Consider the following 57,671-nt stretch of genomic DNA (forward strand, 5'->3'; position numbering starts at 1 on the left):
GCCATGTCAATTGGTTCAGGTATTGCTACCTTTATCCTTGTTGGCATTGTTAGCTGGATGGTGGTAAGAGGACCTTTTTCACCACGAGCCCGTCGACTGATTGATACAGTTGCCTTTTTACCATTAGCCATTCCAGGTGTTGTTATTGGTCTTTCGCTTATGTTTTTCTATATTTATTTCCCGATCCCCGTATACGGAACCATTTGGGTGATGATCATCGGGATGGTAACAAAATATATTGCGTTTGGGCAACGAACCATGGTAAGCGCTCAAATGCAAATTTCTAAAGATTTAGAAGAAGCTTCCCAATTGGCTGGGGCTGGCTTTTCTACAACGATTCGGAAAATAACTGTACCATTAATCTCTCCTGCGTTGTTTTATATTTTTATTTGGGTAGCTGTCCATGCTATGCGGGAATTGCCCGTTCTCGTTATGCTCTATAGCCCGAGTACACTTGTAGCATCTACGTTAGTATGGAGTTTCTGGGAAGAGGGCAGCATGGCAAAGGCTTCCGTTGTAGGTGTATTTTTGATTGTTGCATTTGGACTACTCTTCTACTGCAGCAGATGGCTTTTTGAGAAAGTAACAAATAGCGGAATGAAGACAAAATTTTAAAAGGTTGGAGGAAAATCATGATTAGGGTAACGCGTTTACGTAAAGAATACCAATCCAAAGAAAATCAAGAACCTGTACTAGCTTTAAAGGATATTAGCTTTGAGATTGGAACAGGTGAAATCTTCACTTTACTAGGTCCAAGTGGCTGTGGTAAAACAACTACCCTCCGTTCAATAGCTGGATTAGAAAGGCCAAACGGAGGACAAATTCAAATTGGAGAGCAAATCGTATTTGATGGGTCTAGAAACCACTACCTTCCTGCTGAAAAAAGAGGACTTGGAATGGTATTTCAATCCTATGCAATTTGGCCTCATATGACGGTTGGTCAAAATGTGGCATATCCTTTGGAAAACAAGAAGCTTCCAAAGAAAGAAATAGTAGAGAGAGTTAGAGCAAGCCTAAAAAAAGTGGGCTTGGAGGCATATATTAATCGATTGGCACCTAATTTAAGCGGCGGACAACAGCAAAGGATTGCCTTAGCCCGCGCTTTGGTAGCTGAACCAGAAGTATTGCTGTTAGATGAGCCTCTTAGTAATCTTGACGCTAAATTACGTGAACAAATGAGGATTGAAATCAAACATATTCAGCAAGAGTTTGGTTTAACAACGGTTTATGTCACGCATGATCAAGAAGAAGCATTAGCATTATCTGATCAAATCGCATTGATGAAAGATGGAAATATCGTCGAATTAGGCAAACCTTTTGATTTGTATGATAAACCGAAGAATCGTTTTACTGCTAGTTTTATCGGCTATGGCAACTTTATTAAAAGTGAGCTAGTTCAGTTGGATGAAGATATGGCTGTCGTCCAAAATAGTTTTGGTAGATTTAATGCGACCAGCCGTTTACAGGAAAAGACTCGTGAGGTTGATTTATTTTTTAGACCTCATTATGTCAGCTTGTATCGAGACAAGCCTGACCAAGAGTTGAATGTTGGTGAGGGAGTGGTAACGGATTTAATTTTCTTAGGGGAGACGATTGAAGTTTTTATTCGATCCGGAGAGGATATTATGCGTATTCGATCACATCCTTCGTTCATACCGCATGAAGGAGAACGTTTATATTTTACTTTACAGCCGGATAAGTCATTTGTTTTCCACTGCGAAAGTGAAGCAAGTTCTAATAATCAGAGTGCGGAAGCCGAAAAAATATTCGCATAAAACGGTCTGGTATGAAATAGGTTGGTGGGTTTCTTCCCATCACCTTTTTCATTTATTCTATTGTCTAAAATCAAGGAGATGAATGGTATGAAAGCTATATTAATAGAACAGTATGGTTCGGCAGATGTGCTGGAATATACAGATGTTCCGATTCCTGCAATATCGTCAGAAGAAGTACTCATCGAAGTCAAAGCGTGTGGTGTAAACTATGCGGATACAACAAAACGAAGGGGCGGGGGAGGAGTGCATCAAACCGCACTTCCATGGATTCCGGGCAGTGAAGTCTCCGGTATTGTCAGCAAGGTAGGTTCAGCCGTCACTCATGTTGCGGAGGGCGATCGGGTCGTTGCGGTGGTTCAAGAAGTAGGCGGTGGATACGCGCAATATTGTAAAGCAATTGCTTCAAGAGTATTACAAATTCCGGATGAATTACAATTTGTCGATGCTGCTGCGATTCCTGTGCAAGGATTAACAGCATATCATGTGTTAACCACGCAAGGACGATTACAGATGGGAGAAAGCGTGCTTATCCATGCGGCAGCCGGCGGGGTTGGTACGTTAGCCATTCAGCTTGCGAAATACATAGGAGCAGGCAAAATTATTGCCGCTGCAAGTACCGATGAAAAATTGGAGCTTGCAAAATCGTTAGGTGCCGATGTGGTTGTCAATTACTCTGAGGAAAATTGGATTCAGCAAGTGCTAGAAAACAGTGATGGAAAAGGTGTGGATCTTATTTTAGAATCGATTGGGGGACAGTTCCGTCTTGATAATTTTAACTGTCTGTCACCGTTTGGACGCTTAGTCACCTATGGGTCAGCCAGCAGAACCTCAGTAGATGTGAATCCAGCTCTGTTAATTGCAAAGAGCCAAAGCTTAACTGGATTTTTACTAGGGAGAGTTACGGAAAGAAAAGAGTTATTCTTTGAAAGCCTCGGACAAATTTTGGAGCTTGCAGCTAAAGGTGTTGTTAAACCAGTCATTGGTAATCTTCAACCATTACACAAGGCTCCAGAGATGCACCGACTTATGGAACAGCGACAAACGACAGGCAAGCTAATTCTTCTTCCATGGGAGGAATAAGTCGTAGAGAGGGGATTATTTTAACAGAGCAAGAATTAGAGAAAGTAGCAAACACATTACTAAGTTTCAAAAAAGAAGCGACATCTTCCATGCATCAAGATATGAGAAAAGGGCTTCTAATCGAAGTCGAGCATCTGCATGGAGGGGCACTGCGTCTGGCAGCCAAATATCAAGTGGAGGTTCCTGTCATTGAAACCATCTATGGTATATTAAAACCATATGAAAATGGGAAACCGAATGTTCTATAATATGTAGTCCTTCACCAATAAGGGGGCAATTCTGCTTAAAGAATTGTCCCTTTTTTACTGAGATTCATAATAATTGGAAAATCTTTCTATTAAGTAGTTCTCTCAATTGGTATACTAGAAAAAAACGGCTTTACGAGAGAAGCTTGGGACTATCAAAATTTGAGAGAGGGATTATGGGTGAAAAAGAATATATTAATAGTAGATGATCAACCAGAAATTGCTGAATTGCTTAGGCTTTATTTAGAAAAAGAGGGGTACGATGTAATCGAAGCACATGATGGAATGGATGCTTTAATGTATATTTCCAAAGGGAAAATCGATTTAATGCTCGTGGACCTCATGATGCCTATTATAGATGGATACCAGCTAATTAAGAAGGTAAGAGAAACATTGCATATTCCAATTATCATCATCTCTGCGAAACAGGAAGATCAGGATAAAATCTTTGGGCTTCAAATTGGAGCGGATGACTTTATTCAGAAGCCATTCAATCCCCTTGAGGTTGTTGCAAGAGTTCAGGCCCTGTTAAGACGAAGTTATAACTTTTCAACCCAAGATACCAGCCAGCCTAAAGGTTCTGAAACTAGCAAAAAAGTAGTTGGTGATCTTACCCTGGATGAAGCCACGTTTTCTGCTATTCGAAATGGTGTTGTGATTCAGTTGACAAAAATAGAATATAACATCCTTGATTTATTAATGAGCACACCTGGAAGAGTTTATACAAAGCAACAAATATTTGAAAGAGCATGGAATGACTATTACATGGGTGGTGAAGAAGATAACACCATTAATGTGCATATTTCAAAAATAAGGGAAAAGATTGAAGACAACCCGAAAAAGCCAACATACATAAAAACCGTAAGAGGTCTAGGCTATAAATTTGAAAAAAAGAATACTTCATTCTCTTAAATTTATTTTTTTCAAAATTAGATTAATGTAAGGTGTAATTAAGATTAATTTAAGATTGAGGTATTATTCTGTTATCTAGAGTGTAATAACAACTTTAGGGAAGGGATGAAAGTGAAACCATTTCATAAAAGACTATTTCCAAGGCAGGAAGGATTTTTTCCATATATCTATCTAGCAAATTTGTGTATTCCGCTGTACTTTTTGTTGCAGGAACCAGCTGCTAGACTTTACCCTGGTCTTTTGCTGATGTTGATTTTTGTTATCATGTACAGGCAGGTATTTTGGACTGCAAAATGGGTTATCTATTTTGTTTCCGTTGAACTCGTTATCACCCTTGTTTTCTCTTACTTTTACAATCCTATGTATTTGTATATGATTTTTATATTTGTTTATCAAATTGTTCGGCTTCCACTGAGATGGATGTATTGGTTATGTGGGAGTTTTACTGTATTTGGTTTATATCTCGTTCATCAAACCGTCTTTCCTGCTCAATTATTTTTAGTGGTTGGATTAGCAGCGCCTTTGTTTGGCGGAGGCATTTTACCCTTTATTATGAAAGCCTCACAGAGATACAAGGAATTAAACGAGGAACTTAAACGAGTGGCTGAGGAGTTAAGAAAAAAAAGCCTGGAAAAAGAACAGCTGGAGGAAAGTAAAAAAAGAATGCTTGCAGATCTTTCGCATGATCTAAAAACACCGATGACGACCATTCAAGGATATTCAAAGGCATTATATGAAGGAATTGTAGAAGATGAAGAACAGACAAAACGATACCTCAACTATATCTATAACAAGTCTATAAGAGTGACAGCATTAATTGATGAGTTATTTATATTCTCTAAATTGGATAACCCAGATTCCCAAATCAATAAACAGGAAAAAGATCTTTGTGAATTTTTACGAGAAGTGATTGTGGAGTACTATGAATTATTTGCAGGCAAGGAAATGGAACTGGACATTCATATCCCTGCAAAGCAGATCGTGTATAGGTTTGACCAAAAGCTCCTTTACCGGGCGATTTCCAATCTTTTAGAAAATACGATTAAATATAATCCAGAACAAACCATGGTCTTTATTTCATTGAAAGAGTCTATGGAGCACATTACGATGGAAATCGGCGATGATGGTACTGGAATTAGTGAAGACATTGCCCAAACCCTATTTGAACCTTTTGTAAGAGGAGATAAAAACAGGGTGAATGACAGTGGATCCGGTTTAGGTCTGGCCATTACCAAGAAGATTATCGAGAAGCATGATGGAAAGGTGTATGTGGATACGAAGCCCAGCCGTGGGAAAACAAATTTTATCGTTGAACTGCCAATTGAAGCATCAGAATGAAAGGTGTAGCACTTCATGTGTTATGCCTTTTTTGTTTGATGGAGCTGTTGTGCATTCTTAATAGTAAAATATGGTTCACTTAAGATTAAATTAAGATTCCATTTGTAAGATAGGGATATAAAGAAGAGCATGACAAAAGGAGTCGTTACGATGAATAAGAGTGTTATTGAACTGACAAATATCGTTAAAAGCTACGGAAATGTTAAAGCTGTGGATGGAATTTCCTTACAAGTGAAAAAAGGAGAGGTACTTGGAATTATTGGTGCAAATGGAGCAGGTAAATCAACCACATTAGAGATCATGATGGGGTTACGAAAACCAGATTCTGGATCTGTCAAAGTTCTAGACATGGATATGACCGTAGCTTCTGACGAAATCAAACAAAAGATTGGCATCCAGCTTCAACAAACAGCTCTCTATGATCGGATTAAAGTAAAAGAGGCGCTGGAATTGTTTTCTTCTTACTATGTAAAAAAGAGAGATATAAAGGAAATTATCCAAACACTCGGACTTGAGCCATATCTGAACAAATATGTAAAGAACCTTTCAGGAGGGTGGCAGCAGCGCACGTCACTTGCACTTGCTTTAATCAATGATCCAGAAATTATCTTCTTAGATGAGCCGACAACAGGTTTGGATCCACAAGCACGGCTTGAGCTTTGGGCTTGCATTAATAAATATAGAGCGGAAGGGAAAACCATCATTCTCTCCACTCATTATATGGATGAAGCCCAACGGCATTGTGATCGAATTGCCATTATAAAAAAAGGGAAGCTCGTTTCATGTGATAAGCCAAAGCGTTTGATTGAGTTACTCAAGAATCGTGATGGAACGATGGAAGACGTTTATTTACAATATGCGGTAGAACGTTAAGGGAGGAACAAAATATGCAAACCGTATTCACACAAACAAAAATGGAACTGAAATTATTTTTTAGGGAAACATTGCCATTGTTATTTACATTCATCGTACCGGCAGTAAGCTTTGTCGTGTTTGGGCTCATGTTTCAAACTAATTCATATGATGGTTTGGATTATTTCCAAGCATACATTCCGAGTATGATTGCCATTATTATTTTTACAACGGCCTTTTTCTCGATGGGTCTTCAAATTGTCATTGACAGGGAGAAAGGGGTTTATAAGCGATTGAAAGGAACCCCACTTAATCAAAGCGCCATCTTTACGGCAACGGTTATCAAAGGATTTTTCGCTATTTATGTAGGCGTGATAGAGATTTTACTGATTTCAAAGTTTGGCTTTGGTTCCGGACTGACAGAGCACCCATACGAGTTTTTATTTGCATTAACTTTCTCTTCTATCACATTTTTTTCAATCGGATTTATTGTATCAAGTCTTGCTAAGCGAATGCAGACAGCTTTAGGAATTGCGATGATTCTAATGTACCCAATGATGTTTTTATCAGGAGCGACGATTCCACTCGAAGCGTATCCTGAAGTGCTGCAAAAATTGTCTGTCATCGTTCCATTAACCTACGTTGTCAACACATTAAGGGATGGGTGGAACGGCACACTTTTTACATCGGGTTCCTTGGTTGACTTAGGAGTATTAGCCGGAATCTTAATTGTCTCCACGATTATTAGTATTAAGTACTTTCGTTGGACCGATTGAATCTATTCTGCAAAGTTTTGATATCGTTGAAAAACAGGTAATATTTATCCAACTTTTCGGTCCTTTATTCCTAAAACACGAACATTAAATAGTAATTTTAAATTAATGTTCATATTTTAGTTGAATATCTATTATAAGTTTGTTATATTAGCAAAGTAATAATCCTAAAAACATTACTCGTATATACTCGGTAAGATGGTCTCGAGTGTCTCTACCTAGTTCCCAATAAACGAACTAGACTACGAGTTAAAGTATTTGGCTGTTCGGCATTCTTAGCTGTTGTCATTTATAATTTTGCATTTTTGCATTTTTGCTAAATTATTTATACTTTGACTTTTGATGGTCTAGGAAGGCAGGATTGATTCTGCATTTTTCTAGGCTATTTTCTTTTGGACCAATTAGCGAGTGTATCAAACAACAAGAAAAAGGGGATAGATTATTTATGAAAAACAAAATGTTTAAGAAAATTGCTTCAGTAGCAGCTATTTCAGCTGTGTTATTGGTTGCGGGTTGTAATTCAAATGAACAGAAAGTCACAAAAGCAGAAAGTGCTCCGAGACCAATCGTCATTCAAGGTCCAATGCCAATTGAAGCTGAATTTTTTGCAGATAAATTAGAAAATGTGAAAATAGAAAAATCAGGAACGTTTGTTTTTTACAAAGGAAAGCTAAACGATTATCCTGTCATCGTTACGAAAACAGGAAAGGGAATGGAAAATGCAGCTGCTGCTACAGCATTGACAATTGAAAAATATAATCCAATCGCAATTATCAACCAAGGTACTTCAGGCGGGCATGATCCGAGTCTAAATGTATTTGATATTGTTTTAGGAAAAAGAACAACAAATATTGGTTCACTAAAAACATCAAATATGGATGAAAACCAAGGAATTGATCCAACTACATGGATCCCGATGGACTTAATGGCTTCTGAAGGAAGCGGATCAGATGCGAGTGCTAATAAAGTCCGTTACTACGAGGGAGATAAGGATTTACTTGCGGCTGCTAATGCAGTAAAAGATACATACACGAAGGGTAAAGTTGTCGAAGGTACGATTGGTTCAGCAGACTTTTGGAATAGCGAAGTTGACCGAATTAAATGGATTCACGAGATTTACGGTACCTCAGTAGAAGAAATGGAAGGTGCCTCAGTAGCTCAAATTGCCCAAGCATATGATGTACCATTCTTAGGTATTCGAATCCTATCAAATAATAAAACAAATGGCGGTACTTACGATCCGGGTACTGCATCAGCCAATCAAGAATATGTATATGAAGTGGTTAAAGAATATATTTCTATGGTGAAAAGCAAATAAAATAGTAAAATTACTTTTACAGTAGCCTATCTTATAAATTCCAGCAATTGCTTCAAAGGAAAATTAAGACGGTGTCCTAATTGTAAATAAGATAAAGCCCTCTTCTATAGTGAAAGAGGGCTTTATCTCTTCATCTTTTTTTAAGAACGTCCCTAGTTATTTGCCCCATAGCTGATTAAGTTCGCAAAAATTCGATATCCTCCAGGAACTTGGGCATTGATCTGGCGGTAGAATACTAGGTTTGTGTAAAGGAATGTTCCTTCACCGTAGTTAGTCATTAGGATTCCGCTCTCAAAAGGTGCTTCTCCAGGGTCTGCCATGGATACGAATGTTTCATAGTTGGCATCCCATGCGCTTGGGAAGTAAAGAGCTCTTTCTTGTACCCAGTTCTCCCAGTCACTATCGTTAATTTTATTTGGATAGTTAAACAGCGGATGTTCTGGTTGAGTAACTGTTACCTTTGCATTTTCGTCCGTCACGCGCCATTCAATAGAAGGTGATCCGACTGTTAATGGGTATGGTGGTGTGAATGCACCTCTATTCCATGGATCCCCTGATGTCACATACTGCATCACTAAATGACCGCCATTTTCTACATATTCAAGCAATCTTTGATTATTTTGCAATACATCTGGTCTTCCAAGTGTCGATCTGATTCCAGCGACAATTGTATCAAATTGAGAAAGATCACCAGTTGCTAGCTCTGCAGGAGTAATCTTGGTAATATCAAATCCAGCATTTAGTAATGAATCAGCAATCGTGTCAAAGCCGCTGTCAATATAACCAACCTTCAAATTGTCAGGTTTTAATAACTCGAATGCAACCCCATTAATGTTAGAAGGGTACATGAAGTAAGAGTCATTGATATGGTCATATTTTATTTCCTGTACGGTAGTATCAAATGTTTTACCATCTGCTTTTGCAATGGCTTGGATTGTGAAATTGCCTTGAGCAATATCTTTCGGAGGAACTAATGTAAACGATGCTTCTTTTTCTTCATATCTTTCAGTGAAGTTAACTTCTGCTGTTGCGGGTTCACTTGTCCAGCCTTCAGGAAGATTTAAAGAAACCGTAGAGTTTTTAGCACCTTTAGCATAGTTTTTTACTTTAACTGTGGCCGGAATTTTATCTTGTACATTGGCAGTATTAACCGTGATATTGACGGGTTCTGGTGTAACACTTAATTCAGGGAGCACACTCACTGTATTATCTAAATCAATGACAGATGTTGTTTTCACTCCGTTTTCCTTAAATGTTAGTTTAGCCTTAATCACAGCATCGCCATAAGGCTGGTAATATTCTGCATTAGAAGGAACGGTGACATTGAAGGTAACAGTCTTTGATTCACCAGGCTTGAGGTGCTTTACTTGAGTTAAACCTTCATGTTTCCAATTTTCAGGCGTAAGCAATGCTGCTTCGATATGTTGGATTTTCTCTTTTCCTTCATTCGAAATGGTAACATCAACTTGAGTTTGTTCTCCTTGAGTTAATACATATGAACCGATTTCAACATCAACAGCAAGGTCGGAAGCAACGTAACTAACTTGTTGTAGCTGTTCTTCTTTTAGTTCAAGTTTATGAAGCAAGTCATTTTTAACACCCGCATCCAATTTAGCTGATTTTGTACTAGTTATTAATTTTTGGACATCTCCTAAAGCCTTTTGTGATTGAGGTAAAATCGCCGAACGGTCTGGGTAAAGCTTAATAATGCCTTCTAATTGGTTTTGTAAGGAATCCAATTTCTCGCTTACATTATCAGCAGCCACGATATCTGCCCATGCATGGAAGTCGTATGGAACACCAGAAAAGAGGTCATTTGAATCCGTTTGGACCGCTGATTCAACTAATTTTTGATGTGATTGTCTAGGTGCAACTGGAATATCATTTCCCATTCCTTGGCTCTTGTGCAGATATCGTGATGCCTCACCAAGTTGAGGGTAACTCATACCGTAAATTGGGTCAAAGTTACCAATTTCGATTGAGGTTGTGGCAGTTGTAGCAGTAGCTGGTAAATAAAACTTTTTGATCTGCCAAGGCTCTAATCCATTTTTCAATTGTTCAGAGAAAACGGCTGGGTCGGCAGCATCTTTAAATGCTCTTTCAGATAAAATCGCCATTAATCGGTGATGACCATGCTGGCTATCAACATTTTCGAAAGAAGGCATAACAATATCTGGTTGATAGGTTCGAATAAATTTGATTAAACGTTCGTAAACTACATCTTCACCCCATTTTGTTAGGGTTTCATCGGGTGATTTCGAAAAACCAAAATCATAGATAGCATCAGATGTGGTTTCACTTAAATGATAGGCTTTAACGCCATTTACCTTGGCCGCTTCAATCATTTCATTGGAGCGAATAATTCCAAGGGCATTCCCTAATTCATTACCAATGGCATTTTGTCCACCTTCACCACGATTAGCGATTAAACTAGCAGTTTTCACACCTAACCCGCGTGATAAATAGGCAAGTAAATCACTGCGTTCATCGTCTGGATGTGCTCCAGTGTTTAAGAAAGTAACAGTAGTATCTAGAGGTTTAACAACATTCCAAAGCTCAACATCAGCTTCACTTTGTTCTTGTGCAAGACTTATTGGAGGTAGTAGGGAAGCAATTAAAAGAATGGACATCAATAAACAAAAAAGTTTTTTCAATTCTTGTAACCCCTTTCAATAGTAAATGAAATAATACGATGCAAGTCTCCTTTCTTCATTATGTAGTTTTAGTTAGTAAAGGTAACTAACTAATTGGACGTAAATACTTACAAGTCCGATTATAGTGCCTTTCAGAATATTGTAAATATTACCAAATTACTATCTAATATTTGGAAATAAGGCCTTTGGTAGTGGTACTAAGATAATAGGTATCAGGTTTCATACGGGCTTAGCGGACTGGGCCTAACATATTATTCATAAACTAATCGCAATTATCAAAATTTTTTTAATTAAATATTGGCAACGTTTCCAATTTGGGGTATAGTTTAATTAAATTAGTTAAACTTACTAACTAACGCTATCAAAATTAATTAAGGCCGTGATGTTTATGAATAAGAAACTATCAAATGCAGAGATACGGACGAATAATAAAAAGATGGTTTTACAATGTATTAAAAATTATCAACCGATATCTAGGGCAGCGATAGCTGAAAAGCTCCATTTTAGCAAGCCGACCGTATCCTTGCTGGTGGATGAATTAGTAAGAGAGAACTGGGTTCATGAAAAAGGCATCGGAGAATCCTCTTCACAGGGTGGCAGAAGACCGATTCATCTTTATTTTAATGAAAAAGCAGCTTATGTCATCGGGGTGGATATCGGCGGCACCAAAGTAAAAACCGCCATTTCTGATCTAGGTGGAAAGATTATCTGTGCAAGTAGTTTTAATACAAGAAAGCAATTAGAGAATGGATTGCTCAAACAAATTCAAAAAGAAGTACAAGAGATGATTCAAAGGAATCAGTTAGATAAGAGTATGATTCTCGGTATGGGAGTAGGAGTACCAGGTATTACAGAAACGAAAACGGGGGTTGTTGTAGAAGCGCCAAGCTTAAAATGGGTTCGTTATCCGTTTTTGACAGAGGCTGAACGATTCTTTTCCTTCCCTATTTATGTTGATAATGATGTCAATATAGCAGTCCTAGGGGAACAATGGTTAGGCAGGGCCAAAAATAAAGAAAATGTACTGTTTATATCCGTTGGAACAGGGATTGGCAGTGGAATTATTATTCATAATCAGCTATATCGTGGATCCTCTTATGCGTCTGGGGAACTGGGGTATATGGTTACAGATAAAAATAATATGAAGAACGAGTTTAAACCAATTTTTCATCGCTATGGTTATCTTGAAAGTGTTGCTGGTGGAAAAGCGATTGGGAGAAGATTTACAGAGCTTGTCCAGCAAAATAAGAGTCATTCTTTATATGCTGAAGCGGCGGAAACGGAGTTAACTGGTGAGCAGGCTTTCTCATTAGCGAAAGCAGGAGATGTTACCGCTCTTACGGTTGTCGAAGACGCTATTGAACATTTAGCCTATGGAATCATCAATGCTGCGACTCTATTAAATCCAGAGGTTGTTATTCTCGATGGAGGAGTGATGAAATCTGCTGATTTCATTCTTCCAAGATTACAAAAGATCGTTCATCAATACTTGCCTAGTTCAGTAGAAATATTTCAATCACAATTAGGGGAAAATGCAGGAGTTATAGGTGCAGTTTCTTTGTTCTTGCGGGAATACGATAGTATTTTAAATTAGGTTGTTCACTATTTTGGTTCTTTGCAGGTAATTTCGCCTGCTTTAAGAATAAATTAAATCATTTATAGGGGGAGAAATATGTTTAAGAAGAAAAGTTTATTGGTATTCTTGATAGCTGCTCTAATGCTTTTCGTGTCAGCCTGTTCGAGTAGTTCTTCAGGCGGGGAAAAACCGGAAAAAGAAAAAGACGAAGGAAGAACAGAAGAAACAGCTGAAGCAAGTGGCAACCTTGTTATTTATACCGCCCGTGACCAAACGATTGTCGACAAAGTGGTTGAAATGTTTAATGAAAAATACCCTGATGTACAGGTTGACGTGTTAACGATGGGAGCGCAACAGGTTCTTGAACGTGTTCGTGGAGAAAAAGCCAATCCACAATCTGACTTTTGGTGGGGTGGAACACAATCTGCATTTATGACAGCAGCCAATGAAGATCTGTTAGAATCGTTCAAACCAAGCTTTGATGCAAGTATTTTACCAGAACATAAGGACCCAAAAGGCCTCTGGTATGGTGAAATGCTTCTTCCAGAAGTTATCATGTACAACTCTGACATGCTTAAGAAAGATGAAGCTCCACAGGACTGGGATGATCTTCTTGATTCCAAGTGGAATGACCAAATCATCATCCGTGGTGTTTTAGCATCTGGTACGATGAGAACCATCTATTCTGCGATGATTCATGAACAAGGTGCAGATACTCCTGAAAAGGGTTATGAGTGGCTTAAAAAGCTTGATGCCAATACAAAAGAATATGCACAAGACCCAACAAACCTATACTTAAAGCTTGCTCGTCAAGAAGGTTCGATTTCGCTATGGAATCTACAAGATATTCTAATCCAAAAAAATCAGCACAATCAACCATTTGATTTCGTGTATCCAGAAAGTGGGGCACCAATTTTAGTCGATGCTGTTGGTCTTGTAAAGGATGCTAAAAACTTGGATAACGCAAAATTATTCTATGAGTTCTTGTTTGATCCAGAAACTCGTACAACTTTGGCAAAAGATTTATTCCAAATTCCAACTCGTACCGATATCGACAAATCCACTATGCCAGATTGGTATAAAGAGCTTGACCTGAAGTCATTAGACCTTGACTGGTCAGTAATGGCTGAAAAAGAAGCTGAGTGGATGCAGCATTGGGACGAAAATATCAAAGGTAAAAATTAATAGATTACGATAAAAGGGGTGAAGGAGTTTTTTCACCCTCTTTTACAAGGTAAGAAGGCATGAAAATACTTTCTTACCTTGTAAAAGAATAAGCCCAACTAAAGGCTTTTCTTTTTGGCTCATTTTTAAGAACAGCGAGGTGTTTGTGTTGAAAAGTGTAAGACTTGATGACGTTAGTAAAATGTTTGGGACATCAGTTGGAGTAGAGAACGTTGATATCGATGTGAAACCTGGAGAGTTTTTTACTTTTTTAGGTCCATCAGGATGTGGAAAAACGACGACATTACGGATGATAGCGGGATTTTATTATCCGTCAAAGGGAAAGATTCTCTTTGATAACAAGGATGTCACGACACTGCAGCCAAATAAACGCAATATTGGAATGGTTTTTCAAAACTATGCCCTTTTTCCTCATATGACGGTATTTGAAAATATTGCATTCGGTCTTGAGGTTCGTAAAATGTCAAAAGCGGTGATAAAAGAAAAAGTGGAACGTGCCCAAAAGCTAGTTCATCTTGAAAAATATGGGACTCGTAAAATCAATGAGCTTTCAGGTGGTCAACAGCAGCGTGTGGCCTTAGCTCGCGCGTTAGTCATTGAACCAGATATTCTTCTGCTTGATGAACCCTTGTCCAACTTAGATGCAAAATTGCGTGAAGAAACGAGATTAGAGATTAAAAGACTTCAAGTCGAATTAGGTGTAACGACCATTTATGTGACCCATGATCAGACAGAAGCGATGACGATGTCAGATCGCATTATGGTTATGAAGGAAGGGGTCGTTCAACAAATTGGCACGCCGCAGGAAATTTATAACCAACCTACCAATCACTTTGTTGCGTCCTTTATTGGAGAATCAAACATCCTTGAAGCGGAAGTCGTTGAAGTAAAAGGAGATGCCGTTAAGGTTAAATTAGATGATGACATTTTTGTCCAAGGAAGTATGACACAAACTGCTAATGGGAAAAAGCTGTCCGTTGGTGAATCTATTAAAGTTTCGATTCGCCCGGAAGCGGTATTCGAAGGTACAGGCCCAAATCAGGTGACAGGCACCATTCAATTTGTGGAATTTACAGGGGTAAGTATTAATTATGTGGTAAAAGTTGGCTCTAACATTATGAAGGTTATGATTATCAATAAAGGAAATGAAATCCTTAAGCGCGGCGATTCGATTACCCTTCACGTACCTGAAAAAGGAATCTACTTAATTGGAGAATAGAGGTGATAGAATGAATGCGAATCAATCTACTGCTGTACAAGAAAACTGGTGGTCTCGGCTTTCTCGTTCGAAATATTTTATCTATGTTTTAATCTCTCCACTTTTTTTAGTTCTTATAGCGTATGTTATCTATCCGTTTTATCAAACCTTTGTTCAAAGCATCGTGGGCGAAGGAGGGGCAACTCTCGAAAATTATCAGCGCTTTTTTGGGTTAACAAGTACAGCTAACCTAGAAGCGCTTTGGACAAGTGTATATATTTCAGTCATTAGTGTGATTACCTGTGCGATTGTTGGTGTCACCATGGCGTTTTTAATGGAACGATATGAGTTTCCTGGAAGAAAGCTCCTTTCTGTCTTAATCCTGGTACCGATGGCATTGCCGCCACTCGTAGGTGTGTTATCTTTTACCTTTCTCTATGGAGAAAGTGGAATCATCCCCAGGGCATTTCAGGTACTATTTGATCTTGAAAAAGTACCTTTTTCATTAAAAGGTGTTATGGGTGTTATCGTCGTTCATACGTTCACCATGTATACATACTTTTATTTAACGGCAGCAGCAGCAATTAAAGGTCTGGATCCTTCCTTAGAAGAAGCGGCGACAAGCCTCGGATCTGGAAGAATTCGTATTTGGATGAAGGTTATCCTTCCGATGTTAACTCCAGCGTTAATCGCATCTTCCTTACTTGTGTTTATGATTTCAATGGCTTCATACACAGCACCCTTGATGTTCGGTGTGGAACGGACGATGACGATGCAAATCTATTTATCTCGTACAAATGGAAGTCTCGATATGGCAGCAACACAATCTACCATTCTATCCATTGTATCGATTTCCTTCTTAATTTTGATGAGATGGTATCAAGGAAGACGGAACTATCAAAATCAAAGTAAAGGGATCAGTGTTCATCGTACAGAATTACGTTCCCAATTTGCAAAATACATGTCGATGTTTCTTTCCTTTATCGGGGTCATTATTTTAATGCTTCCCATCCTTGTTCTTGTGCTGATTTCTTTTTCAGTGGACGGGGAATGGACGGTTCAAGTGATCCCAACGGCTTATACATTACAGCATTATATTGATTTATTTACAGATGAACGAACCTGGCGTCCAATCTGGAACAGTTTACAGATGAGTTTTGTGGCAACCGCTGGGAATATTTTGTTCGGTGTCGCGGCGGCCTATGCTATGGTTCGGACCAAGTTTAAAGGAAAAGCCATCCTTGATATTTTAATCATGGTTCCGTGGGCACTGCCTGGTACCGTTGTAGCCGTTAACTTGATCGCGGCATTCAGCGAACCGAGTGTATTCAGCTTTAATCAAGTGTTAATTGGTACGTTCTGGATTTTACCATTAGCGTATTTCGTACGGCATTTACCCCTTATTTTCCGATCAACTTCTGCTGCGTTAATGCAAATGGATGAATCGATAGAGGAAGCGGCTCGTAGTTTAGGTGCCAATTGGTGGTACACATTTAGACGAGTCGTTGTTCCAATGGCTTTCTCAGGTATACTCGCAGGAACCTTGCTGGCCTTGGTTCAAGGAATAGGTGAATTCGTTGCTTCTATCTTAATTTATAGTACATCAACCATGCCGTTATCTGTGGCAATATTCCAAAAAATGTATGCCTTCCAATTCGGAACAGCCTGTGCCTACGGTGTGCTGCAAATCATTCTAATTATTACCGTTCTTTTCGTTTCGCAAAAAATAACAGATGGAAAAGCAGGTTCGGCCATTTAAAAGGGGGAAATCTGGTTGAACGCATGTGACATTCATGGAAGAGACCTAAAAACGCTAGAGCAGGCAGTTTTTGCTGTTGTTCCGTTAGGGAGCTTTGAGTATCATGGTCCACATTCTCCTTTAGGTACGGATATTGTGTTAGCAGAAGGATTTGCCAACGTGATTGATCCCAGCTTAGGTGGTGCCGTGTTCCCAACTATTCCCTATACAGCCTGTCCAGGAAAAACGAATAAATATAAAGGAACGATTCCAATTCGCCCAATTATTATTCAAGAATACTTGATTGATATAACGATGGGAATTATCGAACAAGGGATTAAAAAAATTATTCTATTAAATGCGCATGACGGCAATATGGGTGTTTCTCGAACAGTAGCAGAATATGTAACGGGAAAGCATACCGATGCAAGCTTCTTACTCATAAACTGGTGGCAAATGGTCGATATCAACGCTGCTGCGGAAATTGGCTTTGAAGGCACGAAAGGAAGAGGACATGGCGGTCCATACGAAATGTCTGCTGTTAAAGCGTTCCGTCCGGATTTGGTACGTGTAAATGCAGACGATGAAGAATTTAAAGAGGTACCGCCACTCTCATCCTACCCCTACATTCTAGTAGAGGGCACTCCAAAGGCGTGGGATGGTTATACAGGGCTTATTCAACAAACCTCCTACGAAAAGGGGAAAAAAATCGTTGAAAAAGCAACGGCAAATATGAATGAGTTAATCAAAAACTGGCTTGAAAATTAATCGACAGAAGGGATGGATCAAAGTGAAAACCTCACTGAGAGAACAAATCATAAAGAAAGAAGGCACAACTTTTCCTTCTAAAACCTATACATCCATGGTGCTGGAACCGGCCTATGATGAAGCGAAACAACAATTTATTGACTCTATGGTCGAAATTCATAAAGCCCATTTGATTATGCTGGTGGAACAAGGGCTGGTTGGAAAAGATGAAGCTCGGAAAATTGCCAAAGCAGTAGCCAACTTGGATGCGCAGGAGGTAAAAAGTAGAAGCTACACGGGTGAGTTTGAGGATTTATTTTTTGAAGTCGAGCATGCGCTAATTGAAGAGGCAGGCGATATTGCAGGAAACCTTCATATTGCCAGAAGCCGCAATGATATGGGAATTGCCATTTACCGCATGACACTTCGGAAAAAGCTTTTAGTATTGGTGGAAAAGGCGTTAACACTTCGTCAGGCCTTGATTGAATTGACGGACGAGCATAAAAAAACGGTGATGATTGGTTATACCCATACCCAACAGGCGCAGCCTACCACGTTGGCTCATTATTTAAATGCGATGACGGATATGCTGACACGTGATATTACAAGACTGCAGGCAGCTTATAAAACTGTTAATCGCAGTAGTATGGGAGCAGCGGCACTAACTACCTCGGGATTTGGGATTAGCCGCGAACGGATGAAGGTGCTTCTTGGCTTCGAGGACATGATTGATAATGCCTGGGATGCCGTTGCAGGTGCTGATTATATAGCGGAAACGGCGACTGCTGTTCAGTTGTCAGCACTAAATTTAGGAAGATCAATCCAAGACTTCTTATTATGGGGTACGCAAGAGTATGGAGCCTTTCTACTTTCCGCACCATATGTCCAAATTAGCTCGATCATGCCGCAAAAACGCAACCCTGTTTCCATAGAGCATATGAGGGGCCTTTTATCCAGTGTAGCAGGAGATTGCCAAACTGTTTTGCTCATGCTCCATAATACACCATTTGGAGATATTGTAGATACTGAAGATGATATGCAGCCGTATATGTGGAAAGCTATTGAAAAATTAGGCGGCATTTATGATTTATTAACGTGTGTATTACTGACGATGGAAGTTAAGAAAGAAACGCTATTAAATAGAGCCAAGGAAAGCTTTGCAAACGTAACGGAATTAGCGGATACCATCGTGCGAAAGGATGGTCTGTCATTCCGCCAAGCACATCATGTCGTAAGTGCAACGGTTAAAGAGTTAATGAATAGTGGAAAAACATCATTAGAATCGTTAACGTTGGAACTTTTAAACACACAAACAAAAAAGGTTGTAGGAAAAGAATCTGTTTTAACTGAAGAAGAATTAGAACAATGCTTAAGCCCTGAATATTTCGTTAAAATCCGTGACTTAGAGGGCGGTCCTAGCCCGAGTAGAATGGAAAAAACAATCGAAGTTCGATTGAATGAACAGAACCATCTGGCCAACTGGTTAACAGAAAAACTAGAGCACCTTTTCACATCCTCTTCTGTGGTTAAGGACATCATTACAGAATGGACTGGAGAAAATGAATAAGAACACCATCGAACTGCTTGCGGTCGATGGGGGAGGAACCAAAACGCGGGCAGTCCTTGTCGAAGCTGATGGAACCATCCTTGGGGAAGGGAAGGCAGGGGCTTCTAATTATCATGTAGTAGGGGCAGAAGGAGCCAAAAAGACTTTAGTGGAAGCTGTTCTTGCTGCTTTTAATGATGCTGGGATAGAACCAGATCATACCGTAAAGCTAAATAAAGCAGTGTTTGCACTTGCGGGAATTGATACCGTGATTGATGAAAAGGAAGTAGCAGGAGTTGTTCAGCGAGCGGTTACGGCTTTGTCGATTGAAATTGGTCGTTTACTCGTTGAAAATGATTGTCTTTCCACCCTATTAGGAGCTACCCAAAACAATGCTGGCATTCTATTAATCGCTGGAACAGGTTCGATTATATTTGCTCATGATGGCAACAATCGGATAGTCCGTTCAGGTGGCTGGGGACACCGAGTTGGTGATGAAGGTAGTGGTTATTGGATTGGTAAACAAGCCATTCAGGCAGTTCTCAAAATGGTGGATGGCCGTGGAGAGGAAACACTGTTATCCAAGCTGATTTTGGAAAAATTTAATTTTAATAAAATTGAGGATTTATATAATTGGACATATAGTGATAGTTATTCTGTTGACGAGGTAGGAGCTCTTGCGGCTGTAGTGGATGAGGCTTTTCGACTAGGAGACACAGTCAGTAAACGCATCTTAGATGCTGCAGTGAGTGAACTGCTGCTCCTTATCGAAACGGCGATTGAAAAAGCTGACATCCAACAGGACGAATTTGATATGATTTTTCAAGGCGGCGTTTTTCATCATAATCATTACATAAAAAATCAAGTTTGCCAAAGAATCCAACAAAGCACAACGAAAGTGAAAATCAGAACCACCACCGAAGAACCGATTAGTAATATCATCAAACGTGGTTTGGTATTAATATAACAATCGATGATCTAATTTGAAACATTCACAATTCATTTTTGTGGGTGTTTTTTATTTTCAGTAAAAGGATAATAGTGGTAGAATTTAAATTTAGGAAACAAAGTAGCCTTAAACAGTAGAAATTTTAAAACGAAAGAGGTTACATCAAGATGAAAAAACAGGACAGTGGCTATCGATGGGTGGTTTTTGGGACCGCCTTATTCGCTTACTTTTTAATTGTAAGCCAAAGAACAGCTCCAGGATTAATTACCGACCAATTAATGAAGGAGTTTCACGTTTCAGCTTCTCTCATCGGTCTTATAAGCAGTATTCAATTTTTAGCCTATGCAGGATTTCAAATTCCTGCAGGTTTATTATCTGATCGATATGGTCCCAATCGATTTCTTATTATCGGCACACTTCTTACGGGGCTAGGAAGCCTTATTTACAGTCTCGCTCCCAATGAATATGTGTTGATTTTCGCTCGATTTTTAGTTGGCACGGGAGATGCAACCATTTTTGTCAACTTAATCTTAATCTTAAATCAGTGGTTTAAGGCTAACGAATTTATTAGATTGTTAGGTCTGATTTCTCTGGTTGGGGGTCTTGGTTCACTAGCAGCTACCGTTCCTTTTTCTATGTGGATTTCATTCTCAGGCTGGAAAACGACATTCCTTAGCATAGGAATTATTTTAGTGGTAACATCCTATCTTTTATATACCGTTCTCGTTTCAAAGCCTAAAAAAATTTTTAAAGATGATTCCGAAGGTAAGAAGAGGCCTATTAGAGACCGAGAAAGTGTTTGGGCCATACTTCAGCGAATGTTTTCTACTCGACAAGCATGGGCAACCTTCCTATGCCACTTTGGGTTGGTCGGTACCTATATAGGATTTATTGGTTCATGGGGAGTTCCGTATGGAATACATGTCTTGGGACTATCACTTTCAGAGGCAAGTCAGCTTATCATGTATGGTCTTTTTGGTGCCATGATTGGCGGTCCCTTCATCGGTTGGGTTACAAGTAGACTGAATTCGATTAAAAAAATCTACTCCCTTATTCATGTTATTGTGGTGATTAGTTGGACGGTGTTGTTTTTATCAGGCGTGAAACCTCCATTTTTTATCGTAGTGGTTTTGCTTTTTATCATAGGTTTTGGCAGTGGAGCAAGCTCATTAACATTCGCGATAGTCAGAGAATCCTTCCCTAGGAAAGAGGTGGGTGTTGTTACAGGATTCTCCAATATGGGAGGATTTTTAAGTGCCGTTTTATTGCCGATTGTTTTCGGATATATACTAGATCTTTTTCCTCAAGATTCTATAAATATTGGCTATCATTATGGTTTTACCATACCTATTCTATTTTCCTTGATGGGATTCGTAGGGGTCCTTTTAATTAAGGAGGAAAAAGTCAATAAAACCGTTTTAAGTGCAACTTAATGTTGTCGTATAACAAATTAGGAGAGTTTATTCAAAAAAGACATTTCCATAAGTGATTTCAATTAGGAATCACCATGAAAATGTCTTTTTTTGTTATGAAATATAGTAGGATTACTCAGTTACAGGTGGAACCCAAAGCTGAGACCAGTTTTCGATTTCTCGTAAAATTGGTTCAAGTGAATGGCCTTTTTCCGTTAATGAGTATTCAATGACTACAGGTGTTTCAGGTATAACTTTACGTTTTACTACATCTTGGTGCTCTAAATCCTTTAAACGCTCCGATAATACTTTTCCACTGATACCAATTGCAGATTGAATTTCACTAAACCTCTGCGTGCCGGACAATAATTGATAGATGACTAATGCAGTCCAACGCTGACTTAAAAGCGAAATAGCCTTTTCAAATCTTGGACAAATGGTTGGTTGTTTCATTGCAATTACACCTCTCTTATGTATAGTATACCACAAAAATGATATTTGATTACAAAAATAAATGTAGTTACTTGACAAAAGTTAATTACACAAATATACTTACTTACATAAAGTAACTAACTAAGAAAAGGAGAATGAATAATGAACAAAAACGAAATAGGGAAAGTTATTGTAAGAGCTGTTTTAGGACTTACATTTTTTATTCATGGATTATCAAAGTTTCAAGGAGGAATTACAAATACAGTAGGCTTTTTTGACAGTATTGGAATTCCTGGGTTTATGGCGTATGTGGTTGCCTTAATTGAATTAATAGGCGGTATTGCTTTGATAGTAGGACTTGGAACACGCATTGTTTCTATATTATTTGCACTTATTATGGCAGGAGCTATTTTTTCTGCGAAACTTTCACTTGGTTTTCTAGGCAATGGTCAAATGGCAGGGTATGAACTGGAACTTATTTTACTAGTGATATCCATTTATTTTGTATTAGCTGATAAATCGCAAATTTCTTTGGATCAAAAGATTTTTCAATCATAAGAAAAAAATGATACTAGGAGGCCTATATATGGGATTTCATACTAAACCAACGACATTTGTGGGGCATGTCAAAATCAAGGTAGAAAATTTACAGCGTTCGTTAACATTTTATCAAGATGTTCTTGGTTTCGATGTTTTAGAACAAACAGCTTCAACAGTAAAGCTGACAAGTGATGGTAAAACAAGTATTTTGTCTCTTGAGCAACCTGATAATGTCATACCAAAGCAGGGAAGGACAACAGGTTTATATCATTTTGCCATCCTGTTACCAGAAAGATCGGATTTAGCAAATATTGTTGTTCATTTGGTGGAAAAAGGGATAAAATTTGGCTCTTCTGATCACCTTGTAAGTGAGGCATTGTATTTAAATGATCCAGATGGAAACGGTATTGAAATTTATATAGATCGGGATTCTTCTGTATGGAGCTGGAAAGGCGAAGAAGTGGCAATGACAGTTGATCCACTTGATTTTAAAAATCTATTAACAACTGTTATCTCAGGCAAGTCTTGGAAAGGAATGCCGGAAGGAACGGTAATGGGTCATATTCATTTACATGTTTCTGAATTGAAAAAGACAGAAGAATTTTATGTAAAAGGACTTGGATTTGATGTCGTCAATCGATATGGTGTGCAGGCACTATTCCTTTCAACAGGAAAGTATCATCATCATATTGGAGTCAATACATGGAATGGAATAGGGGCACCAACTCCTGCAAAAAATAGTGTAGGTCTAGAATCTTTCACTCTCATATTGCCTAATGAAGAAGCACGTAATCAAGCAATAAGTAAGTTGAAAAAGATTGGTGCCAATGTTATGGAAGAAAATAATAATTTTATAGCATATGATCCTTCTGGAAATCGAGTTGTTTTAGCAGTATAAAAATGGGAGGAATCCAATTGTCTACTATTGAAAAAAACGGCATCGAAATCGGTATCTACACACTTGCAGATATTGGTCCGGATCCTTTAACAGGTAAAACGATTACGGCCCAGCAACGAGTGAAAGAAATCATTCAAGCAGCAAAGCTTGCAGATGAGGCTGGATTGGATGTTTTTGGAGTAGGAGAGCACCATCGGTTAGATTATGCCGTCTCATCCCCAGCTGTTGTTTTGTCTGCCATTGCCCAAGTCACAGAGCGGATTAAATTAACGAGTACGACAAGTGTGTTAAGCACGCTTGACCCCGTACGCTTATTCGAGGATTTCGCAACATTGGATTTACTATCAGATGGCCGTGCAGAAATTCTGGCTGGCAGAGGAGCATTCATAGAATCATTCCCTCTTTTTGGGTATAGCACAAACGATTATGATGAGCTTTTTACCGAGCATATGGATTTGCTTCTACAACTTAATAGAAATGAAAAGGTTACTTGGTCGGGAAATTATCGTTCTGCTTTAAAGAATGCGGAAATTTCACCACGACCGGTACAGGAGCGAATGCCAATTTGGATTGGCGTTGGCGGGACGCCTGAGAGTGCGGTTCGTGCTGGAAGATTTGGAGTAGGAATGGCGCTGGCGATTTTAGGCGGGGATCCATTGCGCTTCAAACCGCTTGTGGACATATACCGTAATGCTGGGTTGGAAGCAGGTCATTCCCCAGAAGAATTAAAAGTGGGTGTAACAGGGCATGCTTTTATTGCGAATACAACGCAGCAGGCTAAAGACGAGTTCTTTCCCTATTACTCCAACTATTGGTCTTATGTAAATCGACAACGAGGAATGGGAACCAGGATGTCAAGGGAAGACTTCGAGCATATGGCAAGTCCAAATACAGCATTGTTCGTTGGCAGTCCTCAGCAAATTGTCGAGAAAGTTTTACGGCAACATGAACTTTTTGGTCACACACGTTTCCTAGCACAAGTTGATATTGGAGGATTACCTTTTAATAAAGTAGCTGAAAATATTGAACTATTAGCTACAGAGGTCGTGCCAGTGGTTAAAAAGGCAACAAGTAAATAATTAATGTAACAAATATTAGGAGGAATACAGGATGAATATCGCAGTTATTGGAGCAAGTGGAAAAGCAGGTAGTCTAATTTTGAAAGAGGCCGTAACCAGAGGACACCAAGTAACAGCTATTGTAAGAGATGCGTCTAAACTCCAAGATAAAAATGTAGCAGTCATTGAGAAAAATGTGTTCGAATTAACAACTAGTGATTTAAAAGCGTTTGATGTTGTAATCAATGCATTTGGAGCACCGCTTGGAGAAGAACAAGCACATGTGGATGCAGGTCATGCGTTAATTGAGGCATTAAAAGGAACAAGTACCAAATTAATCGTTGTTGGCGGAGCTGGAAGTCTTTTTGTCGACGAGAACAAAACCGTAAAACTAATCGATACTCCTGAATTTCCGGATTTTGTTAAACCAACGGCTATGGGTCAAGGAAGGAACCTGCAAGAATTACAGGAATCAGCGGACTTAACCTGGACATTTATCAGCCCTTCTGCTGTATTCGATGCAGAAGGAAAAAGAACAGGTTCTTACCAGTCCGGGAAAGATCACCTTCTGGTTAATTCAAAAGGCGAAAGTTATATAAGTTATGCAGACTTTGCCCTTGCTGTAGTAGATGAAGTCGAAAATCCGAAGCATGTAAATGAAAGATTTACGGTAGTTGGAGAAGCTGAATAAAAAGCGGGTCAAATACTCACAAATGTTGGATTGTCAACGTTTGTGAGTATTTTTTGATTTTATAGATAATGAAATAAACCCTATACTCCTTATCGCCCTTCGTTTGACAAAAGCTAGATCTGCCATTATCATCAACTCAAACTTATTTACGGGAGAAATAAAGATGAAAATTTATGTTGATGCAGATGCTTGTCCAGTAAAAGATATTATTATCGCAGAAGGTACGAATGCTAAAATTCCTGTTATCCTTGTTACTAGCTTTTCACATTTTTCTATTGCGGAACAACCATCAGGAGTGGAAACCATTTATGTTGATTCTGGAGCAGATGCTGCGGATTATCGGATTATGAAGTTAGCGCAAAAAGGAGATATTATCGTTACGCAAGATTATGGTCTAGCTTCGCTAGGTTTAGCAAAAGGGTGTACGGTTCTTCACCATAATGGGTATAGCTATACAAATGAAAACATTGACCAATTATTACAAACACGATATTTGAGTGCAATGGCCCGAAAAAGCGGAAAGCGTACAAAGGGACCAAAACCATTTACATCAGAAGATAGGGAGAAATTTAGGGAGCTATTCAAAAGAGTGATTTCACGGTAAAAAAATGGTGCCATTGTTTTGTCAATAGTCTTAAAAAGACCTTAAATACCTGATTAATAAATAAATTACGTAATTCATATTAGCACCCAAAAACGGAGACCTTTACTTTGAGAGTGGGTGTCTTTTTTTTGTATACACACAGAACTCATGTTCGTATATAATAAAATACGAAGGAGATGACCTAAATGGCAATACGCGATAGAGGCAAGATGAAATGGCGGCCTGCGTCATTTATGCCGGAAGGATTCGCAATGACACGGGCGTTGTTTAAGAATCAAGAACGACAAGCCAAGCCCTTACTCGACGAGTATCAGACAGAGGAGTTTGACCAACGGATTGGCTATGCAATGGAAAATCATTTGCCAGTAAAGCTTACTACCAGGGAAGAGGGATTTACAGAGGACATGACTGGTTATATTCATTACATCGATCCCATTACACAACAGCTTCGTGTCGAGGAAAAACCTGGAGAATTTCAGCGTGTGGCATTCAGTGATGTAATCGCGGTGGTAGTGGTAGATTGAAGGAAAAACGAGGATAGCTCTTTTGGGTAATCCTCACCACTTTTTCCATATTCTTGTCGATTTGGTTGTCATAATTCAATAAATTTAAAAAATGTTCGAAAAATTGTAATATTTAACATATGCTAACCTTTTCAAGTTTAGTATAATAGATACATAGAATAGAAAGGTGGAGGCACAACAAATGAGAAAACGTCATGTAAGCTTTAAAAAATTAGTAAGTGATAATAAACAGGAATTAAAAAGTGATGTAAAAGCAATGGAAAGAATCGAGGCGAAAATTGACAAAAAACATTCGAAATGATAATCATTTCTTGAATAGTCACTAAAAGAGCAGCCTAACTAACAAGGGATGCTCTTTTATCATTTATAAAGGCTGTTTTCGTAAGATTTTTGTTAAATTCTTAAAGCCGATTTTAACGTGGAAATAGTTATTTTGCGCTTTAGAATTTAGTTTGCAGGCTCTTTTCTTATAAAATTTTAATCCAAAAAGCAACAATGGTTAAGAAAAGAGCCTTTATAAAAGGAGCAATATTAAGGGGAAATTGTTATACTATATGTAATGCCAAGCAGTGGAGATGTTCATCATATGAATTTTATTACTAAACTTTTTACAAAAGAAAGAAAGTTGAAAATTGATTTTTGTGAAAAAAATCTAGATCGTTTTTTACCTAAAGAGTTACAAAATGAATACAGCACCTTTCTTAGTAAAAAAAATATCGAATTTAAGGAATACAATTGTCAAAGCAGGTGCGAGGAATGCAAGATATCTCCGTATGCGATTGTAAATGGTAAATTTATTGCAGCAAGCGATTCGCGACAATTATTGGATAAATTTAAACAACTTGAGAGGGATGAAAAGTAGTTTACAAACTCATGGGTAGAATGTTATAATATCTCATGTACTATTCCATAGGGCATTAAAAAGGAACCAACTTGCGGGTGTAGTTTAGTGGTAAAACCTCAGCCTTCCAAGCTGATGATGTGAGTTCGATTCTCATCACCCGCTTCAATTCATTTACATGGGCATATAGCTGAACTGGTTAGAGTGCACGCACAATAGGCGTGAGGTCGATGGTTCGAGTCCATTTAGGCCCACTTAATAATTGTCGATACATAAACCGAACTTTAAAAAGTTCGGTTTTTTTGCGTGTTTATGAGGAAAATATTGAACGAATTCAACTCTACCAATCGATTAGGCAGGTTCTCTTAGACGCTCTCAAAATGGCGGCTATATGGAAAATCCCTTTTATCAAGGAGATCACTTAACGGGCGGCTATAATAATCGCTGTCTTGTGTATGACCGAGAAGGAGAGACTTGCAAGAGATGCGGCAGCGCCATCATGAAAGGAATAATCTCTTCTCGTAAAACCTTTTTCTGTCCAAACTGTCAAAAATAAGTTGAAGAACACTTACCAAATATGGTCTGCATAAACAAAACTAGAGCCAATTTCTCTTAAATAGAAATTGGCTCTTTATTTATTCGCTATACGTTTAACGTGATGTTTTTGGCGGTTGGCACACTTCACATTTCCGTTGGTCATTATTTTTAAATTTCGTAAATGTTTTTTCAAAGTTGTTGCCACATGCACATTTAAATAGTAACTTTTGAGAAAAACCTTGATATTCAGTCGTTAGCAGCTTACTTTCCGAATTGTTCTCAACAAATTCTTTAATCTTACCAATCGTCCAACGTTTATTCATTCTCTTACACCTCCATATTTTACACTTGCGCGGAGGCTTATCTTGGCATCCGTTCAATTAAGAGTAAAAGTCGTAATCATCCTAAGTTCCTCATTATAACATGAGCTGGCACACAATTAAATAGATGGAAGGTATCTTATTAACTAGGCTGTTGTGGGCTCTTTTTTGAAAAATTTAATATATTGTCAAAAATATGTTGAACAAATAGTATCGTTTATTGTATAAATGTAATATACTAAATATTAATAAGTATAGCACATTTACATTTTTGCTAACAAATACAACCTAATTAAATTGAAAAGGGGGTTAATGTGATTAAACTGTCGAAACGCCAAGACGAAATTCTCAGGATTGTGAAGGAAAGCGGACCTATAACAGGGCAACAAATTGCAGAAAAGCTTTCTTTAACAAGAGCTGCATTACGACCTGACTTAGCAATATTAACAATGGCTGGCAATTTGGACGCCAGACCTCGTGTGGGATATTTTTTCAATCATAATTATGAAGTGAAGCTTCAGGCAGAAAAATTTCTGCACCAAAAGGTTGTCGATTATAAAGCTCATCCAATTGTTGTTGATAAATCTACCTCCGTATATGACGCGATTGTCCAATTATTTTTAGAAGATGTCGGAACGCTTTATGCGGTTGATAGCAGTGGTTATTTAGCGGGAGTCATTTCAAGAAAAGATTTGCTGCGCACAGCCATTGGCAATCAAGATTTACAAGAATTGCCTTGCAGTGTCATCATGACCAGAATGCCTAATCTCATCACAATCACACCTGATGAAACATTGTTGGAAGCTGCTAAAAAGATGATTTCGAATCACATTGACTCCTTACCAGTAGTCAAAGAAATCAATCCTGGCAACCATACATATTTACTAATCGGGCGAATTACAAAAACAACGATTACAAGAGCATATCTAGAAATTATGGAGCAAAATTCGATATAAGGGGAGTGGCAGCGATTTTGGGAGAGAAGGAAGTTGTTTATGTAGTTTCAGACTCGGTTGGGGAAACGGCCGAGTTTGTTGTAAAAGCAGTAGCAACACAATTTAACGGTGGAAATGTTGAGATTCGCCGAAGTTCCTATGTAGATGATTTAGAAGACATTGAGGATATTATTCTTCTAGCAAAAAGAGGAAAGGCGATTATCGCCTATACGATTGTCGTCCCACTTTTAAAAGAATATTTAGATCGCCGTGCAGCTGAAGAAAACATTAATGCGGTGGATTTGCTTAGTCCTTTAATAAATGCATTCACCACTAGTTTCAACAAAAAGCCTCATCACCAGCCTGGCTTAATGAGAAAACTAGATGAAGAGTATTTTAGAAAAATAGAAGCGATTGAATTTGCGGTTAAATATGATGATGGGCGTGATCCAAGGGGAATCCTTAAGGCTGATATCGTTCTGATAGGTGTTTCAAGGACATCAAAGACACCATTATCGATGTATTTGGCGCATAAGCGCTTTAAGGTTGCGAATGTTCCGTTAGTTCCCGAGGTTCCAGCACCAGATGAATTGTTCCAAATTCCAAGAAAAAATTGTATTGGGTTAATTATTTCACCAGATAAATTAAACCAAATCCGTATTGAAAGACTGAAGGCGTTAGGGTTAGGTTCCAAAGCAAGTTACGCAAGCTTCGAGAGAATTCTTGATGAACTGGATTATGCTGAAAAAATTATGAAGCGAGTAGGCTGTCCGATTATCAATGTTTCAAATAAAGCAATAGAAGAAACAGCTGGACTAATTTTAGAAGTGTTGAAAAAAGAGAGGAGCTTATAATGATGGAAAAATTCGTTTACTTGTTTCATGAAGGAAATGGAAATATGAAGGAAACGCTTGGAGGGAAAGGGGCTAACCTAGCGGAAATGACGCGTATCGGGTTACCCGTTCCGTATGGTTTTACGATTTCGACACAAGCATGTAATGCCTATTATGATTCGGGAAAAACGATTCCATCCTTAGTTGAAAGTCAGGTATTGGGAGCACTCGGTACCCTTGAAGAAAAAATGGGGAAAAAACTAGGGGATGCAAAGAATCCATTACTTGTATCTGTCCGTTCAGGCTCTGTTTTTTCAATGCCAGGGATGATGGATACAGTCCTAAACCTTGGTATGAATGATGAAACCGTTATTGGGATGGGGGAATTGACCAATAATCCTCGTTTTGCCTATGACTCTTACCGCCGCTTCATTCAAATGTTTAGTAATGTCGTTCTTGATATCAATACGTATTATTTTGAACAATTATTAGAAGAAACACGAGAGCAGAAAGGCTATCATGCCGATCCAGAAATGAGTGCTGAAGACTGGAAAGAAGTCATTGAAGGATATAAAGGTATTGTTAAAAAGCATACAAGAAAAGACTTTCCTCAAGATCCAAAGGAGCAACTATTTCTTGCTATTAACGCGGTGTTTGATTCTTGGAATAATCAGCGTGCTATCGTCTACCGCCGCTTGAATAAAATTCCTGATCACCTCGGTACAGCTGTAAATATTCAAAGCATGGTGTTCGGTAACATGGGGAACGATTCTGGAACAGGCGTTGCTTTTACAAGAAATCCTTCAACCGGTGAGCATGTTCTTTACGGTGAATATTTAATTAATGCACAGGGCGAAGATGTAGTTGCAGGGATTCGTACACCACAGCCAATCCAAACCTTACAGGATGAAATGCCTGCGGTTTACAAGCAATTCACGGAAACATGCAAACATCTTGAAGGGCATTATCAGGAAATGCAGGACATTGAATTCACGGTCGAACGTGGTCGATTATTTATTCTTCAAACGCGTAATGGCAAGCGGACTGCACAAGCTGCGATTCGGATTGCTGTTGAAATGGTCGAGGAAGGAATCATTGATAAAAAGACAGCCTTGCTTCGTGTAGATCCTGATCAATTAAATCAGCTGCTTCACCGTCGAATTGATGATAAATATCAGCGTACGTTATTGGCAAAAGGTCTGCCGGCGTCACCAGGAGCTGCTACTGGTCAAGTTGTATTTGACGCAGATGAAGCGGAGGAATTAGGAAATGCTGGTAAAAAGGTTATTCTTGTTCGTCCAGAAACAACTCCTGATGATATCCATGGTATCGTTGCCGCGCAAGCAATCTTAACGAGTCGCGGTGGTATGACAAGCCACGCTGCAGTTGTAGCCCGCGGTATGGGTAAAGCATGTATTTGCGGCTGTGATGCATTGAAAATTGATGTGAAAGCAAAACAATTTAAGGTTGACGAAAAGGTTATTAACTACGGAGATATTATTACCATTGATGGTTCTACAGGAGAAATCATGCTTGGAGAAATTCCAATGATTGAACCACAGCTTTCCGATGAGTTCCAGCTGTTACTGGCTTGGGCAGACCAAGAACGAAAAATTGGTGTACGAGCGAATGCAGACAATCCTGAAGATGCACAAAAAGCATTTGAATTTGGTGCAGGTGGAATTGGATTATGTCGTACGGAGCATATGTTTATGGACTTAAAACGAATTCCAATTGTTCAAAAAATGATTTTAGCAGAGAAATATAATGAGCGTAAGGAAGCCCTTGATGAGCTGCTGCCAATGCAGCAAGGCGATTTTGAAGGAATATTTGAAGCCATGCAAGGATTCCCGGTTACGATTCGTTTATTAGATCCGCCATTACATGAATTCTTACCCGATAAAGAAGAGTTGTTAGTTGAAGTAACAAAGCTGCAAATTTTAGACCCTACTTCACCTGAGTTGAAGAAAAAAGAATTATTGTTGAAAAAGGTTCGTCAATTAGATGAATTCAACCCAATGCTCGGTCACCGAGGCTGTCGTCTCGGAATGGTTTATCCGGAAATTTACGAAATGCAAGCAACAGCTATTTTTTATGCAGCTGCGAAGCTAGCGGATAAAGGGATGGAAGTGCAGCCGGAGATTATGATCCCGCTTGTTGGACACGTGAATGAGTTAAAACAAATGCGTCAGCTCGTGATTGATGCTGCCGAAAAAGTACAGGAAGAAACAGGAAAGCAATTTGAATATACGATTGGAACAATGATTGAGATTCCACGTGCGGCACTTACAGCTGACCAAATTGCCGAAGAAGCCGATTTCTTCTCATTTGGAACAAACGATTTAACCCAAACTACTTTTGGATACAGCCGTGATGACGCAGAAGGGAAATTCCTGCAGAATTATATTGAAAATAAAGTACTGCCAGAAAATCCTTTTGCTGTCCTTGACCAAGAAGGTGTTGGCAGATTAGTAGAAATGGGCGTAAGGCTTGGTCGTGAAGCAAAGCCATCGTTAAAAACGGGTATCTGTGGTGAACATGGCGGAGAAAAAACGTCGATTGATTTCTGCTACAAAACAGGTTTAGATTATGTAAGCTGCTCACCTTACCGCGTGCCGCTGGCAAGATTAGCTGCTGCACAAGCAACGATTCGCCATGAATCAAATAAGGAAGAAGTATATACTACAGCATAATTTGTTAACCACGATGTGTATAACAGGTTCCATTTCCAAGGCAAACAACTAAAAATGTAACCAAAAATGACTATCAAATTGAAAGCTAATTTGATAGTCATTTTTTTAAAATCTATCAAAACTTTTTCAGAATTAGTACTTAAATTTGTATTTGGAAGGTTAATATAAAGGTTTTCTGAAATAATTATTATCATCTTTGATTTTGACAAAAGTAGGTATTGATTTCAGATAATTTAAAATAAAAAATATATTTAGAATAAATTGTTGACAGACCTAAAAGTCATATAGTATATTTTGTTTAAGAAAAGTATGAAACCGGTTAACCAACAAAAGATTTTATAAATATTTCATTAAAGTTTCCATTAGATACTGATGGAATCAATAATGATACCGGTTAACCGCCTGATTTCTTTGAAGACATTAATAAGTCTATTTTCTTGCACTTTTATGAAACCGGTTAACCAGATAGGCTTAGATGTAGAATAATGGAAAAGTGCTACAAGTAAAAAAATATTGTACCAATTGTAAACGCTAACATTGAATCTGGGATGTAAAGTTTAAAAAACTAATAGTATTTAATAGATAGTATTAGGAACTATTTAGGAGGTGATTACATGAAAATGGAAAAAATAACTATTTCAGATATCGCAAGACTTTCGAATGTATCGAAAACCACTGTATCAAGAATTATAAATGGAAACTATGGAAAGGTGAATAAAGATACAAAAGAACGGGTTTTAAGGATCATTGAAGAATTAAATTACCAGCCAAACACTTTGGCCCAAGGACTGAAACAGAAAACAACCAATGTAATTGGGATTGTTCTTTCTAAACTCCATCCTTTTTGGTCAGCTGTCCTTGAGGGGGTAGAGGATTCTTGCCGGAGTAAGGGATATAGTTTGATGATTTCAAACACAGGAGATGATCCTGAGCTTGAAGTGGAACAAATCAAGAGTTTTATGCAAAGAAAAGTAGATGGTGTGATTGTCTCTCCAACCATCCATAATAAAGCCTTCTATGAGGAACTGATTGAACGGTCCTATCCGATTGTAGCAGTAAGCCGTAAAACACCGAACGTATCTTTAAACACAGTAGCCATGAATGATATTAAGGGTTCTTGGATGGCAACAGAGCATTTATTGTCGCTGGGGAGAGAACAGATTATGTTAGTGGTTTATCCTCCTAATGATATCAGCCCAAGATATGAACGTGTTGCAGGATTTGGAATGGCGTTAAAAGCTAAGGGTAACCAACAAAGCTGGGTTGAGATTGTAGATGAGAAACCAGGAATGGCGAAACAAAAAATTATAGAGGTCCTTAAAGAAAAGAAAGTGGATGCGATTATCTCTACCAACAACATTTTAAATTTAGAAATATTGAAAGCGGTAAAAGAATCAGGACTAAAGGTTCCTGAAGATGTAGCTATTGTTGGGTATGATGATCCTGCTTGGGCAGAATTGGTCGATCCTCCATTAACCTCTGTTTATCAGCCTGCCTATGAAATTGGTGAAAAGGCAGCGAATCGATTAATTGAATTAATTAAGAACACAAACAAAACAGAACAAGAAACCACGATTTTTGAACCCAAACTGATCATAAGAAATTCATGTGGGGAAAAGGGGGATTAGAAAAATGATTGTATGTGATTTGAACAATTGGAATTTGGAGAAAAATGCTTTTCATTCAGCCATTCAAATGGGTATAGAGTACATAAAAAATACCGATATTGGTGGTCTTAAACCGGGGAAATATGAGATTCAAGGAAAAGAAATATACGCTCAAATCCAGGAAGTCAAAACGAAAGCAATCGATGAAACGCAACCTGAATCACATGCACGTTACCTTGATGTTCATTATCTATTTAATGGAAGTGAAGAGATCATAGGGATAAGCAAAGTGAATCCAAATAACAAAATTTCCACTAACGACTTTGAAACAAAGGATATTGCTTTTTACGACTCAGTAGAAGAAGAATCTTTTATTCTACTTAAACCAGATATGTTTGCTGTATTTTTTCCAACAGAAATCCATCGTCCTTGTTGCCATGTAGGAAAATCTGAATCTATCAAAAAAGTAGTTATTAAAATTGATTCATTTTTACTTAGTGATCGTCGTTTTGTACAACCTTCGAATACGTACGTAAGGATGTGAAAACTTTGAAAAGTTTAGGGTTAGGTTTTTTCTTAGCTGTTTTCATACTTGTATGCAGCGGAATTATGTTTTGGCAAGCTATATCAATGGGTTACTACAGTGAGTATGGACCAGGTCCAGGATTTCTCCCCTTATGGGTGAATGGGTTACTGATTATTTTAGCTGTGATGTACTTAATCATATCTCTAATTAAGAGTGATATCCCGCTTTCTAAAGTTTTTCCGAAGGGTGAAGGGTTTATCAATGTATTGGTTTCAATGGGGGCACCGATCCTGTTTTTAATCAGTATCCCATATACCGGTTTTGTGGTCGCTAGTATGATTACATTATTCTTCCTTTTTCTTCGAGGATTTAAATGGTATTGGAGTTTGGGGTATTCTGTTGGGTTATCAATCATTTTATTTATGATCTTCAGTACGCTATTACGGGTTCCAGTACCTGTAAATGTCTTAGGTTGGTAGGAGGGGAATATGGAAGCATTTAGCTATTTACTTCAAGGATTTGAAACGGCGCTTACATGGCAAAATCTATTATTCTGTGGGATCGGTGTGATGTTTGGGATGTTCGTTGGCGTCTTGCCTGGACTTGGACCAGCTGCAGGAACTGCACTCCTTTTGCCGCTTACCTTCACACTTGAGCCAGTTACTGCCATTATTATGTTAGCTGGGATTTATTATGGCTCCATGTATGGTGGGACCATCACATCGGTGTTAATTAATACACCAGGTGAAGCTTCATCGGTTATCACTTGTTTGGATGGTTATCCTTTAGCTAAAAAAGGACGCGCAGGTGCCGTACTTGGGATTGCCGCCATTGGTTCATTTATTGGAGGAATCGTATCCATAACGGGTTTAGTACTAATGGGACCGATTATTGCCAGACAAGCGTTAAAATTTGGTCCACCTGAATACTTTGCGTTACTGGTTTTAGGATTAACGCTGTTGGTTGCTTTAATGGGAGCTTCCCTTTTGAAAGGCTTAATAGGTGCACTTTTTGGATTATCCCTAGCTTTTGTTGGGCAAGATCCTAGTTCTGGATTCATTCGATTTAATTTTGGTGAAACCTATTTAACAAATGGTATTGAATTTATTACGATGGCTATGGGTTTATTCGGGCTTTCTGAACTATTTTTTAACGCAGAAAAAAGCTTTCGTGAAAAAGCGGAGGAGCCGCCAAAGGTGAAAGGATTATTACCAAATAAAGATGAATGGGGCCCATCCATGAAGGCCATTGGACGAGGAAGTATACTGGGATTCTTTCTTGGGCTAATTCCTGGTTTAAACTCAGTCATACCGACCATTCTCAGTTATTCATTGGAAAAGAAATTATCAAAGGATCCATCGCGATTTGGTAAGGGTGCGATGGAAGGAGTGGCTGGTCCAGAAACGGCAAACAATGCTTATTCTGGTGGAGCACTGATTCCATTATTCACGCTAGGTATTCCAACTTCACCAACCATTGCTATTTTACTAGGTGCTTTTATCATGCATGGTCTAACACCAGGTCCAACATTATTTCAAACCAACCCAACGGTGGTTTGGGGAATTGTGGCTAGTATGTTTATTGGAAACGCGATTCTTTTAATCATGAATTGGCCATTAGCTGGTATGTGGGCAAAGATTACCATGGTTCCATTTAAAGTGCTATTACCAATTATATTGATGGTTACAATACTCGGAACATTCAGCATTCGAAATAGTTTATTTGATGTAGGAGTAATGATTTTCTTTGGGATTTTGGGATATTTTCTTAAAAAGGCAGGCTTTCCGCTCGCTCCGATTATCTTAACTTTTGTTTTAGGAAGTCTATTAGAGACTACCTTAATCCAGTCGTTAACCATGTTTGAAGGTGAATTTTCCAAATTCTTTACAAGACCCATTTCAGGAACTATTTTAAGCATTGCAATCATCTCGATACTATTTAGCATTATTTCATCCATCCGAGGAAAACGAATTTCAACTGGGGATGTTGAAATGTAATCCAAAAATCGGTTTTGTGTAATTCATATCTATATAATTTTCAAAATATTCACTAAAAATGGAGGGGTATGTATGAAAAAGAAGTTCATGAGTATTTTGTTGGTGTTATTGTCTGTTATTCTCATTGCAGGATGTGCACAGGGTGGAAGCAATACAACAGAAAAAACAACGGGAAATAAGGAAGCTAAAGGTGTTGATTGGCCGACGAAACCGATTAAATTTATTGTCCCTTTTGCTCCTGGTGGAGGAACGGATTTAGCTGCAAGAACGCTGCAGCCTTATTTGGAAAAAGAATTAGGTGTTTCCGTCGTTATTGAAAATAAAACTGGCGGTGGTGGCTGGGTAGGCTGGGGCGATTTAGCCACAAGTCAGCCAGATGGGTACACACTTGGTTACTTAGTTTTCCCGAACATTTTCACAGGCTATTTAAACCCGACAGCAAACAGACAGGAAACGTTTGATAGTTTCGAGTATTTAATGAGTCATCATGTGGATTCAGGGTTGCTTGTTGTAAGAGGCGATGAATCTAGATTTAGTACTATTGAAGAATTTATAGACTATGCTAAGAAAAATGATATCGCTGGAAGTAGTGGTGGTGTTGGATCTTCTCCACACTTTGCGGGAGTCCAAATTAATGACCAATTAGGCACGAATATTCGTTTTGTTCATGGAAATGGAGGGGCAGAGGCGATTGCTCAACTTCTTGGTGGACATATCGATGTTGGATTTCTTGACTACTCGTCCTCAAGGGATTTGATCAAAACTGGAGAGTTAAAAGTAATCGCCGTCCTCGGTTCTGATCGATTCTCTAAACTACCGGATGTTCCTGCAATTAATGAAGTCTTTGATACAGACATTCAAAAACTATTAAGTAGAGGAATTGCTGCTCCTAAAGGGGTCGATCCGGCCATTCTAGAAAAATTAAACGGAGCTTTGGAAAAGGCGATGAATAATCCTGAACATATTGAAAAATTAGCAGAACTGGGTGTAGAAGTTCACGGGCTTCAAGGGAAAGAATATATCGATTTTCTTAAAGAGCAAGAAGCATCCATGATTGAATTAAAAGAGGTATTTGGTTGGTAAAGAGGAGTGGTCAACAAGGAGGAATGCATGATGAAGCCAGGATTTAGAATATATACAAAAGTAAATAGACCGCCGAGCGTATTGGTGGAGAAGTTTAACCATATACCTGTCGCGAATATTGCGGATAATATGGGGAGAATTTCATGTGTGGATACAGGGATTAAGCCTTTTAATAGAGTGAAAATGGCAGGGCCAGCCATTACCGTAAAAGCACCTGTGGGAGATAATCTAATGTTTCATAAAGCATTGGACATGGCTCAAAAAGGAGATATCATAGTCGTCGATGGTGAAGGCAGTATGAATCATTCACTTACCGGTGAGGTTATGATGAGATATGCAATGTCAAAAGGGATTAAAGGATTTGTCGTGGATGGTTGCATTCGGGATGTCGAAGCTGTAAAAGAGTTAGAATTTGGAGTCTATGCAAGGGGAGTACAGCCGAAGGGACCGTATAAGAACGGGCCAGGTGAAATAAACGTTCCGGTTAGTATAGGCGGTCAGGTTGTAAATCCAGGAGATATTTTGGTGTGTGATATGGATGGAATTGTCGTGATCAAACCTGATGATGCTTTATTCTTACTGGAACGATCCTTAAAACATAATCAAATCGAGGAAGAATATATGGATTTGATTGAAAAAGGTATATGGGATCGTTCTTGGGTTGATCAGGAACTCGAAAATAAAGGATGCGAAATCATAGAGGATTTTGCCTATAAATCTTAAAGATATTTTGATATTTATTATTCAAACAACAACATATGCCAGACACCACCTGAAAATCGGATGATGCCTGGCACCAATTTAAGAGATAACATTTCATTAGCAGACCAAATCGCCAAGTTGATTTGGTCTGTTTTTCTTTTATGCCATATGTTAGAGTTATTCATACACTAACTTGGTGGGAGCGAATTTATTCAACTTACGACGATAGTCTGTAATAAAAAGAGGCATTTACTAATTTATTTAGATTAGTAGCTGTTGCTTATATAGTCTTTAATTTTTTTTACAAATCTTTTACAAACAATTTACAAAGAATTTATAGGGTTTTATTCATTTTTGACTAATTCTTAATGTAAAAGATATTAAAGGATGGAGGTGGAGAGAATGAAACGTCAAAAGACTTTTTTTATGATTAAAGATCTGATTTTTGAAATCCAGAAACCCGAAATTACACTAAAGCAAATTAGAGTAGCAGAGGTTAAAATTGAAAATGAGGAATATAAAGAACTGAGAAAAAAATTCGATGAAGATGTTTTTCATATAGAAAAAAAACCTGAAGGATGGTTTATAACACAGAAAGAGTAAGTCCTAAATCGAAATTTACGGTAACTTTGAAAAAGGTACATATTCAGAAAATTCACCAGCTTTAATTGTTGTTGCCAAAAAATAAAAAACATAGAAAATTAAATACTCAACCGTCGTCGTGCAATTGTGTAAGAAAAAGCAGTGGAAATAAATTCCATTGCTTTTTCTTAATATTAAAATTTTTCCAAAATAGATCGTTTTGTTAATGCCGATAATAAAAGAAAAAGCAGTGAAAATCGTCAATAGTTTAAGATATATTGAATCATTTTGAAAAAGTGTAGAGGACAAACGTTAAGTTTGTTCCCTGCACTTTTTTTAGTCTGCGATAAATTCTAATAACAACAACAAAATAATTAATAACAATAATGATTTATTGTAAATCAATAAATCATGTGTTAATATCAATTTACAATAAATAATAAATGAGGTGCTTTTAATGAAACGTGGATCAACACTCTTTTTAAAGTTAGCTGTTATTCTTATGTGTATCCCAGTTCTTGCTTTGGGTATATTTGGGTTTACTTGGTTACCAAAGAATCCAGTAAATCCAGATTATGCCTATATATTATATCCCATTGTAATAGGCATGTATGTATCAGTGATACCGTATTTCGTTGCCTTGTATCAGGCTTTTAAACTTTTAAGCTATATTGACAAGAATCGAGCTTTTTCTGAATTGTCTGTTAAATCTCTAAAGAATATCAAAATCTGTGCATTGACAATCAGTGGTTTGTATGTGGTAGTTCTGCCCTTTGTTTATCTCGTAGCTGAGCTAGACGACGCACCGGGTCTCATCATAATTGGAATGGTCCCTATCTTTGCTTCAATGGTAATCGCAGTCTTCGCTGCTGTTCTTCAAAGACTTTTACAAGAAGCGATTGATATAAAATCGGAAAATGACTTAATAGTCTGAGGTGATAACGATGGCAATTATAATTAATATTGATGTGATGCTGGCTAAAAGGAAAATGAGTGTAACAGAACTCTCGGAGAGGGTTGGAATCACGATGGCTAACCTTTCTATTTTGAAAAATGGAAAGGCAAAAGCGATTCGATTATCAACAATGGATGCGATTTGTAAGGCTTTAGAATGTCAGCCTGGAGATATTTTAGAATACCGAAGTGATGAAGACACCCAAGGTTAGATATAACAGGAAACTACGGCAGCGGAAAACCCGTTGCTTTTTGTGCATCTCGAGGATTATTGGATAAAGATGCTAAAGAACGATATTATACTAAATATATAAATAGAAGGGAAGGAGAAAAATGGGGAGGGAAATACTGGCGAATGGCAAGAAATACTATCATAAAGAAACTGTTAGGTCCGCAAATATTAAACAAAATATAGGAGGAATACACAATGTTACAAAAAAATCAAAAAATTGTTCCACATTTATGGTATGACAAGGAGGCAAAAGAAGCAGCTGAGTTTTACACTTCCATATTCCCAGACTCCAAAATTACAAACCTATCAACCATCCACGACACGCCCTCAGGCGACTCTGATATCGTCTCTTTTGAGCTTTGGGGGCAGAAGTTCATGGCGATCAGCGCAGGACCATATTTTAAAATTAATCCATCGGTATCTTTCATCGTTAATTTTGATCCATCGCGAGAAAAAAATGCGAGTGAAAAAATAAATGAGGTTTGGAACAAATTATCCGATGGTGGCACAGCGTTAATGCCACTTGATCAGTATCCGTTCAGTGAAAAGTATGGTTGGATTCAGGATAAATATGGATTGTCATGGCAGTTAATGCTTACCAATCCAGAAGGTGAAGAGCGGCCGGCAATCATGCCGTCACTTTTGTTTGTCGGCGATAAATGTGGCAACGCGGAAGAGGCGTTTAATTTTTATTTATCCGTATTTAAGAACGCAAAGCTGGGACATGTCGCTCGCTTCCCGAATGGCATGGAGCCTGACAAAGAAGGAACCATCATGTTCTCTGATTTCAGCTTAGAAAATCAGTGGTTTGTCGCAATGGATAGCGCGCACGACCATAATTTCAGTTTTAATGAGGCAATCTCATTTATGGTGTACTGTGACACACAAGAAGAAATTGATTACTACTGGGAAAAGCTCTCTGCAGTTCCTGAAGCCGAGCAATGCGGCTGGCTAAAAGATCAGTTTGGTGTATCCTGGCAGATTGTACCAAGTGAGATGAACGAGATGATGAGTAAGAGCACACCGGAGCAGCTAGCCCGTGTAACGAAAGCATTTCTTACAATGAAAAAATTTAATCTTGTGGAATTACGGAAGGCATACGAGGGATGAGCGACTTAAACTTCCTATTCCGTAAAAGAATTGGCATCTCGGATGATGAGGTAATAACATTTCAAAATTTGGACAAGGTTCTTGAAAAGACAGCCAAGGCGATTCCGTTTGAGAATTTATGTATTATGGAAAATAGGACAACCCAAATTACAAATGAAAATGTAATGAGTAAAATACTTGAACAAAACGAAGGTGGACTTTGTTATGAACTAAATTCAATTCTTTACCTTTTTTTAATCGAAAACAACTTTAACACAACCTTAATCCGCGGTGTGGTATATGACCATATGAAGCAACAATGGAGTGCAACTGGTAAAACCCATGTTGCGAATCTTATTGACCATAATGGGCAGCTTTATCTAGTTGATACTGGTTTTGGAGGGAACTTACCATTAAAACCAGTTCCGTTAAACGGTGAGATGGTAGAATCAAATAATGGTGAATTTAGAGTGGATGATCAAGAAAGTGAACATGGCGATTATATTTTGTACATGAAATTAAAACATAAAGATGAAGATTGGAAAATAGGGTACGCGTTTAATTCTAATGAAGGATTTACTAATATTACTGAGTTAAATGAAGTACAAAAAATTATCATTAAACATCCAGAATCAGCATTTAATAAGAATCCATTAATGATTAAATTAACAGATAAAGGGAACATGATACTAACAGACTCTTCATTTACCGAGTGGGTTGATGGCAAGATGACAAAGAAAAAGATTGATGAAAAACGATTTAGTTTAATCAGAAAAGAATATTTTAATCTATAGTTATAAAAGTTAAAGAGCATTTCATAGTAAAGAGGAATGCTCTTTAACTTTGTAAATAACTCAATTTAGATATAACAATGCAAAAAAATAAGCACCCAAGATAAGCGCTCATTCTCACACTATGAAGCTAAAGCAAGTTGGAAAATATCTATTTGCTGCTTTATATTTTTCACTAATATCATATCTGTATGTACATAATTTGACCCGAATAGTTTGTATAAATCGGAAAGAGATAATTGACTCCCATTTACAAGCTCATTTTTGCAATAGATGTATACTAAAAAATGTTCTTGTAAAAACCGTAAGAAATCATTTAAATCTACTCCTGATTTTTCCATATACTCACTATTAAACTCAATATAACCTAAAGCAGAAGCGCTTTTCTGAATTAGTTCTGTCATTCCTCTTAAAACAAATGCTTCATATCCCTCTACATCAACTTTAAACAAAATATTTTTGTTCGTTACATCCTCTGCGACTATCGAATCAATCGTAACAGAGTTAACGGTGATTTGTTCAATCATATCGTGCGCAGGACGATAGGCTGCAGAAGATGTACCGGACCAATGTTTATCTACATAGAACGTTTTTTCTTCTTCTTTATCTGCCGCAAAAACATTAAAAATCTTCATTTGCTCTTTATTTGGATGAACCTCTTTTGATAGATGAATATACTTTAACAAATCTTGATTCGCTTCGATACCATAAATATGTGTGTGGTTTGAATAATTGGTCGAGAAAATACATTCTCCATAGTTTACGCCTACATCGATAACCAAATCAGGTGAATAATCTTTCACAGCTTTCATCCAAAAATTTGTCAACCGCTTCTGAGTCATCCCATTGCTGATCAACAAAGCTCTACCTCGATTCTCCTCTGAATTAACAAAGATCGAATTGGAGGAAGGTAACACAATTTCATTTGGAATTTTACTAGTATTCAAAGTCTTGTATTTAAGAAGTATCCCTAAATCAATGAAAAACTTCCATGTCCTCGGGTAATTTTCCCACATTTTAAATAAGAAAGTCTTTCCTGCAGCTGCTCTCGTGTTCATTTTTCACCTCCCTAATCAAATTACGACATGTTAATTTGCCCATTGTTTCAGAACTTGTTCTTTTGCAATTTGGTAAATTTCTTCTTCTGATTGGTTTTTATTCGCAATTACTTTGGTTTGATATTTTTTTCCCTTATAGGGTACATAAATAGTATATTCACACATTTTGATCTTTCTCCTTTCTTTAATGTAATGAGTTTTGTACTTCTATTGTATAAGCAATTTTTTAAGTTCTGATGTATTTTATGTAAAGTTTTATTTAAAAGTGGTGTTTATAGTAAATACTAAATAAAACTCAAAAAGGGGATATATCATGGGAGCTATTGAACGAAATGGGTTTCGGTTTGTACCAGAATTCAGTGTTAGCCACCAAAACGGAGCCATTCATGTTTATAATAATAAAGAGCGTTTCATTGAAGAAATTAAGTTTGAGTTTTCAGGGGATTTTCCAGGACTCGATCAAATAGAAGATTTAGTGAATGAATACTGCAATCAGCGTCAAATTTAGGAACCGAATATTAGTTCGGTTTCTTGTTTTTTTGTTATACTTAAATTACATAGTTTTGGAAAAGGAGGGAAGAAAATGAATAAATTAACCGCCGTTTATCCTCAAGCTGTTGAACACACGAGGAATAAAGTAATCGAAGACATGAATCATTATTTAGAGGCAAAAGAAAGTTTGCCGTCATTTCACGAATATTTACGTGAGCGTGGGCACTATCTCGAGCAAATTTGGATCAATGTCTGGTTAAATAAGGTCACGAATGATGTCCCTAAGAATGAGAAAAAAGAGTTTTTACGTGAAAAAGGGTTTGAAGTCCAAGGCGTGGACCGAAAGCTTATTAATAAACTTTTTCGGGATGAAATGAGAGAATATCAGCCATTTAAAGTATTGGAATGGACCAAAGAAACATTTTCAGGTAAAGAAGCGGAATGGGAACAACGTTATCAGCAGGCGAAAGCCGATTTTATAAACAGGCAGGAAATGAACCGCTTAGCAGAAGTTCGCCATAATGTCACAGAAGAAATAGAAGAGACTGCCGCTGCAATGCTTGAGAAGGATTATACTGAGTTTTATCTTTATGTTCGGTATTTTACAGCAAAACAATTAGCAGCAGACCTTAAGAACAATGTGAAATTTCAATCGGTCGATACTTTTGCACTTGAAGAAAAATTAGTCGATGAGGGGAATTTTAATCCAGCTTCCTACACTACGGTTGCTTCATTTTTTGAGGAATTAACCGGTGATATTCATAAAACAGTGAATTGGGGACGGAGTTTGTATGAGTACCAAACGTATTTCTTTGTATATGAAAGCTTAATCTCTGATTACCTATCGGAGCTGATTCCGCAAATGGTTCTGGATAAGCTTCCGTTCAAGATAAAGGAGCAATTTCAAGAAACTTTTGGTCAAAAGCTGACTCCCTCTTTTATCAAGGGCAGTATCCAGGAGCTTCTCTATGAAGTGGAAGACTATTTTATTGAAGATATTCAAGAGGAATACTTGTCAGATCTATTGAAGATTACTGACATTCCTTTTAATGTTTCCGTCCATCAGAAATTTTTTGAAAAGGATTTTGCTGATAGAGAGCGAAAAAAGGCGGAGGAAGAGGCAGAATTACAACGAAAAAGAGAAGCAGAAGAACGAATGATGGAGGATATTTTCGGTCAGGAATACAATCCTTCATTAGGAAGACGCGTTCGTTATGTTCTTCATATTGGAGAAACGAATACGGGGAAAACACATCATGCTCTCGAGCGAATGAAGGAAGCGAACAGCGGATTATATCTAGCTCCGCTAAGACTTTTAGCACTCGAGGTTTATGATAAATTAAATGCCGAAGGAACACCATGCACGTTAAAAACAGGTGAAGAAGAAAAACTGGTTCCCGGTGCCACTCACTTTTCATGCACGGTTGAAATGTTTCATGAGAAAGAAAATTATGAAATAGTCGTCATCGATGAGGCACAAATGATCACCGATAAAGACCGTGGCTTCTCCTGGTATAAAGCAATCACAAAAGCAAATGCACGAGAAGTACATATTATCGGCAGTCGTAATTCAAAGCCAATGCTTTTGCAGCTGTTAGGTGAATCCAATATCGTCATCCATGAGTATAGTCGTGAAATCCCACTCGAAGTGGAATCGAAGGAATTTAATATTAAACATGTGAAAAAAGGGGACGCATTAATTTGTTTTTCAAGGAGACGGGTGCTTGAAACAGCTTCTAGACTTCAAAACGATGGTCATACTGTCAGCATGATTTACGGCAGCATGCCGCCAGAAACAAGAAAAAAGCAAATTGAACAATTTAACAGCGGAAAAACAAAGGTAATTGTCGCGACCGATGCGATTGGAATGGGCTTAAACTTGCCGATTCGCCGGATTGTCTTTTTAGAAAACGAGAAATTTGATGGAACGAGAAGGCGGCTGTTAACCTCACAAGAAGTGAAACAAATCGCTGGACGTGCTGGTAGAAAAGGGATTTACGATGTGGGTAAGGTTGCTTTCACAAAGGATATTCGAATGATGAAGCGGTTGCTTGATCAAGAGGATGAGCCTGTTCTTACATTTGCTATTGCGCCAACGAATTCTGTATTTGAGCGCTTCCAACGTTATTACCGTGATTTAGGCACTTTCTTTGAGCTATGGGGCAAATTTGATAGCCCGCCAGGAACCAAGAAAGCTTCACTAACAGAGGAACGGTCGCTATATCATTTAATAGCCGGAACAGAAATTGAGGCACGATTACCTTTAATGGACCTGTATGGGTTTTTACATTTACCTTTTTCAAAAAATGAACCAACCCTAACGAGGCAATGGGAAGAAACGATGTATGCGATCATTCAAGGTACTCCACTTCCTGAACCTCCATATAAGGAAAGAAGTTTGGAGGATCTCGAGTTAGCTTACAAGGCATTAGGCTTGCATCTACTCTTTTTATATCGGTTAGGAGAGCGGACCGAGGCGATCTATTGGGAGCGGCTGCGTGAGGAAATGAGTGACAAAGTACAGGATAAATTAAAAACTGATATTAAAAAATTCGTCAAGAAATGCAAAAACTGTGGAAAGAACCTACCTTGGGATCACTCATTTCCAACCTGTGACACCTGTCATAATGCTAAATATAGAAGACGCTTTGCAGAAGATTTTTAAATTACCCACATTTAATTAAAAGAAACAACATTAAAGCAGAGGATATGACCTTTGCTTTTTATTACGTTTAAATTAAAAATAATTACTCTTTAGCGTAATTTATTGTTGCTTTTTAGAGTAAGATAAATTACTATTTAAAGTAAAGGAGGTGGTAATAGTGGAAAATATTAGATTGAACGTTCCATTATTGAGAAGAAGGGTGCCAAACCTTACAAGTGCAGCTCGTGAAGTAGGTTTACGGCCGGCAACAGTATCAAATTTGTGCACGGGGAAAATTCCGGTTGGACGCGCTGAAGTTCGTACCATCGTTGCATTAGCAGAATTAGCACAATGTAGTCTGGATGAGTTAATTTTAAGAGGGGAGAATGTAGAGATGATTGAAACGAAAATTAAAACATTAGATTTGTTTGCGCCAATCGTTAAGGGAGGAACCGTTGGACTTGTTGCTCGACCAGGAATGGGTCAGCTAGTTGTACTAGCGGAATTATTCTATCGTTTTAAGAAAGAAGGGTATGCAACGGTATTGTTAAAACCTGATGGAAATCACCCTGAAATTGAAGAGGTTACGGATGATGTAGAATTTATTGCTGAAACGATTGATAAAGTTTTTACAGAAATGTCAGTAGTTGGGAAGAATAAAGATATTATCTTTGTTGCCGACCGTTCCCATGTGTTAACGGGGGAAATCTATGAACTTCAAGAAAAATTACATGATGTTGATATCAAGAGTGTTACTACGTTCTTACTCGATTTAAAAGGAGCCTCGGTGGACGAAGACCTTCCATACGGGCCACTTGAAACATTATGGCAGTTTGATATGGATCTTTCCGCTAGACATCGTTACCCAGCGGTAAACCCAATCCACTCTACCTCTTCGGTGCTGGAAGGCGCACATCTTGATCAAAATCATTTGTCCATTCAACAAAAAGCACAAAAGCTGTTGCGTCGCTATCGTGAATTACGGTCGCTCGTAAATGTGAAGGGGATAGATGGGATACCTCCATCAGAAAAAGAGACCTATCATCGAGGAGAACGCTTAGAAGCATATTTGACACAGCCATTCTATGTCGCTGAAGCCTTGACGGGGATCAAAGGTGAAGAAGTTAGTTTGAAGGATACATTGAATGACGTTAAGAAGATTTTAGATGGTGTAGTGGATTCCAAGGATATCGCATCTTTGAATTTTATTGGGACGATTTAATTGTGGAGTGACCGTAACGAATAATGTTTACATCTTTCGGTCAGTGCAGCAGGTCTGGAGTGACCGAAACGTAAAATAAACAGGCTTCTCGGTCAATGCAGGAGGTCTGGAGTGACCGAAACCAAAAATAAAATGGCATCTCGGTCAATGCATCAAATCTGGAGTGACCGAATCTAAAAATAAAAAGCAATCTTGGTCACAGCACCCTATCCAAACCACAATACAATTACACTTTCATTGAGGACGTACCGACCTAGTCGTACGCCCTTTTAAATTTTCCATTTTTGTGTAATTATGGTAGGTAAGAGAAAAATACATCAGAAGAAGTGGAGTGTAAAAAATGCAGCTATCTTTAACTGTTAGAGGGTCCGGTGCAGATGTAGTCTCTTATCTTATCGCCAAAAACCCCAATAATCCATATGAACGAGATGAGAAAGGTTTTAAAGTTCGTCTCGTCTATCCTATTTTTAACAAAGAAGAGGTTCAGTTTGTCATTTATGTAAAGCCAGACCCAATTGATTTAGTTCGAAATTCATCGGATTTATTTGATATTACCCATTACATAAACGACCGCGAGTTTGCCGTCAGCAGCTTATTTATCACGACCATCCGCAAGGCATTAGGAACCGCTTTAAATGGGAAACCAGATGAAGAGTATCAGCAATGGGTGGACCATCCATTTGAAATGGAGCTGGCTTTTGGTCCGGTATCAACTGATTTACGTGATCAGGAAATAGCTGATTTGTTTGAACCAATGGGTTACAAAGTAGAAATTGAGCGCGGAGAAAGCACCATCCGTAAAAAAAGCTCAGCACGATTTGTCACTATATCTGGTGTGCAAAGCGTCCAAAACGCCTTAAAGCATGTTTCGATTCTCATTCCTGTCATCGATAACTATAAGCACTATTTTTTAGATGAGAGAGAGGTAGAGAAACTCGAACGTTACGGGGAGGGATGGCTGGAAACCCACCCGTTAAAGCAAATGATCGTCAAACGTGCTCTTCGATTTAATGCGTTAATTTCTCAATCTAAATATTATGAAAAGAAACCACATATCCGTAACCAGGAAGAAAGCCCGAAGATTCGTTTAAATGACTTGCGTTACGAAGCAATACTGAACGTTATTCGTACGGTGCCACAAAGGGAGACAATTGTGGACCTTGGTGCTGGGGAAGGAAGACTGTCTGTCCAGCTGGGTTTTGTACAGGGTATCAAAGAAATTCTATCGATTGAGCCCTCGAATAAAGCCCGCCTTAAGGCAATCGAAAGATTTGGACAAGTGATAGAAAAAGAGGGATATGTTGAACCACAATCACTTGCGGGGTCATTATTTTATTTTGATAGTCGGTTGCAAAATAAAGATATTATCATATTGTGCGAAGTGATTGAACATATTGACGAGGAACGGCTCCCTAAAATAGTCGCTACCATTCTTGGTGATTATCGTCCAAAGACACTGATTGTGACAACACCAAACCAAGAATACAATGTCCTTTATGATATGGATGAAACCATGCGTCACGACGATCACCGTTTTGAATGGACACGAGCTGAATTTGCTCAACATGTTGAAGCATGGACGCAAAACTATCCTTACCAAGTCAGCATTCGAGGGATTGGGGAAGAACATCCAAACTACGGTCAACCAACGCAAATGGCAATCTTCAGAAGGGAGGAGGCATAATGACAACACTCCATTTACCGCATGCGGGAATTGTCTTACTAGTCGGGCCATCTAATACTGGAAAAACAACCTTATTGAAGCAGTTAATCCAAGAAAATCAAATTCTTGCCTCTGAAGTGGTCAGTTCTGATCAATTCCGCGTTCTCGTCAGTGATATTGAATTTATTAGCTGGAATGGACGACCAAAAGACGAAAGCGAAGCACTATTTCAAGAATACCAACAAATATCTGGTGCTGCTTTTGAAGCAATGGATTATGTCATTTCAAAACGCTGTAAACTAAATAAATTAACATTTATTGACGCAACCCATTTACGTGAGGAAGAGCATGAAAAATATCTTCAAATGGGGAAGAAATATCATGTTCCCGTCATTGCCATCGTCTTGAATATTTCAGAAACTGAATTACTTAGACGAGATGCGGAGCGGGATTTTCCTCGGGGCAGAAACCGAATAAAACAGCAGTATCAACATTTTAAAACTACGCTTCGCTTTATTAAAAAGAAACCTTACCGAAGGGTATACCTACTTGGTGAAGATGAACTTGAAGTTTTGAATGTAAGCCGATTAGAAAACCCATTATTCATTGAGCTGGATAACGGCATCGATTTTATCGGTGATATTCACGGTTGCTATGAGGAGTTTTTAGAAATCCTATCAAAACTTGGGTATCAAGAAAACGAAGAAGGTTACTACCTCCATCCAGAAGGGAGGAAAATTCTTTCACTAGGAGATGTGTTAAGCCGTGGACCAATGTCAATCGAAACCCTACAATTTTTCCAAAAGCATGTAGCAGCAGGACATGCCTATATGATTGACAGCAACCATGGCTGGAAAATTGCCCGCTGGCTTGAGGGCAAGAATGTCAAGATGGCACATGGGGATGAAAATGTCGCCGCTGAGTTTGAAGAATATGAGCGGAAATATGGTACAGATGAGGCAGCGAAGTTAAAAGAACAAATAAAAGAGTTACTGTTGGGAGCGAAATCACATTATATCATCCGAAAAAATGGTGTAAATGCTGTTGTTGCCGTCCATGCAGGAATCAAGGATCACTATATTGGGAAACAGTCGCCGACCATTTCTGATTTTTGCCGATATGGTGATAATGAGGGACTTGATGAAAATGGGAAACCGATTCGAAAAGACTGGTCCATCTCGCACAAATCTAGTGAACTCATTCTTTGGGGGCATGATCCAAAGCCGCAGCCATTACTCGTGAACAATACACTGAATATTGACCAAGGTGTTGTATTCGGTGGTAGTCTAACCGCCTATCGTTACCCAGAAAAACAATTTGTTTCTGTTAAGGCAAAGCAGGATTATGCGAATGTACCGGACAATCCATTGAAGGAATGGGAAAGGAAGAGGCTCGATTCGCCAAATATTATAAAGTTCTTAGATGGATATTCTGTGTTAACGGAAAACTATGGGGAAATCATAATTTATGAAGATGGCGTGAAGCCAGCCTTGGATGACCTATCCCATTACACTCGGCCGCTTGAAGAAATTGTCTACCTCCCGCCAACAATGAGTCCGACACCAAAACCGTCTCGTTTGGAAGGATATCTTGAACATCCAATGGAGGCATTTGAATACTATCAATCTAATGGCGTAGAGACCATGGTCGTAGAAAAGAAACATATGGGCAGCAGGGGAATTCTATTTTTATTTAAAAACAAGGATATAGCCAAGGAATATGTGGGTCGAGAAACATTGGGAACGATTTATACCCGGACAGGTAGGGCGTTTTTTAAAAGAGAATTAGAAGAACAAATTGTATATCTCTTAAATCAGGATTTAGTGAAAAGTGGCTATTTTGAAACGTACAATACAGATTTTGTGTTACTTGACGCTGAAATTCTTCCGTGGAATTTAAAGGCGAAGGAGCTGATTTTGAACCAATATGCTCATGTCGGTGAAATGGCTATGCTTGACCGCAATAAATTAAAAAGTTCACTACAACAAGCATTAGAAAGTGGCAAGGATGTTGGGCACTGGATTCAGGAAAACGATATTGAAATGGAGAATGCCAGAGTATTTAATAAAGTATATCAAAAATACTGCTGGGAAACAGAGGGCTTGGAAGGAATTCAAATTGCACCTTTTCATACTTTAGCGCATAGCACGGAATCCTTATTTGAAAAGCCGCACACATGGCATATGGAGAAAAACAAAGAATTCAGTGAAATTTCCCAGCTGTTTGTGGAAACTGACTACCGGGTTGTAAGTGATGAAGCCTCGATGAAAGCAGCGATTGAGTGGTGGAAAGAAATAACCGAGGATGGACATGAAGGATTTGTCGTCAAACCGGATTCGTTTATTACCCGCCACAAAGGAAAACTCCTGCAGCCAGCGATAAAGGTGAGAGGCCGCAAGTATTTGCATATTATCTATGGAATGGACTATCTGCTGCCGGAAAATTTATCTCGATTAAAGAAACGGAATGCAGGCAAAAAGCAGCGGAACGCTTTGAAGGAATTCGCTCTCGGTGTAGAGGCGGTTAATCGATTTGTAAAAAGAGAATCTCTAGAACGTGTTCATGAATGTGTTTTAGGTGTACTCGCTTTAGAAGCTGAACCTATTGATCCAAGATTATAGTTGAGATAAATGAACTGTAAATTATTTATTGCTTTTAACAAGTATTACACTTTAATACAAATAGAAAAGGAGTAGCAACCTGAGCTACTCTCTTTCATTAGATTAGTGATTATAAAAACCTGTAAACTTGTAAATTTACAGGTTTTTTACTTATTTTACTGGCCCGTTGGTAATCTCAGTAAGTTTAGAATTAATCGCAAGGATTTTTGCGTTTACATCTGTTATTCCAAAGCCAGCTAATCTTTTTGAGTGCATTTCTAAATATTTTTCAGCAGTTTGTTTTGTTTCAAAAATATAAATTCCACCAGCTAAGTTTGTTTCAGGACTCTCTGTCCAGATTTTCCACATGAAACCTTCTTCTTCATTTATACTTTTGGCTAAACCAGAAAACTCCTCTGCCATTTCATCACCGAATGGTCCATTCATTTTAAAATCCACTTGTAATACGTATGCCATTGTCATTCTCCTTAATTTTGTAGTTGTTGTAAAAAATAATTCCCTTAGAATTTCATTCACGTTTTTGTTTTACCATTGTATTTTATCCAAAATGAATCCATGAAAATACCAATAGTTTATTTTATTTGTTGTTTATACAACACATCTACTAAATTGTTTAAAAAGTAGGTGGGAATCATGATATGACTCAATCAAAGATGGACCCTGAGTTCTGCGTACTTGCAAATTAATCTACCCAGTTCGCTTTTTTCGTGGGAAAGTGCAATATTCCAAGTGTTTTCCCCATATGATGTAGGTAAAAAGGAGTGTGAGAGGGATGGGTGTACATGTGGTGGGTACGGGAGAAAATTTGTGGGCAATTTCAAATAGATATGGTGTACCGATCCAAACTATTGTCAAGCAAAATGGACTGCCATCGGCTAATGCACTTGTACCTGGTCTCGCATTGTACATCCCAGACAACCAGCTGTCAATCCGCTCCTATCAAATAAAACCAGGGGATCAAATTTGGAAATTAGCCAAGAGGTTCAACACTGAAATTTCAGCTATTTTAGCCGCCAACCCAGGGATTGACCCGACTCAGCTTTATATTGGGCAAATTATCAATATTCCATCCCCAGTGAAATTAGAAATCTCGACATTGGGGTTTCTTGTACCATCAGGGGGTAGCTCTATTCTTTCGATATTAGATTCATTGGCAGAGCAATTAACCTATTTAGCGGTAGTAGCCTATTCGTTTACGGCAGAGGGGTATGCATATAACCAGATTGAAGATTCAGCGATTGTATCGCACTGTAAGCGATTAAATATTACACCTTTACTGATGATTCGTAATTTTACAGGTGTAGATTTTAGTGCGGAACTGGCAGGACATGTGCTAGGAAATCCAACTTATCGTCGAAATTTGATCCTAAGTATCGTGAATTTAACAAGGCAAAGGGGCTTTGGCGGTGTCAGTATTGACTTTGAATTTATTCCGCCACCACAGCGCAATGATTTTAATATATTTTTAAGAGAATTAAAGATTGCCTTGGGAGAGTTGATCCTGCATGTAAATGTACATGCAAAAACGGCAGACCTCCCGACCAATCGAATTGTGGGAGCATACGATTATGCAGCGATTGGGAATGCAGCTGACATTGTGGCTGTTATGACGATTGATTATGGATACCCAGGCGGACCGCCGGATCCGATTGCTCCTATCTGGTGGATAGAGGAAGTGATTCAATACGCCCTTACACAGATTAATCCTCGTAAACTGCAAATTGCTATGCCGCTTTATGGATATGATAAGGTTGTAGGAACGAATGCGACACATGCTATGTCTGTGGTTTCAGCTCAAAATCAAGCCATTACCACGGGTTCTCCTATTGAATTTGATCAGCGGTCGATGTCACCCTGGTATCGGCATTGGAGTACGGGGCTAGAACACATCGTTTGGTTTGAGGATATTAGAAGTTTAATTGCAAAATATCGATTGATAGATATATATAACTTATTAGGGACTACCTATTGGCAAATAAGCTTACCTGCACCTCAGAACTGGGCGTATTTGAGTAATAATATAACTGTATTGAAATAGTGGTATTGCTCATCGCTGATATATTTGGATTACGCAGATATATGTTCAGAAACGCAGATATATTTATTTTTCAGAAAAGTAATTAGAAAATTTACCTAAGAATAGGAAAAAAAGTCCGTTTATTAGGAAAGACTTATTGAAAAAAGGGAAAGTTGGAAATGGATTTTGCTGAAAAGATTGAATTTGATCATTTTAATAAGTTTTTTCGCTGCATTATTACCACAAACACAACCAGTCCTTGCGCAGGATAATTTGGCGCAGCAATTAAATCAGCTGTTAAATGGGGATCCCAATTTACAAGGCGCTATTGCGGGGGTGAGTATACGAAATGCCACAAACGGTGAGGTCATATATGATCATTTAGGAGATGTCCGCTTAAGACCAGCATCGAATATGAAGCTTTTAACAGCTGCAGCTGCATTATCAGTGTTAGGGGAAGACTATACCTTTAAAACGGAAGTACTCACCGACGGGGAAGTGAATAGGAAAACACTTCAAGGAGACCTCTATTTAAAAGGAAAGGGCGACCCCACTCTCCTAAAGGAAGACTTTGATAAAATGGCAGCAGAACTCAAAACACTGGGGATACAAAAAATCACCGGTCATTTAATTGGCGACGATACCTGGTATGATGACATCCGCTATTCAATTGACTTGCCGTGGAGTGATGAACAAAGGTACTATGGTGCACAAATTTCTGCCTTAACGGCCTCACCAACTCATGATTATGATTCGGGTTCGGTGATGATTGAAGTCAAACCGGGTAACCACGAAGGTGATAAGGCGGACATTACAGTAACGCCAAATACTGACTTTGTAAAAATCATCAATCAAACCAAAACGGTTGCTAAGGATGGAAAAAAGAAGCTGACCTTTGAACGGGAGCACGCCAAAAACACGATTACGATAACGGGTACTTTACCTATTACATCTAAAGGTCAAAAGGAATGGATCGGTGTTTGGGAACCGACTCGATATGCGTTAGCACTTTTTAAACAATCGCTCGCAGAAAAAGGCATTCAATTATCGGGGAAAATAAAAACCGGAACTACTCCAACGGAAGCTAAAATCGTATATACTCATAGCTCAATCAAGCTTTCAGAGTTACTAGTTCCTTTTATGAAACTGAGCAACAACGGGCATGCCGAAACCTTGATAAAAGAGATGGGAAGAGTGGTAAAAGGGGAAGGCAGTTGGGAAAAGGGTCTCGCGATCATGGAAGCAGAGTTAACAGAATTTGGGGTCAACACGGAATCATTGGTCTTGCGGGATGGTTCCGGAATTTCACATGTCAATTTAGTCCCGGCGGCGCAGCTTTCTCAATTGTTAGTTGCCGTTCAGCATCAATCATGGTTTCCGGCCTTTCTTCATTCACTGCCAGTAGCGGGGTCGAGTGAAAAAATGGAGGGCGGTAGCTTACGAAGTCGGATGAAAGGTGCTGATGTAAAAGGGAAGGTATTTGCAAAAACCGGCACTATTTCTACAGTAAGTACCATATCAGGGTATGTTAACACCAAAAGCGGGCAAACCATGATATTTTCTATTATGTTAAACAATCTGATGGATGATGCCAAAGGAAAGAAAATAGAAGATAAACTGATTTCAATTATAGCCAGTCATTGATGAGTTGTGTCTCTTAGATACAACTCTATTTTAAATTTAAGGCATTTAAATTCAGCACTTCTCACGTTCGATGGGGGGGTCTTTTTTCAGGTATTGATAAAAATATCCATATAAATAAAAAATATTCATTAATAATATCGCGAATCTTCCTCATCCTATAAAAGTAAAAGTATAATTTGGAGGTAATTTTATGGCACAATTAAGAGATATCATGACATCAGATGTTGTTACCGTTAACGAAACACAGACCGTACAGGAAGTAGCAGCCTTAATGAGCAAATATAATATCGGAGCTATCCCAGTAGTAAATAACAGCAAACAAATAGTTGGAATGGTAACGGATCGTGATATTACCCTTCGAACGACAGCACAAGGGGAAAATCCACAAACACCAGTATCCGAAGTCATGACTGCACAGCAAATCGTTCAAGGTACACCTGATATGGACGTTCACCAAGCAGCAGATTTGATGGCACAGCAGCAAATTCGCCGATTGCCGGTGACCGAAAATGGACAATTAGTAGGAATGGTTGCTTTAGGTGATCTAGCAGTACAAAATCAATTTGCAAATGAGGCAGAACAGGCATTACAAAGTATTTCAACTCCTTCAGCACCCCAACAATAGTAAGAGGGACTGGGAGCGGGTACCGTTTGGATGAGCTCGGCTTTGTTTAAAGTTAACAAGTCGAGGATTTTCAAGATATTTTGAATATTAGTTTGCATGAGTTGTATCATTTAGATACAGCTCTCTTTTTTCTGTTAAAATATAGAAAAACAAGCAGTGTGAAAGGGGAATAAATATGCAAACTCGCAATGAGCGCTATCAGGGCTGCCTGATTGGCGGGGCAATTGGGGATGCGTTGGGCTGGCCAGTGGAATTTTTGAAGCTTGATGAAATTAATCGGAAATACGGACCGAAGGGTATCACGAACCTTGAAAAAGGGAGAAGTAATCTGGTCGAAATCACCGATGATACGCAGATGACGATTTTTACTACGGAAGGGCTATTACGTGCGGCAAATAGAGGGAGAAATAGAGGGATTGGACATATTCCGTCGGTGGTTCATCGAAGCTATTTGCGCTGGCTAAATACACAAGGAGTGACTAGCGACGTTGAAAAGGATGGATGGATTTATTCTATAGAGGGTTTGCATACGAGAAGAGCGCCTGGTAATACGTGTTTAGACGCGCTAATGTCTGGTAAAATGGGGACGATGGAAGAGCCAATCAATAATAGTAAAGGCTGCGGTGGTGTAATGAGGACCGCTCCTATTGGTTTATTTTATAAGAAGGAGCAGGCATTCAAACTTGGATGTGAAAGTGCAGCGATTACTCACGGACATCCGAGCGGCTACCTTTCTGCTGGAGCTTTAAGCTATATAATTGCAGCCATCATTGAGGGGTTAGATTTAGAAATCGCTGCTGAACAGGCTCTAATAGAGTGCGAAAAGTATCCTTATAGTGAAGAATGCAATAAGCTTATCCAAAAAGCAATCTCCCTATCGAAATCAGACAAACCCGACCTGCAAGCAATTGAGAGCCTCGGAGAAGGATGGGTAGGGGAGGAAGCCTTAGCTGTTTCAATTTACTGTGCTTTAAAATATAAAAATAATTTCGAAAAAGCTGTGATTACTGCCGTTAATCACGATGGTGACAGCGACAGTACCGGAGCGATTACTGGAAATATTTTAGGGGCTTATCTTGGGATTAAGGGCATTCCAGAAAATTGGGTAAGAGAAATAGAACTCTCAGAAGAGTTGACTCAACTAGCAGAAGATTTAGTCAAGACCTATGAAGATAGTGAAGAATGGCATGAAAAGTATCCTGGCTGGTAAAATAACAGACTTTTTCGCTACATGATTCCTAACAAATTGCTGTAAAAAAACCACTTGGAAAAGTGGTTTTTTAATCGCGCATTGCTCCTGCCTCTCGGGAAGTCATTGCACCTTCCCCTTGGCTGACATCTTTTTGAATTTCTTGTTTTACTTTTTGTGCATCCGTGCCGGCAAATTCTGGTTTCATAATAGAACCCAAATTCCCTTTAGCTTGTTGATCCTGTTGCATACAAGTCCTCCTTCATTCATTGTTTAACAATCTTATTATTAGCACCGATTGGAAGAAAAAAACGACTTATTATTAAGTGATATCATTCTTCTTAACTTCTATCTGGATGCGAAATGGCAGGCTTTCTCTTATTCAATTAACGCTCCCCTACTTTAGTGTAATAAAGTTGTATAGTTAAACATTGCAGTGAATTAAAAAGTGATTTTTATACAAATTGTTGTATAAATGTATTTAGAGAATCGAAATAAAATCTTGATTATTAAAGGGTTTTTGCGACCCGTTTTTGGTAGAGACTTGATTATGTCAACTAAATGTGTATATAATAGTATATAAGCTATGGGAATTTGCTATAGAAATAGTAGATTATTTCCAAATAAAAAACACATTCTGTTGCCCTCTAAACAAGCATTCAGTCTTGACAGGGGATAGATGAATGTGAAATTACGATTAGAAAAGGGGACAGAAATGAAAGGATGGTT

The 57,671-nt window shown here is 38.4% G+C and carries 56 protein-coding genes, 2 tRNA genes and 1 riboswitch (1 of these 59 cut by a window edge); of the genes, 51 read left to right on the forward strand and 7 right to left on the reverse strand.

Features of this window, described 5'->3' with window-relative positions:
- The 9 genes from J2Y03_RS04230 to J2Y03_RS04270 form a co-directional block, all read left to right on the forward strand.
- A protein-coding gene (locus J2Y03_RS04230) for an ABC transporter permease (protein ID WP_310190975.1) crosses the window boundary here: on the forward strand, positions 1-615 show its 3' end. Its footprint begins 1,170 nt before the window's first position; 615 of the gene's 1,785 nt are visible here — the last part of the coding sequence; its start codon lies off the left edge, out of view; the stop codon is at positions 613-615.
- A gap of 17 nt (positions 616-632) precedes the next feature.
- Positions 633-1,775, forward strand: coding sequence for an ABC transporter ATP-binding protein (locus tag J2Y03_RS04235; RefSeq protein WP_310190978.1), 1,143 nt, complete (start codon positions 633-635; stop codon positions 1,773-1,775).
- A gap of 60 nt (positions 1,776-1,835) precedes the next feature.
- Positions 1,836-2,855 (forward strand): quinone oxidoreductase family protein, encoded by a 1,020-nt coding sequence (locus J2Y03_RS04240; protein WP_310190980.1) that lies wholly within the window; start codon positions 1,836-1,838, stop codon positions 2,853-2,855.
- Entirely contained in the window at positions 2,843-3,103 is a 261-nt protein-coding gene (locus tag J2Y03_RS04245; protein ID WP_310190982.1) for a ketopantoate reductase family protein, read from the forward strand. Before J2Y03_RS04240 ends, J2Y03_RS04245 begins: the two co-directional genes overlap by 13 nt.
- A 177-nt stretch (positions 3,104-3,280) precedes the next feature.
- Entirely contained in the window at positions 3,281-4,012 is a 732-nt protein-coding gene (locus tag J2Y03_RS04250) for a response regulator transcription factor (RefSeq protein ID WP_310190985.1), read from the forward strand.
- 111 nt (positions 4,013-4,123) lie between these two features.
- Complete coding sequence (locus J2Y03_RS04255) at positions 4,124-5,350, forward strand: sensor histidine kinase (RefSeq protein ID WP_310190987.1); 1,227 nt, start codon at positions 4,124-4,126, stop codon at positions 5,348-5,350.
- A 150-nt stretch (positions 5,351-5,500) separates the two neighbouring features.
- Entirely contained in the window at positions 5,501-6,223 is a 723-nt protein-coding gene (locus J2Y03_RS04260) for an ABC transporter ATP-binding protein (protein WP_310190990.1), read from the forward strand.
- A gap of 14 nt (positions 6,224-6,237) precedes the next feature.
- A complete protein-coding gene (locus tag J2Y03_RS04265) occupies positions 6,238-6,978 on the forward strand; it encodes an ABC transporter permease (RefSeq protein WP_310190993.1) in 741 nt (246 codons plus the stop codon).
- A 157-nt stretch (positions 6,979-7,135) separates the two neighbouring features.
- Positions 7,136-7,240: riboswitch (purine riboswitch) on the forward strand.
- Between the two features lie 180 nt (positions 7,241-7,420).
- Entirely contained in the window at positions 7,421-8,293 is an 873-nt protein-coding gene (locus J2Y03_RS04270) for a 5'-methylthioadenosine/S-adenosylhomocysteine nucleosidase (RefSeq protein ID WP_310190995.1), read from the forward strand.
- Positions 8,294-8,445: 152 nt separating this feature from the next.
- On the opposite strand, the gene J2Y03_RS04275 is transcribed toward J2Y03_RS04270, so the two are convergent.
- Positions 8,446-10,947 carry an NEW3 domain-containing protein gene (locus J2Y03_RS04275; RefSeq protein ID WP_310190997.1) on the reverse strand — a complete coding sequence of 834 codons (2,502 nt, stop codon included), beginning with the start codon at positions 10,945-10,947 and terminating at the stop codon, positions 8,446-8,448.
- Between the two features lie 388 nt (positions 10,948-11,335).
- Here J2Y03_RS04275 and J2Y03_RS04280 point away from each other — a divergent pair, with 388 nt between their 5' ends.
- The 8 genes from J2Y03_RS04280 (at position 11,336) to J2Y03_RS04315 (ending at position 21,319) form a co-directional block, all read left to right on the forward strand.
- Entirely contained in the window at positions 11,336-12,541 is a 1,206-nt protein-coding gene (locus tag J2Y03_RS04280; protein ID WP_310190999.1) for an ROK family transcriptional regulator, read from the forward strand.
- 78 nt (positions 12,542-12,619) lie between these two features.
- Positions 12,620-13,708: an extracellular solute-binding protein gene (locus J2Y03_RS04285; RefSeq protein ID WP_310191002.1), complete on the forward strand. Its 1,089-nt coding sequence runs from the start codon at positions 12,620-12,622 to the stop codon at positions 13,706-13,708.
- A 148-nt stretch (positions 13,709-13,856) separates the two neighbouring features.
- Positions 13,857-14,927 (forward strand): ABC transporter ATP-binding protein, encoded by a 1,071-nt coding sequence (locus J2Y03_RS04290; protein ID WP_310191005.1) that lies wholly within the window; start codon positions 13,857-13,859, stop codon positions 14,925-14,927.
- 10 nt (positions 14,928-14,937) lie between these two features.
- Positions 14,938-16,665: an ABC transporter permease gene (locus tag J2Y03_RS04295; RefSeq protein WP_310191006.1), complete on the forward strand. Its 1,728-nt coding sequence runs from the start codon at positions 14,938-14,940 to the stop codon at positions 16,663-16,665.
- Positions 16,666-16,680: 15 nt separating this feature from the next.
- Positions 16,681-17,412, forward strand: coding sequence for a creatininase family protein (locus tag J2Y03_RS04300; RefSeq protein ID WP_132094713.1), 732 nt, complete (start codon positions 16,681-16,683; stop codon positions 17,410-17,412).
- A gap of 22 nt (positions 17,413-17,434) precedes the next feature.
- The gene (gene argH / locus J2Y03_RS04305; protein ID WP_310191008.1) at positions 17,435-18,958 is read left to right on the forward strand and encodes an argininosuccinate lyase; all 1,524 of its coding nucleotides are present in this window, start codon (positions 17,435-17,437) and stop codon (positions 18,956-18,958) included.
- A complete protein-coding gene (locus tag J2Y03_RS04310) occupies positions 18,951-19,904 on the forward strand; it encodes an N-acetylglucosamine kinase (RefSeq protein ID WP_310191010.1) in 954 nt (317 codons plus the stop codon). The genes argH and J2Y03_RS04310 overlap by 8 nt, the downstream gene beginning before the upstream one ends.
- A gap of 149 nt (positions 19,905-20,053) precedes the next feature.
- Entirely contained in the window at positions 20,054-21,319 is a 1,266-nt protein-coding gene (locus J2Y03_RS04315; protein ID WP_310191012.1) for an MFS transporter, read from the forward strand.
- Positions 21,320-21,430: 111 nt separating this feature from the next.
- Here the strand turns inward: J2Y03_RS04315 and J2Y03_RS04320 are convergent, their stop codons facing one another.
- Positions 21,431-21,751 (reverse strand): winged helix-turn-helix transcriptional regulator, encoded by a 321-nt coding sequence (locus J2Y03_RS04320; RefSeq protein ID WP_132094718.1) that lies wholly within the window; start codon positions 21,749-21,751, stop codon positions 21,431-21,433.
- A gap of 141 nt (positions 21,752-21,892) precedes the next feature.
- Here J2Y03_RS04320 and J2Y03_RS04325 point away from each other — a divergent pair, with 141 nt between their 5' ends.
- The 11 genes from J2Y03_RS04325 to J2Y03_RS04375 all read left to right on the forward strand — a co-directional run bounded on the left by J2Y03_RS04325 (position 21,893) and on the right by J2Y03_RS04375 (position 27,442).
- On the forward strand, positions 21,893-22,288 hold the full coding sequence (locus J2Y03_RS04325; RefSeq protein WP_132094720.1) for a DoxX family protein: 396 nt from the start codon (positions 21,893-21,895) through the stop codon (positions 22,286-22,288).
- A gap of 28 nt (positions 22,289-22,316) precedes the next feature.
- Positions 22,317-23,168, forward strand: a complete 852-nt coding sequence (locus tag J2Y03_RS04330) for a VOC family protein (RefSeq protein ID WP_310191017.1) — start codon at positions 22,317-22,319, stop codon at positions 23,166-23,168.
- A 17-nt stretch (positions 23,169-23,185) separates the two neighbouring features.
- Positions 23,186-24,247 carry an LLM class flavin-dependent oxidoreductase gene (locus J2Y03_RS04335; RefSeq protein ID WP_396954159.1) on the forward strand — a complete coding sequence of 354 codons (1,062 nt, stop codon included), beginning with the start codon at positions 23,186-23,188 and terminating at the stop codon, positions 24,245-24,247.
- A gap of 31 nt (positions 24,248-24,278) precedes the next feature.
- Entirely contained in the window at positions 24,279-24,917 is a 639-nt protein-coding gene (locus J2Y03_RS04340) for an NAD(P)-dependent oxidoreductase (RefSeq protein WP_310191023.1), read from the forward strand.
- Between the two features lie 163 nt (positions 24,918-25,080).
- On the forward strand, positions 25,081-25,521 hold the full coding sequence (locus J2Y03_RS04345) for a YaiI/YqxD family protein (RefSeq protein ID WP_132094728.1): 441 nt from the start codon (positions 25,081-25,083) through the stop codon (positions 25,519-25,521).
- A gap of 185 nt (positions 25,522-25,706) precedes the next feature.
- Entirely contained in the window at positions 25,707-26,045 is a 339-nt protein-coding gene (locus J2Y03_RS04350; RefSeq protein WP_310191025.1) for a YolD-like family protein, read from the forward strand.
- A 181-nt stretch (positions 26,046-26,226) separates the two neighbouring features.
- Positions 26,227-26,346, forward strand: coding sequence for an FbpB family small basic protein (locus tag J2Y03_RS04355; RefSeq protein ID WP_132094733.1), 120 nt, complete (start codon positions 26,227-26,229; stop codon positions 26,344-26,346).
- 258 nt (positions 26,347-26,604) lie between these two features.
- Entirely contained in the window at positions 26,605-26,907 is a 303-nt protein-coding gene (locus J2Y03_RS04360) for a DUF1450 domain-containing protein (protein WP_310191029.1), read from the forward strand.
- 73 nt (positions 26,908-26,980) lie between these two features.
- Positions 26,981-27,051, forward strand: a tRNA-Gly gene (locus tag J2Y03_RS04365).
- 15 nt (positions 27,052-27,066) lie between these two features.
- Positions 27,067-27,140, forward strand: a tRNA-Ile gene (locus J2Y03_RS04370).
- Between the two features lie 137 nt (positions 27,141-27,277).
- Entirely contained in the window at positions 27,278-27,442 is a 165-nt protein-coding gene (locus tag J2Y03_RS04375; protein ID WP_310191032.1) for a zinc finger domain-containing protein, read from the forward strand.
- A gap of 94 nt (positions 27,443-27,536) precedes the next feature.
- On the opposite strand, the gene J2Y03_RS04380 is transcribed toward J2Y03_RS04375, so the two are convergent.
- Entirely contained in the window at positions 27,537-27,746 is a 210-nt protein-coding gene (locus J2Y03_RS04380; RefSeq protein ID WP_132094737.1) for a hypothetical protein, read from the reverse strand.
- 311 nt (positions 27,747-28,057) lie between these two features.
- Between J2Y03_RS04380 and J2Y03_RS04385 the strand changes: the two genes are divergently transcribed.
- From J2Y03_RS04385 to J2Y03_RS04450, 14 genes are all read left to right on the forward strand, one after another.
- Entirely contained in the window at positions 28,058-28,699 is a 642-nt protein-coding gene (locus J2Y03_RS04385; RefSeq protein WP_310191034.1) for a helix-turn-helix transcriptional regulator, read from the forward strand.
- Positions 28,700-28,716: 17 nt separating this feature from the next.
- Positions 28,717-29,532, forward strand: a complete 816-nt coding sequence (locus tag J2Y03_RS04390; protein ID WP_132094739.1) for a pyruvate, water dikinase regulatory protein — start codon at positions 28,717-28,719, stop codon at positions 29,530-29,532.
- A 2-nt stretch (positions 29,533-29,534) separates the two neighbouring features.
- Positions 29,535-32,204: a pyruvate, phosphate dikinase gene (gene ppdK / locus J2Y03_RS04395; protein WP_310191037.1), complete on the forward strand. Its 2,670-nt coding sequence runs from the start codon at positions 29,535-29,537 to the stop codon at positions 32,202-32,204.
- Positions 32,205-32,818: 614 nt separating this feature from the next.
- Entirely contained in the window at positions 32,819-33,832 is a 1,014-nt protein-coding gene (locus tag J2Y03_RS04400; RefSeq protein ID WP_310191039.1) for a LacI family DNA-binding transcriptional regulator, read from the forward strand.
- A 4-nt stretch (positions 33,833-33,836) separates the two neighbouring features.
- Complete coding sequence (locus tag J2Y03_RS04405; protein ID WP_310191042.1) at positions 33,837-34,355, forward strand: NanQ anomerase/TabA/YiaL family protein; 519 nt, start codon at positions 33,837-33,839, stop codon at positions 34,353-34,355.
- Between the two features lie 5 nt (positions 34,356-34,360).
- Positions 34,361-34,816: a tripartite tricarboxylate transporter TctB family protein gene (locus J2Y03_RS04410; RefSeq protein ID WP_310191044.1), complete on the forward strand. Its 456-nt coding sequence runs from the start codon at positions 34,361-34,363 to the stop codon at positions 34,814-34,816.
- Between the two features lie 9 nt (positions 34,817-34,825).
- Positions 34,826-36,334 (forward strand): tripartite tricarboxylate transporter permease, encoded by a 1,509-nt coding sequence (locus J2Y03_RS04415; protein WP_310191046.1) that lies wholly within the window; start codon positions 34,826-34,828, stop codon positions 36,332-36,334.
- A 72-nt stretch (positions 36,335-36,406) separates the two neighbouring features.
- Positions 36,407-37,417 carry a tripartite tricarboxylate transporter substrate binding protein gene (locus J2Y03_RS04420; RefSeq protein ID WP_310191048.1) on the forward strand — a complete coding sequence of 337 codons (1,011 nt, stop codon included), beginning with the start codon at positions 36,407-36,409 and terminating at the stop codon, positions 37,415-37,417.
- 30 nt (positions 37,418-37,447) lie between these two features.
- Positions 37,448-38,140 (forward strand): RraA family protein, encoded by a 693-nt coding sequence (locus J2Y03_RS04425; RefSeq protein ID WP_310191050.1) that lies wholly within the window; start codon positions 37,448-37,450, stop codon positions 38,138-38,140.
- Between the two features lie 381 nt (positions 38,141-38,521).
- Positions 38,522-38,722, forward strand: coding sequence for a hypothetical protein (locus J2Y03_RS04430; protein ID WP_310191052.1), 201 nt, complete (start codon positions 38,522-38,524; stop codon positions 38,720-38,722).
- 436 nt (positions 38,723-39,158) lie between these two features.
- On the forward strand, positions 39,159-39,635 hold the full coding sequence (locus tag J2Y03_RS04435; protein WP_310191054.1) for a DUF2975 domain-containing protein: 477 nt from the start codon (positions 39,159-39,161) through the stop codon (positions 39,633-39,635).
- A 10-nt stretch (positions 39,636-39,645) separates the two neighbouring features.
- Positions 39,646-39,867, forward strand: coding sequence for a helix-turn-helix domain-containing protein (locus J2Y03_RS04440; protein WP_310191056.1), 222 nt, complete (start codon positions 39,646-39,648; stop codon positions 39,865-39,867).
- 215 nt (positions 39,868-40,082) lie between these two features.
- Positions 40,083-40,997, forward strand: coding sequence for a VOC family protein (locus tag J2Y03_RS04445; protein ID WP_310191059.1), 915 nt, complete (start codon positions 40,083-40,085; stop codon positions 40,995-40,997).
- Complete coding sequence (locus J2Y03_RS04450) at positions 40,994-41,770, forward strand: arylamine N-acetyltransferase family protein (RefSeq protein ID WP_310191060.1); 777 nt, start codon at positions 40,994-40,996, stop codon at positions 41,768-41,770. The genes J2Y03_RS04445 and J2Y03_RS04450 overlap by 4 nt, the downstream gene beginning before the upstream one ends.
- A gap of 119 nt (positions 41,771-41,889) precedes the next feature.
- Here J2Y03_RS04450 and J2Y03_RS04455 read toward each other — a convergent pair whose 3' ends face one another.
- Entirely contained in the window at positions 41,890-42,825 is a 936-nt protein-coding gene (locus tag J2Y03_RS04455) for an FkbM family methyltransferase (RefSeq protein WP_310191065.1), read from the reverse strand.
- Positions 42,826-42,855: 30 nt separating this feature from the next.
- Positions 42,856-42,990 (reverse strand): BA3454 family stress response protein, encoded by a 135-nt coding sequence (locus J2Y03_RS04460; protein WP_132094767.1) that lies wholly within the window; start codon positions 42,988-42,990, stop codon positions 42,856-42,858.
- Between the two features lie 148 nt (positions 42,991-43,138).
- On the opposite strand from J2Y03_RS04460, the gene J2Y03_RS04465 reads away from it, so the two are divergent.
- The 5 genes from J2Y03_RS04465 (at position 43,139) to J2Y03_RS04485 (ending at position 51,467) form a co-directional block, all read left to right on the forward strand.
- A complete protein-coding gene (locus J2Y03_RS04465; protein WP_132094769.1) occupies positions 43,139-43,333 on the forward strand; it encodes a YbxH family protein in 195 nt (64 codons plus the stop codon).
- A 75-nt stretch (positions 43,334-43,408) separates the two neighbouring features.
- Positions 43,409-45,982 (forward strand): DEAD/DEAH box helicase, encoded by a 2,574-nt coding sequence (locus J2Y03_RS04470; RefSeq protein ID WP_310191072.1) that lies wholly within the window; start codon positions 43,409-43,411, stop codon positions 45,980-45,982.
- A gap of 157 nt (positions 45,983-46,139) precedes the next feature.
- Positions 46,140-47,183 carry an ATP synthase beta subunit C-terminal domain-containing protein gene (locus J2Y03_RS04475; RefSeq protein ID WP_310191075.1) on the forward strand — a complete coding sequence of 348 codons (1,044 nt, stop codon included), beginning with the start codon at positions 46,140-46,142 and terminating at the stop codon, positions 47,181-47,183.
- A gap of 340 nt (positions 47,184-47,523) precedes the next feature.
- Positions 47,524-48,867 carry a 3' terminal RNA ribose 2'-O-methyltransferase Hen1 gene (locus tag J2Y03_RS04480; RefSeq protein WP_310191078.1) on the forward strand — a complete coding sequence of 448 codons (1,344 nt, stop codon included), beginning with the start codon at positions 47,524-47,526 and terminating at the stop codon, positions 48,865-48,867.
- Entirely contained in the window at positions 48,867-51,467 is a 2,601-nt protein-coding gene (locus tag J2Y03_RS04485) for a polynucleotide kinase-phosphatase (RefSeq protein WP_310191081.1), read from the forward strand. Before J2Y03_RS04480 ends, J2Y03_RS04485 begins: the two co-directional genes overlap by 1 nt.
- Before the next feature lie 150 nt (positions 51,468-51,617).
- On the opposite strand, the gene J2Y03_RS04490 is transcribed toward J2Y03_RS04485, so the two are convergent.
- Positions 51,618-51,923 carry a monooxygenase gene (locus J2Y03_RS04490; protein WP_132094779.1) on the reverse strand — a complete coding sequence of 102 codons (306 nt, stop codon included), beginning with the start codon at positions 51,921-51,923 and terminating at the stop codon, positions 51,618-51,620.
- 316 nt (positions 51,924-52,239) lie between these two features.
- On the opposite strand from J2Y03_RS04490, the gene J2Y03_RS04495 reads away from it, so the two are divergent.
- The 4 genes from J2Y03_RS04495 (at position 52,240) to J2Y03_RS04510 (ending at position 56,963) form a co-directional block, all read left to right on the forward strand.
- The gene (locus tag J2Y03_RS04495) at positions 52,240-53,505 is read left to right on the forward strand and encodes a LysM peptidoglycan-binding domain-containing protein (protein ID WP_310191085.1); all 1,266 of its coding nucleotides are present in this window, start codon (positions 52,240-52,242) and stop codon (positions 53,503-53,505) included.
- 186 nt (positions 53,506-53,691) lie between these two features.
- Positions 53,692-55,128 carry a D-alanyl-D-alanine carboxypeptidase/D-alanyl-D-alanine endopeptidase gene (gene dacB, locus J2Y03_RS04500; RefSeq protein ID WP_310191378.1) on the forward strand — a complete coding sequence of 479 codons (1,437 nt, stop codon included), beginning with the start codon at positions 53,692-53,694 and terminating at the stop codon, positions 55,126-55,128.
- Between the two features lie 190 nt (positions 55,129-55,318).
- Complete coding sequence (locus tag J2Y03_RS04505; RefSeq protein WP_310191088.1) at positions 55,319-55,753, forward strand: CBS domain-containing protein; 435 nt, start codon at positions 55,319-55,321, stop codon at positions 55,751-55,753.
- Between the two features lie 175 nt (positions 55,754-55,928).
- Complete coding sequence (locus tag J2Y03_RS04510; RefSeq protein WP_310191091.1) at positions 55,929-56,963, forward strand: ADP-ribosylglycohydrolase family protein; 1,035 nt, start codon at positions 55,929-55,931, stop codon at positions 56,961-56,963.
- Positions 56,964-57,033: 70 nt separating this feature from the next.
- On the opposite strand, the gene J2Y03_RS04515 is transcribed toward J2Y03_RS04510, so the two are convergent.
- Positions 57,034-57,192: a hypothetical protein gene (locus tag J2Y03_RS04515; RefSeq protein WP_165903186.1), complete on the reverse strand. Its 159-nt coding sequence runs from the start codon at positions 57,190-57,192 to the stop codon at positions 57,034-57,036.
- Positions 57,193-57,671: the final 479 nt, after the last annotated feature.

It is taken from the genome of Neobacillus niacini, assembly GCF_031457145.1.
In the GTDB taxonomy this organism is placed as follows: domain Bacteria; phylum Bacillota; class Bacilli; order Bacillales; family Cytobacillaceae; genus Neobacillus; species Neobacillus niacini_J.

Bases quoted from the DNA above. Each gene is read 5' to 3' on its own strand.
- J2Y03_RS04480 (WP_310191078.1), top strand. From the start codon at position 47,524: ATGCAGCTATCTTTAACTGTTAGAGGGTCCGGTGCAGATGTAGTCTCT.
- J2Y03_RS04330 (WP_310191017.1), top strand. From the start codon at position 22,317: ATGGGATTTCATACTAAACCAACGACATTTGTGGGGCATGTCAAAATC.
- J2Y03_RS04345 (WP_132094728.1), top strand. From the start codon at position 25,081: ATGAAAATTTATGTTGATGCAGATGCTTGTCCAGTAAAAGATATTATT.
- J2Y03_RS04415 (WP_310191046.1), top strand. From the start codon at position 34,826: ATGGAAGCATTTAGCTATTTACTTCAAGGATTTGAAACGGCGCTTACA.
- J2Y03_RS04405 (WP_310191042.1), top strand. From the start codon at position 33,837: ATGATTGTATGTGATTTGAACAATTGGAATTTGGAGAAAAATGCTTTT.
- J2Y03_RS04265 (WP_310190993.1), top strand. From the start codon at position 6,238: ATGCAAACCGTATTCACACAAACAAAAATGGAACTGAAATTATTTTTT.
- J2Y03_RS04285 (WP_310191002.1), top strand. From the start codon at position 12,620: ATGTTTAAGAAGAAAAGTTTATTGGTATTCTTGATAGCTGCTCTAATG.
- J2Y03_RS04360 (WP_310191029.1), top strand. From the start codon at position 26,605: ATGCCAAGCAGTGGAGATGTTCATCATATGAATTTTATTACTAAACTT.
- ppdK (WP_310191037.1), top strand. From the start codon at position 29,535: ATGGAAAAATTCGTTTACTTGTTTCATGAAGGAAATGGAAATATGAAG.
- J2Y03_RS04490 (WP_132094779.1), bottom strand. From the start codon at position 51,923: ATGGCATACGTATTACAAGTGGATTTTAAAATGAATGGACCATTCGGT.
- J2Y03_RS04350 (WP_310191025.1), top strand. From the start codon at position 25,707: ATGGCAATACGCGATAGAGGCAAGATGAAATGGCGGCCTGCGTCATTT.
- J2Y03_RS04455 (WP_310191065.1), bottom strand. From the start codon at position 42,825: ATGAACACGAGAGCAGCTGCAGGAAAGACTTTCTTATTTAAAATGTGG.
- J2Y03_RS04505 (WP_310191088.1), top strand. From the start codon at position 55,319: ATGGCACAATTAAGAGATATCATGACATCAGATGTTGTTACCGTTAAC.
- J2Y03_RS04435 (WP_310191054.1), top strand. From the start codon at position 39,159: ATGAAACGTGGATCAACACTCTTTTTAAAGTTAGCTGTTATTCTTATG.
- J2Y03_RS04440 (WP_310191056.1), top strand. From the start codon at position 39,646: ATGGCAATTATAATTAATATTGATGTGATGCTGGCTAAAAGGAAAATG.
- J2Y03_RS04270 (WP_310190995.1), top strand. From the start codon at position 7,421: ATGAAAAACAAAATGTTTAAGAAAATTGCTTCAGTAGCAGCTATTTCA.
- J2Y03_RS04445 (WP_310191059.1), top strand. From the start codon at position 40,083: ATGTTACAAAAAAATCAAAAAATTGTTCCACATTTATGGTATGACAAG.
- J2Y03_RS04425 (WP_310191050.1), top strand. From the start codon at position 37,448: ATGAAGCCAGGATTTAGAATATATACAAAAGTAAATAGACCGCCGAGC.
- J2Y03_RS04465 (WP_132094769.1), top strand. From the start codon at position 43,139: ATGGGAGCTATTGAACGAAATGGGTTTCGGTTTGTACCAGAATTCAGT.
- J2Y03_RS04485 (WP_310191081.1), top strand. From the start codon at position 48,867: ATGACAACACTCCATTTACCGCATGCGGGAATTGTCTTACTAGTCGGG.
- J2Y03_RS04510 (WP_310191091.1), top strand. From the start codon at position 55,929: ATGCAAACTCGCAATGAGCGCTATCAGGGCTGCCTGATTGGCGGGGCA.
- J2Y03_RS04325 (WP_132094720.1), top strand. From the start codon at position 21,893: ATGAACAAAAACGAAATAGGGAAAGTTATTGTAAGAGCTGTTTTAGGA.
- J2Y03_RS04430 (WP_310191052.1), top strand. From the start codon at position 38,522: ATGAAACGTCAAAAGACTTTTTTTATGATTAAAGATCTGATTTTTGAA.
- J2Y03_RS04340 (WP_310191023.1), top strand. From the start codon at position 24,279: ATGAATATCGCAGTTATTGGAGCAAGTGGAAAAGCAGGTAGTCTAATT.
- J2Y03_RS04260 (WP_310190990.1), top strand. From the start codon at position 5,501: ATGAATAAGAGTGTTATTGAACTGACAAATATCGTTAAAAGCTACGGA.
- J2Y03_RS04280 (WP_310190999.1), top strand. From the start codon at position 11,336: ATGAATAAGAAACTATCAAATGCAGAGATACGGACGAATAATAAAAAG.
- J2Y03_RS04235 (WP_310190978.1), top strand. From the start codon at position 633: ATGATTAGGGTAACGCGTTTACGTAAAGAATACCAATCCAAAGAAAAT.
- J2Y03_RS04460 (WP_132094767.1), bottom strand. From the start codon at position 42,990: ATGTGTGAATATACTATTTATGTACCCTATAAGGGAAAAAAATATCAA.
- J2Y03_RS04400 (WP_310191039.1), top strand. From the start codon at position 32,819: ATGAAAATGGAAAAAATAACTATTTCAGATATCGCAAGACTTTCGAAT.
- J2Y03_RS04355 (WP_132094733.1), top strand. From the start codon at position 26,227: ATGAGAAAACGTCATGTAAGCTTTAAAAAATTAGTAAGTGATAATAAA.
- J2Y03_RS04315 (WP_310191012.1), top strand. From the start codon at position 20,054: ATGAAAAAACAGGACAGTGGCTATCGATGGGTGGTTTTTGGGACCGCC.
- J2Y03_RS04310 (WP_310191010.1), top strand. From the start codon at position 18,951: ATGAATAAGAACACCATCGAACTGCTTGCGGTCGATGGGGGAGGAACC.
- J2Y03_RS04495 (WP_310191085.1), top strand. From the start codon at position 52,240: ATGGGTGTACATGTGGTGGGTACGGGAGAAAATTTGTGGGCAATTTCA.
- J2Y03_RS04380 (WP_132094737.1), bottom strand. From the start codon at position 27,746: ATGAATAAACGTTGGACGATTGGTAAGATTAAAGAATTTGTTGAGAAC.
- J2Y03_RS04245 (WP_310190982.1), top strand. From the start codon at position 2,843: ATGGGAGGAATAAGTCGTAGAGAGGGGATTATTTTAACAGAGCAAGAA.
- J2Y03_RS04450 (WP_310191060.1), top strand. From the start codon at position 40,994: ATGAGCGACTTAAACTTCCTATTCCGTAAAAGAATTGGCATCTCGGAT.
- J2Y03_RS04420 (WP_310191048.1), top strand. From the start codon at position 36,407: ATGAAAAAGAAGTTCATGAGTATTTTGTTGGTGTTATTGTCTGTTATT.
- J2Y03_RS04470 (WP_310191072.1), top strand. From the start codon at position 43,409: ATGAATAAATTAACCGCCGTTTATCCTCAAGCTGTTGAACACACGAGG.
- J2Y03_RS04515 (WP_165903186.1), bottom strand. From the start codon at position 57,192: ATGCAACAGGATCAACAAGCTAAAGGGAATTTGGGTTCTATTATGAAA.
- J2Y03_RS04295 (WP_310191006.1), top strand. From the start codon at position 14,938: ATGAATGCGAATCAATCTACTGCTGTACAAGAAAACTGGTGGTCTCGG.
- J2Y03_RS04375 (WP_310191032.1), top strand. From the start codon at position 27,278: ATGGAAAATCCCTTTTATCAAGGAGATCACTTAACGGGCGGCTATAAT.
- J2Y03_RS04320 (WP_132094718.1), bottom strand. From the start codon at position 21,751: ATGAAACAACCAACCATTTGTCCAAGATTTGAAAAGGCTATTTCGCTT.